We start from the raw sequence: 52,637 nt of genomic DNA, 5'->3' as shown, positions 1-52,637 counted from the left end.
TGATGGTGATATGTGATAAGATAAGAGAGGCAGATGAAATAGGGGATCAAAGAGGAGTTAGGTTTTCGCTCCCTTTGATCTCCAAAGCAGGTTGGGTTTACACCTTAATTCCATCCATTTTTTGTCTAAAAAATGGGGGTAACCCTATTCCGGTAACATTATACATGAACGATAGCGCTACCTTGAGATCGATCCGAAGATCGTCTATAATAACCTCAGATCCAATACCTCGGATTTCACCGAATTCGCTGGGGAGATCATAAGATTCCTGGAGGATGAAATTGGGTAAGGATGAGATCATAAAGAGGATAGGGGCCGTCCTGAGAGATTTCCCCAATGTGAACTTCGGATATCTGTTCGGATCGGTATCGGAAGGGTTCGAAAGGAAAGATAGCGACGTGGACGTGGCGATCTATCTCGACGAGAGCCTGAGCGATGAGAAATCCTTTAAGCTGGAACTGGAGATCGGGGCTGAGCTGGAGTCAAAGCTGAAGCGAAAAGTGGATCTGATTCCACTCAATCGAGCCCATCCTTTGCTGGCCTTCAGGGCGATCCGTGGCGGGATGGTAATGGAGCGCGATCCCGTTGAGCGATCCCTTGTGGTCTCAAGGATCATGAGCCGATATTACGATTTCAGACATTTCTTCAAGTTCTGCAAACGAGAGATAGCCAGGAGAGCAAGAGAAGGAGAGAAGAGATGATAGGAATAACCGCCGTGATAGCCCTCGCCTCGATTTTGTCCCAGACGACGGGGGAGAGGCTTAACGATATGAGGCTATATGAGGTGCGTCATGGGGATATGCCCTTTGCCTTCCCCATTTACCGATCGCTTAAGGAATGGGAGAGAAGGGCATCCGACCTGCGCATCCACATATTCGTAAGCTGCGGCCTTTACCCTCAACTCGATAAAACACCTCTCAATCCCACCATCTTCGGCAGGATAGAGAGAGGGGATTATACCATCGAGAAGGTCTATTTCGAAAGCTTCCCGGGGTTTTACGTGACGGGCAACCTCTATCGCCCTAAGGGCAAAAAGGGGCTGTTCCCCGGCGTGGCGTGTCCTCACGGACATTGGAGGGAGGGCAGGTTCGGTCACGAGGAGAGCGGATCGGTGCCCGGCAGATGCATAACGCTCGCCAGACAGGGATATGTGGTCTTTTCGTATGATATGATCGGATATAACGACAGCTTCCAGATACCGCATCGGGAGTTCGATGATAAACGCAAACATCTATGGGGCATCAGCGTGATGGGGCTCCAGCTTTTAAACAGCATCAGGGTTGTGGATTTCCTCCAATCGCTTGAGGATGTCGATCCGGAGAGGATCGCCTGCACGGGCGCTTCAGGAGGCGGCACACAGACCTTCATGCTGATGGCGGTAGATGATAGGGTTAAGGTCGCCGCGCCGGTATGTATGGTCTCAGCTCATTTCCAAGGGGGATGCGTCTGTGAGAACGCCCCGAACCTCCGAGTCGATACCTTCAACGTCGAGATAGCCGCTCTGATGGCTCCCAGGCCTTTAATCATGGTCTCAGCCACCGGCGACTGGACCGCCAACACGCCCTTCGTGGAATACCCTGCTATACGTAGCATCTACAGGCTATATGGTGAGGAGGATAAGGTGGAATCTGTCCAGGTGGAGGCCGGTCATAACTACGACAGGCAGAGCAGAGAGGCGGTCTACACCTTCTTCGGGAAATGGCTGTTGGGAGAGACGGATAGGGAGAAGCTGCGCGAAAGGCCGTTCCAGGTCGAGGAAAAGGAGGACCTGCTCGTATTTTACGAGCACCCCAAACCCGAAAACGCCCTTGACCCTGAAGGGATCGTCCGATATCTCATCGATAAGGCCCGTGGGAAGCTGGAGGAGCTTAAGCCGCGGGATAAAGAGGGACTGGGGAGGTTCAAGGGGATCATGTGTCCGGCTCTGCGGCATGCTCTCTGCGTCGAGAGACCCGAACCGGAGGATGTTAAGGCTAAGTCGCTGGGAACGACCAAAGGTGACGGATATGCGATCCAAAGATTGCTGCTCTCACGCAAGGGCGAATCGATCCCTGCCGTGCTGTTCATCCCGCTTGAGAGAAAAGGAGATGGAACGCTTTTGATCTCGTCGCATGGGAAATCGGCCTTCATGGATGAGGAGGGGAAACCGGATTCCAGGGTTAGGGATCTCCTCGATGATGGTCACCTCGTGATGTCGATCGATCCTTTCATGACGGGGGAATATCTCTCCCAGCCGGTCAGGCGGGATGAAGGCGTGAAGTTCTTCACCACCTTCAACCGAACGGATACGGCGGAGAGGGTTCAGGATATCCTCACGGCACTGGCATACCTGAGGGGTCAGGACGGAGTTGAAAGGCTGAACTTGATCGGGTTCGACGAGGCGGGACTGTGGGGGATGCTGGCCGCAGGGGTGGACGGAGAGTTGAGTCATGTAGTTGTCGATATGGATAGATTCAACGCCGAAGATGACGAGGAATGGATCGAAAGGCTCTACGTGCCGTGCATCAGGAGGGTCGGGGACCTCAAAATCGCCGGGGCGCTTATAGCTCCCGCGCCGCTCTTCATCCATAACCTTGCCGATCACTCCGTTCCATCGTGGATATCCGACGTGTATCGGGCGATCGGCGCTGAGGGAAGGCAGAGGATATCCAGAGGTAAGATGAGCTGGGAGGAGATCAAATCTTGGATTGAAACGAGCAGATGAACCTCATTCTGCTGGCGATCCTCGTCATAAATGCTGCCGAAAACCATCCCATACCGCTTAATGAGCTCAAAAGCCAGGTTGAGGAGCGATATGTGAATGTGGATGGCTATCGGATCAGATACCTTCATGCCGGGCAGGGCGATCCGATGGTTTTACTCCATGGTCTGGGGGTTTTCGCCGAAAGCTGGCTATATAACATCCCCGTTCTCGCCAAACGTTTCTCCGTCTACGCACCGGATCTGATAGGATTCGGTAGATCGGATAAACCCAGGATAAAGTATGATGTGGAGACATTCGATGCTTTTCTGCTTGGATTCCTCAACACGCTCGGTATCAAACGGGCGGTTCTCATCGGGAACTCCCTAGGTGGCGGGATAGCCCTCTATTTCGCCCTTTCACATCCCGATAGGGTCGAAAAGCTCGTCCTCGTCGATCCCGCCCTCATAGGTAGGGACGTAAGCTGGGGATTGAGGATTCTCTCCATACCTTTGTTGGGGAGAGTGCTGATCGGCAAGGGATCAAAGGAGGAGCTACGCAGGGCATTGAGCAGTTCCTTTTACGACCCGAAATTTCTGACGGACGATTGGGTTGAGGAGGCATACCGTATCTCGAAGCTTCCGGGAATCAAACATCCCTTCCTCTCAGTCATACGAAACGGGGTAAGCCTTTGGGGAATCAAAAGGCGATACGTCCTCATCAATAGACTTCACGAGCTTTCGATGCCCGTGTTGATAGTATGGGGCGAGGAAGATAGGGTCATCTCTGTCAGATATGCCTATGCCGCTTACCACAGGATAAAAAACGCAAAGTTGATCATCTTCGAAGGATGCGGCCACGCCCCACAGATCGAACGTTACACCCAGTTCAACAAAGCCGTGCTTGAATTCCTCCAAGCCGGTGGTTGATTGAGGATACGTCAGAGGGACTAAGGAATAGGGAGGAGCATATGATGGTTCCCAAAACGAGGAGATATGCGGCTATTACCGGCGACGGTCAGATCGTCGTTGAGGAAGGTCCGATGCCTTCCCCAGGGCGGGGCGAGGTGCTAGTGGAGGTGTATGCGTCGCTCATAAGCCCCGGCACGGAAATGGGAGGCGTCAAAGCGCGCCGTGCGCATCCGAAGCCCGATGCGCCCGCGCAACCCTTCGGCTATAGCAACGCCGGTGTTATCGTTGCCCTCGGCGAGGGATGCGATGAATTTGAGGTAGGCATGCGCGTCGCGTGTATGGGAGGAGGATACGCCCTCCATGCAACGTACGCATGCGTTCCGAAGAACCTGTGCGTGCCCATCCCGGAGAACGTGAGCTTTGAGGAGGCGGCGTTCAATCACCTCGCCGCGACGGCGTTGCAGGCGATCAGGCGCACGGAGATACAAATCGGCGAATACATCGCCATCGTAGGACTTGGGATCATCGGACAAGTTGCCTCTCAACTCGCCCGTCTGTCGGGCGCATACGTCCTCGCGCTGGACAAGCTCCCGATGCGGTTGCATCTGGCGGCGGAAAACGGCGCCGACCGCGTCGTGAACGTTGACGAGGAGGACGCCGTAGCCATAGCACGTGGGTTTACGGACGGTCACGGGCTTGATGGAGCGATAATCGCCTTCGGCGGCGATGCCACACAAGCGGTGAAAGGGCTCCTCGAGATAATGAAGGTCGCTCCCGATACACATCGTATGGGGCGTATAACCATCGTCGGCGGTGCCACCTTAAACGTTGGTTTCCCAACCGCGTTCGGCAATATGGATCTGCGCGCATCATCGCGCCCAGGTCCGGGATATCACGACGAAGCATGGGAGCGGGGTGCGGATTATCCGGACGTGTTCGTGCGTTGGACGACGCGCCGTAATTTGCAGCTTGTTATCAGGCTCATCGACGAAGGACGCCTGCGCGTGCGCAATCTGATTACGCACATCCTCCCGCTTGAACGGGCACCCGAGGCCTGCGAGAGGTTGATCCGGTCGCCGAACGAAACGCTCGGCGTGATCCTCAAGCCATCGTACTGAATTAGGTAAGGAGATCGGCGATGCGATATGATCTGATGGCGGTCATGCTTATGCTCGGATGGATGTCCGTTGTCCGAGGCGTACCTGAGGAGATCACGAAGCTAAAGCCGCTCTACCCTGAGACGCCCCTGATCGTAGATGGGAAGGCGGTCTCAGTGATAGTTTCCCCACGGAACACATACATCCAAAAGGAGGCCCGGCGGCTGAGGAATAGGCTGAAAGATGTAACAGGAGCGGTGCCTGAGCTGATCGACGTCGATGAGGTGATCTCAGAGGATTGGGAGATCCGATTCGATTACATCGGCAAACGCAACTTGATCGCCCTCGGCAACATCAACGATAACCGCCTGCTCGCAGCCCTGTGGGGCGAAGGATATGTCGTGGCGGACTCGGTCTACCCTTACAAGGGCGGCTATGTGATCCGCACGGTGCATGACCCGTTCGGCCGGGGGATCAACGTGGTGGTGCTCGCCGGCTCCGACGTAGAAGGGGTTCGGAGGGCCGTCGACGTGTTCTGCGAGAGGTATCTACCCGAAAGATCCCGAACCGTCGTTCTTACCCAGCCCATTGTCGACGTGAAGTTCACCCCCATCGATCTCCCGTTCCTGCCCGCCCCGGCTAAACCAGGTTGGGCTAAACGCCAGCCGCAATATCGCACGGCGGAGTTTTACAGGAGACAGCTCACGGATGAAAACGGTCGGATCAGGCATATCGAGAAGGGGAACGTTCTGAATCTGCTGGGGCCTATCGCCGGAATGGCGCAGACGTGGTTTTGGACGGGAGATCCCGATCTGCCGCCGCTCATGAAGGCTTTCTTCGACCGCAACCGACACCTATTGAAGGTGGGTCTGGAGCGGGTTGAGATGGAACCTGGCACAGCCGAGATGTTGAGGTGGTGGGATATCGTTGAGGAGCTGCCGGTCTGGACGGATGGGGATCGGCTGGAGATCACCAACGCGTTCCTGCGCGACTCACGGCTGGGTCATGAACGCCGGGCAGTACACCGGCTGGTGAAGGGAGGTTACGTCCAGGTCGTAGATGAAAATCACGGAACCTTCGCCGCATGGCGGGATTTTCAGGCGTGGCGCTATTTCGACAAGTATTATCATCTTCCCGAAGCCAAGTATTGGATGGACGTCGCCCGGGCGATCTACGCCGGTCAGTGCTCGACCCATCAGATCCTGGAGGACGCCGCCGGATACATGTGCTACTGTCCCGATACAACCATCTCCTACGCCTTCGCCAGCCGCGACCTGCGATATCTGGAATCGGGAATCGCCAAGGATCATGCCGAATACATCGCCCAGGTCGCCGTGAACAACCTTGGCCTCTCGACCGGGTTCGGCGACTCTCCCTCACTGATGCTGCCCGCGGCTTATCAGGTGATCGAGAAGGCGGCCTGGTACTATCGTGATCCCCGTCTGAGCTGGATCATCCAACATCATATGCCGCGGGCGACGTCGTTAAGGGCGTTTCAGATAGCGCTGCCATACGATCTCACCGTCCAAGCTCGCGAGCCGGTCAAGTGGGCGGGCCTTCGCCTGTTCCCCATCTACAAGATGCCTCCCACAGGCCGGGCTCCACTTAAAGGGTACGTCTTCGCGCCGAGGGAACCGGCTGGGCCGCAGTGGTTCAATAAGATCGTCTTCCGCGAGGCGTGGCGTCCCGACGCACAGTATCTGCTGCTGGATACCGCCGGAAGATGGATCAAACCGACGGATAAAGTTTACCCGCCGGGACCGGCCGGCCATAAACACGACGATGTGAACACGATAATCAATCTCACCGACAAGGGGCGGATGTGGCTCGTGGATCACACTTACGGGCTGCGATCCATCAAGGATCACTCTGGACTCTACATCACCCGTGACGGCGAGGTATCGTACCGCTGCCACGAGGCGCGTGTGCTCGATCACGCTGAGAGCGGAGATCTGGCCTTCGTCCGGTCGCTCTACGAGGATTTCTCCGGCTCCGATTGGGAGAGGTCCATCTTTTGGTTGAAGGGGAAGCATTTCGTGGTGATAGATCGCGTAAGGGCAAAGGAGCCCGGGGTGTTCACGGTTCGCTGTAGCTTTCGAGCTCTGGGCGAGGAGGAGCTCCGTGAGACGAGGATGCGGCTGACGCAAGAGGGTAAATACTGTGATATCGTCTCCGACGGCGAGGCATTGCTTGACGTCGAACGGCTCGCCTACGATAACCCCGATGAATGGCGCCGATGGTATCCGTATGCCGAGCCGGTCGTGAAGATCCTCCAGGAGGACAAGGCGAAACGGCTCCGACGGGGTGAGTCGCTCTGGTTCCACAACATGTTGATCGCCTCCGATTCGAAGGATGAGCTTGATCGGCTGGACCTCCTGGTCGCATCCGACGGATGTGCGATGGTGTTCGATCGATTGAAGGACAAGCCGATCGGCCTCTACGGTATGGGTGACCCGCCGGGCGAGGTGGCGGAAGCGCATCTCTTCGCTGCCACGCTCGACCAGATCCTCCTTTCAGGCGCGACGCTGCTCGGAACATCGGAGAATATGATCCTGCGGGCGGATCAACCTGTAATCCTCTTCCTCTCCACGCGGGGCGATTGCGTTATCGAGAACGATGAGCCGACCATCGTCCAAATAGTGGGGCGAAAGGAGTCAATACGGTTGGAGCCGGGACGGCATGAGCTGAGATGGGAGGGAGCAAACCGTACGGCGGAGTTGTTATCCAAGCTCTTCGACGCCGCAGAACAAAAGGCGGCGGAACGACGATGCGCAGGCGTCAGACCGATAGCCACTACGATCGCTCCCACCTCTCCTACCATCCGTGCGCGAACTGTGAGGGTGCCCGGCACCATAGCGGATATCGCCGTAGCTGACCTGGACGGCGATGGCAGGGACGAATGGATCGTCGCCGGCGATAAGGGCGTAAGCGCCCTCCGTCCTGATGGGTCGTTGCTATGGCGTTTCCCGATGAAAAGATCGGGCTCGGCGCTGGAGGTGGGGGATGTGGACGGAGACGGATGTCCGGAGATAGCGGTTGGATGTGAGGATCACAGGCTCTACCTGCTGGATGCCGTCGGCGGGAAGCGGTGGGACTTCACCTGTAAGCCGAGCGAGAACAAGGCCGGCCCGCCGGTGCCCGATTTCGTGCGCATCGTCGATCTGGACAGCGACGGCGCAAAGGAGATCGTCGCCGGCGCAAACTGGGTGCATTGCCTGGACGCGAACGGGAAGCTCAAATGGGAGGACTATCTCATCTACGCCCGCGGTCACATCAGCGGCGACTTCCGTTGCGGGGCGATAGCGGATTTCGACGGCGACGGCAGACGAGAGCTTCTCGCCCTGTTCTATTACACCTACCACGTCGGAATGATCTTCGGCTCCGATGGGAGGGTCATCTATCCGCCCAACCGAGATCGGCGCAAGAAGGACGGTCTTTACAAGCTGCCCCTGCCGCAATGCGTCGTGGCGACGAACCTGTTAGGCGGACCGGGAACACCTCATTTCGTGGTCGGCGCCGACTCCTCTATGCGAACCTACTGGGCGATGGGTGAATATGCCGGTGAGGTGGCCAACGGCGTTGCAGGCGATTTCCGAGCCCTGGCGTTGTATCACCCTGAAAGCGGAGCGCCGATCATCTTCGGCGGCACGGATACAGGCAGGATCATCGCCGTACAGGCTGAGGGTCTGCGGAAGGGTCCAACGATACGGCTGAGAACGGTCTGGAACCTTCTGCTGGGCCAGAAGATCACGACGCTTTGGGTCGGTAGGTTGGGCTCGAGCGGCAGACCGCTGCTGCTCGTCGGCACTAAACCCGGTGCCGCCTTCGTCTTCGACGCCGAGACGGGCAAACCGATCGGGCATATCCCTCCGAGCGATTCGCCCGTCGTGAAGTTCCTGAGGTTTCAGGACGGTCTGCTAATAGCCTATCAAGCCGGTATCGTTCGGTTCTACGAGGTGAAGCCATGAGCCAGTTCATCTATGTGTCAGCTTTTATGATGATCCTCGCATTTGCGGCCGGGGGTAGACCTCAAATCCCCCCTGTCCCGCCAGGACATCCTCGGGTCTACGTCCGTCCTGAGGATCTACCGGATATCAGGCGTAAGATCGAGATGCCGGAGTTTTCCAAAGCGTGGGAGGCCGTGAAAAGCTCTCACCATCCTCTTTGTCTGGCCTTTCTGTACCTTGTAACAGGTGATGGGAAGGCAGGGCGGGAAGCTATCGAACGATGGTTTGAGTCTCTGGAGGGAGACTGGGACAACCCCGATCGGCTCGGCAGGGTCTTTTTAAACTATATGCACGTTGGGGCCTGTGTTTATGACTGGTGCTATAATCTTTTGACCGATGAGGAGAGGAGAAAGCTCATCGAGTCGTTTGAGAGGATCGCAGCGTCACACTCGCCGGGTTACCCGGCCAGGGCAAACTCTCCGGCGGTCGTGGGTCACGTCACCGAAGGGTGGTTGTTGACCGGTCAGCTTCCCGTCAGGGTTGCGATATATGATGAGTCCAAAACGATGTATGAGGCCGCTGCCAGGCTTTTCTTCGAGAGGTTCGTTCCCGTCCGCAACTTCCTCTATCGATCCCACATGCACCATCAGGGCGACTCCTACATAGTGACCCGCTTCATCCACGATATAGCCGTAAGCTGGCTTTTCCGGAGGATGGGCGCCGGTGATGTCTTCAGCCCTCAACAGCGGTTCGTCCCCTATCAGCTCATCTATCATCTCCGCCCCGACGGGAAGCAGATGCACAGCGGAGATACATTCGATGAGCGCGGCGACAGCTCCGGGAAACGAATGCTTATGCTGTTGACGGGGACCTACTATGACGATCCGTATCTGCTGTGGATGGCCGATTCGGGCGTCTTCAGGAGCTACGGGGATATCGGCGGCGTATTTGAGCTGCTGTTCCGCAAGCCTGGATCGGAGAAGCAACCCATAAGCGAGCTTCCCCTCACCAAATACTTCCCATCGCCGATGGGCGAGATGGTGACGCGTACGGGATGGGATATGGGGATGGAAAGCCGGGACGCGGTGGTGCATATGCGCATCGGCGAGTATTTCTTCGGAAACCATCAGCACAAGGACTTCGGAACCTTTCAGATCTACTACCGAGGGCCGCTTGCGATCTCGACGGGAGTCTACGACCTGTATGGCTCGCCTCACTGGAGGAACTATTACCATCAGACCATCTCGAAAAACGGCCTTCTGATATTCGATCCGTCGGAAACCGAAACCATGGTGGGCACACAGGTGTTGAACTACGCCGTGTTTTTCGCCAAAAAGAACCGGTTGTTGAAGGAGGCCCGGCTTACGATCGAAGGGGAGGAGAATGTGAAGGTGCTCATTTGTGATCTGGAACCCGGTATGTGGAGCCTCAGCCGAAACGGCGGGAGGATCGGACAGATCCGGGTCACCGATGAGGGCAAATGCGTTTATCTCGACGCCATGCCGGGTGATTATTTCCTGAAATGGACAAGAGTCGAGGATCGAGGAAAAGCTCGTTAATGCGTTGAACGTTTAACGTTCCACACTTCCTGAAAACCGGAATAGACTGGAGGTGAAGTTATGAGCCATCTGATCTGTTTGGTCACGGTGTTTATAGCCTCGGCCATGATAAGCGTGGACGATTTAGGTCAAAACGTCAAGTTCAGGATACTGGTCGATAAGGTCATGCAGCCCGAAGAGGGATGGGTGACGAAGGAGTGGATGGTCAAAGAGGCCGCCGAGACTGGGTTTAATGTCTACTGCCCGCGACACGGATACAACAGGATGGAGGAGGTCAGACAAGTCGCTAAATGGTGTGGGAAATACGGGATCTTCCACATGGTGTGGATGCGCGGTTCATTGAGGGCACCTGAAGGGAAGAAGGCTGAGGGAAAAAGGATGGTATGGTCGATAGGAGCCGAACAGCCGCTTTGGAGTCCAAATTCGGATGAGCTATGGGAGTGGATGAGCCGCTATATCGTCGAATACGCCAAGATCAGCCTCGAGATACCCAGCCTCATAGGCGTGTTCCTCGACTACGAGAACTACGCCCCGGGCGGGAGAGAGGGAAATCTCTACTCGCTCTCCTACGACGATATTATCATGGAGAAATTCGCCAAGGCCAAGGGGATCAATCTGCCGAAGCTGCCACTGGATCGGAGGAAAAAATGGCTGCAGGAGAAAGGGTTACACGATGATTTTGAGAGATTCCAGGTCAAGCTCTGGCGTGAGCGATGTAGGGAACTACGCCAAGCCGTGGACAGATATAATCCTAAGTTCCGGTTCTGTGTCTATCCTGCTCCTGGAACACCCTTCATAGTGGAGGCGATCTATCCGGAGTGGGCGACCGAGAAAGCACCGCTGATCCTTGCCGACGCCTGCACCTACGGCAGACCGGGACTCCTACCGGAGGCTGAATCCCTCAGGAGAAACCGCGAGAAACTGCTCCAGAGGATAGAGGTGCCGAAAAGGGTAGGTATCAACTTCATCTATGCCGGAGGGATTGATCCGGTCGTGAGGGGAGCCGATCCGGAGTTCTGCGGCAAAAATGCTGTGATGATCTCTCAGATCACCGGTGGATATTGGGTTTTCTACGAAGGACCAAAATATAAGGTGGATCACCCGGACTACTTCAAATGGTTCTCATGGGCGAACCGGGCGATAGCCGAAGGGAAACTCAACGCGTGGCACGAGCCCCGTCAGACACCAGAACGTCTGATATCACAGGGGATCTTCGCTCAGGCGGTCGAGTCGGTTAAACGGCTGAAGCCGCCTGAGGTGACGGGGAAGGCGGTGAGGCTCCCAAAGGCGGAGCTGCGCGGTGAAAATCTGCTGTTGATCGCCGCCGAGGCAGGTCACCCCGTCGAGATCAAGCTTGAAAACCGTCCCGTAGCGCGCTATCGATCACCTCTTTTCTGGGAGGCGAGGGATATCTCTTTGAAAACGGTGGCCAGCGGGACCATCCCCTACAGAAAGGACGGCTTTGTAAGGTTCACACCGGGGACCGCTGGGATCTACCTGATCGGGATGACTTCCGGCAGTTGCGCTTATTCCATTATAAGCTCAAACGTCCCCGTGGGGCTATACTCAGGCAGGAAATTGTCCTTCATCCATGGTGTCGATCGGCTGTACTTCAAGGTGCCTGAGGAGATCAAGCGGTTTACGATCTTCATCTGGGGGAGCGGCGGTGAGACCGTACGGCTGAACGTCTACGATCCCAGTGGAAACAGGGTTGCCACGGGCCAGACCACGCTCAAAAGGGAGAAAGCCGAGATCAAAGTGGACGCGGGGGATCTGGCGGGAAGGACCTGGTCGCTTCAACTGACAAAGGCTGATGAGGGAATTTTGGAGGATCACTCGATCCGGCTCGATCCGAAGCTGCCGCCCGTGTTGTCGTTAAGCCCTGAGCACGTTTTCGATTCTAATACAGGCTCCGTCAGGTAGAGCGGGGATATAGCAGCGCGCTTATACTACCGCCGAGCGGTTGGGGTGTAACTGGCTACGCTTAGTGTAGCAGAAAATCGCGGGCTGCACGGAATACATCCTCGACTTTTACCTCATTGACGCATCCCTCGGTATGGAAAGGGCATCTCTCAGACATGCACGGGGGACAATCGAGCTTGGCTCTGATCGTCAAACATCCTTTTCCATAGGGACCGAATCTCTCAGGACTGGATGGCCCGAATATACCGATCACCTTGATCCCCAAAGCGGCGGCGATGTGCATTGGACCGCTGTCGTTGCCGATGAAGAGATCGCATCTCTCAAGCACTCCGGCTAAGGTGGGAAGATCCGTTCGTCCGGTCAGATCCACCGGTTTATGCCTCATCATCGAGATGATCTCACGCGATATATCGAGCTCGGATTTCGATCCGACCAGCAATATTCGGGCGCCAAGTTCCTCCCAGAGTTTATCACCCAGCTCGGCGAAGTTGAATGGAGCCCATCTCTTGAGCTTAACGGGCGATCCGGGATGGAAGGCCACGATAGGTCCCGTTTCTCCGGTGAAGAGCTTATCGAACATCTCATCGACGTTATCCTTTATATGTCTGGGGATGGTGAGGGAAAGACTTATATGGGAGGGCGTCGGGATTCCGGCCATCTTCAGCGGCTCCAGATTTCTTTTAACCTCATGATCCCAGATCGAGGTTTTTCCGCGCATCCTCATCCGAAGCCTATGTGAGGATCGATCTATCCGCCATTTAAACCGCTTCGATACCGCGAGGGCGACGGAGAGCCATGTAGGACGGAGATCAACGGCCATATCGAATCCGCCGTGCCACAGACGGGCGAGCAATCCTATCCTTTCCCGAAGCCCGCTTTTCCGATCCCTCGCAAATAACCCCGGTCTGTAGCCTATCGCTTCGTCTATTTCGGGGATGAGCTCCGTTAGAGGTAAACACCATTCACCTACCAACGCCGTGATATTGGAATGGGGGAAAGCAAGCCTGAGGGTTTTAATCGCCGGGATGGCAAGTATTAAATCTCCTATGTGATCGGGTTTGATGATGAGGATCCTCTTAGGCGGCCTTTTAGGATCAAGCTTATTGGGATACAAAGTAAAATTAATGAGGGCTGAGATAAGTATCAGCACCCGTTCCTCGAATTCCTTCATGAGCTGTGGTTTTCGAATCCGACACATCACATAAGAAGGTGGGCGGTATCACTCCACCGCCCACAGGAGATCCAGCTCTGCCAGTTTTCCCCTTGTCGGGAATCCGGTCTTCGGATCCCAGCCGTACATCTGATAGAACAGCTCGAGAAGCTCTTCGAATTTCTCCTTATCTATTTTCTCTCCCTTGAGCGTTCCGCCCTCGAGCCCCTGGAACAGCCTTTCGGGCAGCGTGTCGTCCTCCCTGGTGAATCCCTCTCGGAAGTTGAAGATCCTCGCCATTGTGGCGGCCCTCTCACCGACCTTCATCAGCTCCCACAATGAGGTATCCCATCCCGTCACCGCCCGCGTGTATTCGACGAGTTTGTTTATCGGGAAGGGACCAAGCGGCACGCCGACGAAATCGCACATATCGATGCAGTTGTAGAGGTTCCAGAGGATCTGGCAGTAGTAATAGGCTTTAACCTTACGCGGGGTGAACTCCAGGGATGGCATCGGCTCTATCAATCCCAAGGGCTCAAGAGGATCGCCGGCCTCGGGGCCGAGATTTTCAAGGGCGGGGTCATGCGGTGCTTCCATGTGATCGGCGCCGGTTGGGGAAGTCGAATATGCCAATGCGAGCGATTTCTTGCCGCGCGGCTCGTGCATCGGAACCTCCTGCCCCTTAACGTGCATGGCGAATCTCTCGGCGCCTTTACCTATCTTCTCGGCAGCTCGCTTGACGCCTTCGGCCAGAATATCCCCCAATCCCTCACGTCTGCAGATCATCTCGACCATCTTCACCAATGCCTCGGCGTTTCCAAACCTCAGATCTAAACCCCCCGTGTCCTCCTTGGTCAGGATCCCGTTCTCATAACATTCCATAGCGAACGCTATGGAGACGCCACATGAGATCGTGTCGACGGCGTATTTGCTGCATATCTCATTCGCCTTAGCGATAGCCCTCAGATCGCTCACACCGCACAGCGATCCCATCGAGGCGACGGTCTCGTATTCCGGTCCGCCGTATTTCGGATCGACCTTGAACGGACCTTCATCGACCTTGACAACCCGCTTACACGCTATCGGACAGGCGTAGCAGGTGCCCCGTCTTATCAGGATCGTATCCCTCATTCTCTCCCCGCTGATCTGTTCTGCCCCTTCGAAAGAGCCCTCGCGGAAGTTACGCGTGGGCAGTATGCCTGTATCGCTGAGCGGTTTGACTATCCTGGACGTCCCCAGGTCATGCATATCGCCGGGTTGGGGCTTGTAATACTCCCGAACGAACCATCGTACGATCTCCCTGGCCTTTTCGGGATCATACATCGGCACCTCCTGTGTGCCGCGGACGGCTATAGCGCGCAGGTTTTTGGAACCCATAACCGCTCCCATGCCGGTTCGACCGTTAAAGTGATGGAGCTCGTTAACTATCCCGGCATATCGAACCAGCTTCTCCCCGCCAGGGCCGATCTGCGCTATCCTGACGCGATTATCCCCCAGCTCCTCCTTGAGGATATCCGAAACCTCACCCGTGAGCTTCCCCCACAGGTGTGATGCGTCTCGAATCTCCGCCTTGCCGTCCTTTATCCAGAGATAGACCGGCCTGTCCGATCTGCCTCTGATGATGATGGCATCGAAGCCGGCCCTTTTGAGCTCAGGTGCGAACCATCCCCCTGCCTCCGTCTCTCCCAGACCTCCGGTAAGGGGTGATTTCCCCAGAACGCTCAGCCTTGTAGCCCCCGGCAGAGGGGTGCCCCCCAGAACGCTGCTGGTGAATATGAGCATGTTTTGGGGAGAGAGCGGATCTATCCCGGGCTTAAGCTCCTTCAGAAGGTAGTGAAGACCGAAAGCACTTCCTCCGAGATATCTCCTGTATATGATCGGGTCAGGCGTCTCAACCTCGATCCTGCCCGAGCTGAGATCAATCCTTAGAACTTTTCCCCAATATCCGTATCCCATATTCCTCCTCCCATAAGGTCGTTCGGTATATCAAAGTATATCAGGATTCAGCGGTCAGGTCAATTCCTCATTGATCAACGCGGCGATCTATGGTAGAATGATATCCTGCAAAACGTCAAGATAAGGGGAGCTGAGATGGAAAGGATAAAGACCCTCGTCTTCGCCGGGGGACAGATACACGATTTTAAGGGATGTGGTAAGGCTATAAGGGAGATCCTCTCCGAGAGGGAGGAGTTCGATATCACCTATATGGAGGAGGATCTCGACGTGCTGAAGGCGCTGGATCCGTATGATCTGATCGTCTTCTACTACACCGTGGGGACGATAACCGATGAGCAGAAAAACGGCCTGCTCAACTGGGTGGCGTCCGGCAAGGGGTACGTCGGGATACACTCCGCGGCCGATTCCTTCAGAGGATGTCCCGAATATCGGGCGATGGTCGGTGGACACTTCGTTACGCATCCTCGATACAGACAATATCAGGTGAGCGTCGTCGATCCCGAACATCCTATAACGAAAGGGATGGACGAGTTCATGGTCACCGATGAACAGTATATCCTGGACTATGACCCGCGCGTGAATGTGTTATGCACGGCGCTCTATAGGGGTAAGGCGATGCCGGTTGCCTGGACGAAATCCTGGGGCAAGGGAAGGGTCTTTTATCTGGCATTGGGGCATGACCCAAAGGCGTGTCAACATGAGATGTTCAAGCTGCTTTTGCAGAGGGGAGCTCTCTGGGCGGGCACGCCTTCCGAATAGATGGATCTCATCACTCCTGATCCTCCTCGTCCTCATCTCCCTTGACGGTTGTCTCCGCCGCTATCGCGTGCTCGGACCGGTTGAGACCGTGGAGATTCTGTCCAGGGATTCCCGTGAAAGCATCAAGGTGAAGGCCAGAATAGATACCGGTGCCTATTCCAGCTCCATAGATGAGAGGCTGGCTCTCAAACTGGGGTTTAGAGATGCCATCGAATATTACAAAAGCTTCGGGCTGAGGAGAACCCTGACGAGAAGGGAGGTCAGGGAGTTGAGGGCGAAGGGGATCAAGAGGAAATTGGCGAAACATCCGGATATCATCGAGGCGGTCTTCGTCTACAGCTCAAATGGCACAACGCTCAGGATAAAAGTTCCTCTGACGTTTTACTTGGCCGGCGTTAGGATCAGATCGGCCGTCACGATCGCCGATAGAGGCAATCTGAGATACCCGATGATAATAGGCAGAAGGGATCTAAAGGGGTTTCTGATAGATCCGACCAAAGCCGAGGATTAGAAAAGTTGAAGAAAGTGCTCAGAATAACGGATATACTGACGGGATGGGGTTTCTCCGTGATCCTTTCCGAAGATGAGCCGATGACATACGGCGGCCTACTGGATAAGTATCTGCGTCGGGCGGATGTGGATGATCTCACCCGAAGCGGGAGGATATCCGCTGATGAGATCCGTTGGGCGGACAAGATACAGGATAGGGTTTTCCAGATAGATGAATCAGGTGAGCTTCTCCCCGATCCGGTCGATGGGGTCTATCTGTCAAACGGAACTGAACCCGTCGAGTGGGATCAGGAGATAGCCTTTGATCTGGTTCAGACCGAGCGGGAGAGATTCCTCCTGATCGAGCTGCGGATAGATCGGTCGGACGCCATATTTAACCTGAACGAGCGGGGGTATAACCTCAGAAAGTGGCGCAAAAACGAGGATCTGTTCGATGGTTTCATCGAGAAGACGCTGGTCTCAGCCTACGGGACGGAGGCGTCGAGGATCATGAAACTGGGGTCGGCTGACTCTAGGAGGAAATTCCTAAAGGCCGTCGGAAGGAGGATATGGGAGGCGAACTTCGAGCTCTACTCCCGCTTCATCGGAGATCGAATCAGATATAAGGACGGCTCTGAGACGCTGGAAAACATCATCGCCGGCCACGGGGGAATCTGCTCTGAGAAAGCCTCGGCCATGAAGATGATCTCCGACCGGTTCGGATTCGAGGCCGAATATCTGCTTGCAGGGCCTGACGCAAGGGGGGGATTTCCCGTCGAAAGGCTCAGGGAGATGATCGATGAGAGGGATTTCGCCTACGGGAAGAAATACACCAATTATTGGCAGCATATGGCGCTGCTGTATCGAATCGAGGATGAGCCGGTGATGATGGACGTCACAAATGGCAATGTCCCCTTTCTGTTCCTGGAGGGGGATGATGCCCTTTCGCTTGTGGATTCCAGGAAGTTCATCGAGGTCAGGATGGCGGAGGAGATAGAGAGGTTCTACTATCACAGGGTTCCCCAGGATATCCCCCTCGCCCTTTTGGCCCTGATGCGGGATTGGGTCGAGGCGATAGATCTCATACATGTCTTCGACGATGGCCTGGGATTGCTTATAAGGGATGACTGCTTCGTATGGCCCGTCATGTATAGGGAGGATTGGGAGCTGGAGGACGAGCTTAGATGGTGGGAGGAGATCTGCCGAAGGGAGGGGTTCGAGGATGTGGAGTTGCTAACCGATACGGAGAAGCCGGGTAGGTTATGGTCGGAGTTCAAAAACAGACATCCGATGATCTACGAGTGCCTGATCGATGCCTTTCCGTATCTGAGGCGAAGATACAACGACTTCCATGCTCCAGGAAGGAGGGATTATAACCTCGCTTACATCCTTTTATCGCTAAATATAGCGGGGACCTGATTGGCCTTGCCGTCTTTTAAATGACGATAAATGACAATCGCTCATATTGTCACTGAGTGTAGTAGGACGCAAAAACTCACCCGAAACAGGTTAAGGTTTAGGTTGAGGTTAAGAGGAAGAATCTCAACCTTAACCTCAGCCTTAACCTCTTTTCATCGGATAATCCAGGAGGGGAACTTGGGACAGGTAAGCATAATCCTGATAGCCGGTTTGATCTTTCTCTTCTCCTTCGACGAGGGAACGCTGGCGATGTTGGAGAGTCCGAATCGCTCCTCCCTATGGGTGGGATTGGCCCTAGCGCTTCTTCCGGGCGGGTTGGCGTATCTCTGGGGAAGATGGCTTTCGCGAAGGACGGAAGAGGTGACGGCTAGAAGGTTTTTCCTCATCAGACGGTCGTTCCTGGCCTTCGAGCTGATGTTGCTCGGTGGATTCGGTTTGACGGTATATCTCCTTAAGCTACCGCTCGCTATCGACGATCTGTTAAGGTTTATACCTATCCCGTATACGAGAAAGCTATTCGCCATCCTGCCCCTTCTAGCCGGCATGCTTCTCATCAGAGCGGCGCAGTATGAGGTCGAAAGGAGGGTAAGGACGAGCGAGTGGAGGAGGAGGGAGTATCTGTCTGTGAACGCGAAGTTTCTGATCCTGCCCGTTTTCCCGCTTTTGGCCTACATGATCGTAAACGACCTGATAGACCGCTGTCCTCTTCAAGTTCGGCTTTTTTTCATAGATAACCCTTACCTTTACTGGCTGGTTTTGGTTTTGCTGATAGTCGCCCTCTACATCAAAGCGCCACAGATCCTCCAGGGGATATGGCGGGCCACGCCACTGCGGGATCCACACCTGAGGGAGATGCTCGTCGACCTAGCCCGACAAACAGGGGTGACTTTTAAGGAGATCATGGTGTGGCATACCGGCGGGGCGAGGATAGCTAATGCCGGCGTGGCAGGGCTACTGCCCTGGTCGCGAAAGATCTTCCTGACGGATTGCCTGTTGGAGAACTTCCACCCTGAGGAGATAAGGACGATTGTGGCTCATGAGCTCGGCCATATAAAGCACAGACATATGTGGATATATATGGGCTTTTCGCTCACCTATTTCCTGGCGGCGATCCTCTATTACGCCTATCTGGCCCCGATATGGAAGGACCTGCTGGGCGAAGGGCCCGTGATAGATGCCCTCTCAACCCTCATCTTCTTCTACCTTTACTTCGTCCTCATCTTCAGATATCTATCCCGGCGGCTGGAGCATCAGGCCGATATCTACTCCGTGGAAGTCACCGGAGATCCCATAAGCTTCAAGGTTTCCCTGCTTAAGCTGGCTGAGCTGAATTACATGCCTAAGGTCATGAGGAGGATCTTCGAACTGACGCTCACCCATCCTTCCGTGGAGAAGAGAATAGAGATGGTGGATAGATTTTTAATAGGAGACCCGAAAGCGCTAGAGCTCAGGAAGATGCTGCCGGAGGTGAAGCTTGCCATCTTCATCACATCCATCGCGCTTGGTGTCCTTCTGAATTTCGGGGGACCGGCTTTCGAATCGGAGGCCGATCTGCATTACATGCGCGGGGTTGAGTTCCATAGGGAAAAGATGTGGGATAAGGCGTTGAAGGAGATGGACAAAACCATATCGATCGATCCCACCTATAAGGAGGCCTACCTGCTGAGGGGTATGATATATTATGAGGAGGGATCGCCTGAAAAGGCGCTGGAGGATTTCGAGAGATTACGTGACATGGTCTCGGAGAAAAAGGTCAGACAAAACCTGCAGAGGCTCATAAATGAGGTGAAGGGGGAGATCAAAGCGAAGAGCGGGTGAGGATTATGAGGTCTATCCTTCTGTTTTTCCTCCGTCCGGCCTCGTTTATGTTAGAAGCTATCGGTCTGGATTCTCCGTAGCCGATGGGTATCAGCCTTGGGCCCTCGACCCCCTGTTTAACCAAGAAATCCCTGAACTTCACCGCCCTTGCGATGGAGAGCTTGAGGTTATCCTCGGCTTCTCCTATGCTGTCGGTATGGCCTTCGATCAGAACCGTAAACTGAGGATATCCCTTGAGAACCTCCGCCAGTTTCCTGAGAGATCCCCTGTATTTCGAGTTGATATTGCTTCCACCGGGGGCGAACAGGTCTCCGCTTATCCTGACCAGGATGCCCTTTGAATCCCTTAGAACCTGGAATCTATCGATTTTGGAGAGCTTTGAGATCATCTCCGACTCCTTCTTCTCCAGCTCCGTCCATCTCCTCCTGGCGTTTTCGATGAGAGCGGCAGCCTGAGATCCGAAGACCAGGGCGGATTGATAATCCCGTTCCTCGATCGCCTTTTCAGCCTGAGAGAGGAGATCATCAGCGGCTCGATATAGATCCGGGCTCAGTTTCTTCAAATCCGGATTTTCGTCCATCGACGTTTTGGCTTTGAACACGGCGTCCTTCGCCAAGGCTTCGAGCTCCTCGCCTGAAAGGCTTATCTGTTCCTCCCTCCACCTGATCTGGGCCAATTTTTGTGCGGCGAGCGCCGATTTCTCCGCCTCGAGGGCGATATTTCTCGCCTCATCGTATTTTCTTTCTGAGATCGCCTTTTTCGCCTTATCGAGCTTCAGTCGAGCATCTTTGAGCTTTTGCGGCGCGAATTTCTGGACGTTGAAGGATCGGGCCATTTGAAGCAACAGCTCTGCCCTGCCGATCGAGGCGAAGGCTTCAGAGTATAGCTGCTGTTGTGAGAGTTCGACCTTGCGTTTTTGCGCCTTTGCGAGGGTCATTGCCGAGTTTCTCGCCTCCTTGAACTTCGCCTCCGCCTCAGAGGCGAACTTTACAGCGTCATCGAACCTCTCCGAGGCCAGAGCTTCTTTGGCGGCATCCAATTTGACGGATGCCTGGCCGTAGAGATCCGCGGCATATCTCTCAGCTCCTACATCCTGAGCCACCCCCTGAGCCAGCTCGGCTTTGGCAATGGCAAGCTCCGCCTTACCCTGGGCGATCCTCCTGAGCATCTCCCTCTGAGCGGCCTCTGCTTTAGCTTCCGCCTCGGCGGCCTCCTCCTGGGCGATCCTGGCCCGTTCTTCCGCCTTTCGCATTTTGTATTCGGCTATAGATCGCCTTGCCTGGGCTTCCGCCACCTGTTCAGCCATCTTATCTATGAGCAGCTTCACCCTTTCGGATTTGATCCCGTCCAGCCTCTCTTGAGCTGAGAGATATCTCGATTTCGCCTCCGCGATTTTGGCGTGTAGAGAGGCTTTCCGCGCCAGATCGAGCCTGCGGACGGGATCTGAGGTCTTGAGAGCTTCATCCAGGAACTGTTTCGCTCTGGTGTATTCGGCGTAGGCGTACTCCGATGCGCCGGCATCCTCCGCCTCTTTCAGGGCCGATTGTGCGTCGGAGATCGATCTCTGAATCATCACGGGGTTGATTCTGGCGGCACATCCTGCTATAAGGGCGGGAAGCAAAAGGACCAGGAGGCGGGATCTCATTTTCCACCTCCCCCCCTGGTCAATCTCCTCAGCTCGACCTCGGCCGATTGACGTTTGACCTTAGCGGATTCAACCTCCCTCTGTAGGGTTTGAAGCTCGATCTCCTCCCTTTCGACCTCTTTTTTCAGCTTTCTGTAAGAGGCCAGAATTCTGGCGTATCTCGCCGTCAGAAGCGCCCTCTCCGCCAGGCGTTCAGCTTCCTTCTCATCTCCCCTTCTTGCCGCCCTCTCGGCCTGTGAGAGGAGTATCCTCGCCTCATCAATCTCCCTTGAGGCGAAGGTAGAGGCATCCACCTGCTCAGCAAGGGCTATTTCCATTCGGGCGTCGGACATCACGGCAGGGGATGGACCTCTCATGTAGGAGCAGGAGGTCAGGGATAAAAGCGGAATCATAAGGGTTGGGATGAGATATCTTAAGATCATATCCGAAAGATCTGGGATTGGGGCGACACGTGTGCCGCCCCTTCAATATAAATTTATTTTTTCTCCGGATACGAGGTTGGGTCCTTATCGGAGGTTCCGTATTGCGCCTCCATATAGAAGGGGAATCCGTCTCCGTCCTCATCATATCCCCACTGTGCCACCTTCTCCTCAGCCCTTCTGAGCTTGTTCTCATCGGTGTCATCGAGGGAGATATAGGTTTTATACAGGTCATAGGCCTTAGCGAACTCACGCATCGCCTCGTAGCATATCGCCTCGTTGTATATCGCGTCGTTTCTTCTGAAGGAGTGGGGGTATCTCTTAAAGAGCTCTTCATAGGTCTTGACGGCCATCTCGTAATCGCCCATCTCCTGATACAGCTTCGCCGCGTTAAACAGGGCGTTCGGAGCCCACTGTCCGAACGGGATCTCGTCAGCCAGTTCCTTATAGGCCTTTATGGCGTTGGGATAGTTCTTGAGTTTCTTCCATCCCTCGGCGATTCCGATGTAGTCCTGAGCGGCCTTTTCGGCGTGGATGCTGTATTTATCGGCCTGGCTCACATGTCGTCCCATCTTTTCGAACTTCATCGCCACCTCGTTTCGGATCTTCTTGACGTCCTCTATCAACGCCGCTATCTCGTTCAACGTGTTCTGCGTCTTCTTCAACAATCTGTCGGAAGCCTTGGCGAGATCCGAATCCGGGTAGTTCTTGATGACCTTCATGAAGGCTTTCCATCCTTTTCCGTAGTCATATAGCTTGTAGAAATATATCATCCCGATCTGATACTGCACCTGATCTGCGTTTTTGTATTTCGGGAACTCCTTCAGCAGTTTCTCGTATGTCTCGATGGCTTTTTCATACTGGCCCAGCCTTTCGTAGGCCTGAGCCATATCGTAAAGCGCCTGAGCGGCGGCTCTGTTTCCCCTCTCGCTGCCGGGGTTGTTATCGTATATGTATTTGGCCTTGGCTATATCCTGACGGGCCTTTCTGATGAGGGCCATCCTGCTTCTGGACTGAGCGTCCAGATATCCCCCTTTGACCTCCTTCGTAACCTGCTCATAGTATTTGAGTGCGTTATCCCAATCGTATTCCTTTTCACAGATCTGAGCGAGCCTGAATTTGGCTTTCGTGGCGAACTCGGAGCCGGGATATTTCCGTATTACCTCGGTGTAAAGCTTCTTTGCCTCAGCATAATCCCCGCGATCGAAGGCATTTTCGGCGTTCTGGAATATAGCCCCTTTCATCGAACACCCGTAAAGGATCACCCCGAAAGCGAGGATCAGAATGAGAAGAATTCTTCGGGACATCTCTGGATTCCTCCTTTTGTCTTATTTTCTTAAAAATTTGATGGTTATCTCACCCCATTGGGGTTTTTGCTCAACCCGTCCCTCCAGGGGGGCGAATTTCAACCTGCTCACCCATTCCCTGGCTATCCTTTCAAGCTTCGGGTCACCCGCCGTCTTCTTACGCTGCACCTTATACACGTCACCCTGAGGAGTTACCCAGAAGGTTAGAACCACCTCTCCGACCTCCTTGCTGGGCGCTTCGGGTATAGGCGGCATGTAGACCAGTTCCCTTCCGATCACCTCCCCTCTGATCTCGAACGGCAATCCGGCGGGCTCCCCGACCTTCGGGCTCAGGGAAGAAGGTTGGGAGATACGGGTCGTGAAGCTTCCCCGAGGAGGGCTCATGCTTATCCTGCTCTCTCCGCCCTCGGACCGTCTGGGAATCGGTATCCTCTCCCTATCGGGCGATAGGATCTCTTTAACCTTCAACGTCGTATCTGCTCCTCGCTCGATCCCCTCCATGGCCCGCCGCGATCGTGAGAGATCGAGCGTGAACCGATCGGGATTGAGCTCGGAGGCGGGCGAACGCAACCTCGTTCTGAACCTCTGATCTCCTTCCACCGATCCCAGAACCCTGTTTATCACATCTCTGCCCTTGAATTCCGGTATCTTCTCCGGCGTTTCAGCGGTCACCTTTTGGAGGGATTGGAACTGAGTCATCTCCAACCTCTCCGGCATCTGGGGAAGCTGGATGATATCCACCTCTATCGGCCTCTCGAACTCCTCCCTCTCCGCCGGTTTGGTGTATATGACCATGGCGAAGACAATGGTAAGAAGGATATGCTCGATGAAGGCTATAAACAGACACGTCTTTAGACTCCATTTAAACATCTTCATCCCCCCCTATCTCCTCGAACTCTCCCAAGAATTTGGCTTCAGCCGACACGAGGAACTTAACCAGCGACATCGAATGTCTCTCCATCTCGCGCAGGATAGAATCGGCACGGTTTGAGAAATACTGATGAGCTATGAAGGCCGGAAGGGCCACCACCAACCCCGCGGCCGTGGTCATGAGGGATTGAGATATACCTTTAGCCATATTGACCTCGGCATTGATCGATATGTCCATCATCCCCAGCGCCCCGAAGGAGCGGATCATCCCGATAACCGTGCCCAACAGTCCCGTATATGTGGCGAGCGGCGGAATGACGCCCAGCAGAGAGAGATACCTCTCGATCTTCGGTTTCTCCTGGAGCCCGGCGAAGTGGACGACCTTCTTAAGCCTCTCCTCATCGTAGTGTCGATGTATTATACCGGCTTTGATGATGTTAGTCAAGGGGCCAGGCCTTTTATCGCATAACGCTATCGCTATCTCCGGACTACCCCTTTCAAGCACGTTATATATCCTGGCTATGAACTGGGCCGGGATCAATTTGCTTCGTCTCAAATTGATCGCCCTCTCCAGGATCACGGCATGCGAGATCATCGAGTAAACGCCGATCACCGCCATAAGCCATCCGGCATTTATTATCTGCTCCAGCCCACCCCGGATCATCTCAATTATTCCGTTCATGGCTAAAATCTCACCCTCACCCCGAAATCGACCGTCGTTTGAGGCAATTCATATCCCTCCATGGCCTGCACCCTGCCGGTGTAGAACTTCCCGCGCAGAAAGCCGGAGATACCCATCCCCAGGGGGAAACTCAGAGAGGGATCAAAGACGGCATAGGCATCTAAAGCCCTATCGCCGTCCCTATCCACATATCTTCTACCGATGAAACCACCTCCCAGATTCAACTTCATGCCAGCGGAAGTCTCATAGGAGATCTCCCACTCAAGTCTGTCCTCAGGGCGATAGGGTATATGCTCGGCAGAGCTTACCTTGTGGAACTCGTGAGTATATCTCGCCTGAGCTTCGACCCCCTCCGCTGGTTCAGCCTTCAGGTTCAACCTTAAACCGAATATCCGCGCGTTCAGGTTTATCGGGCTCCAGGCCAGCACATCTCCTTTTATCCTACTGAGCACGTGCATATCATCGCGGAGCAGATAGAATCCCTCGGCGGAAAGCGAGGCGTTTTCAGGTCTGAGCTCGAACCCCCAAGCGATCTCACTCATCCTCTCGGCCCTGAGCTCCGGGTTCAATGCCGTAAAATCCCTGCTGAAGATATCATTTCCGGCCGGCAAAATCACTCTCCCCCATTCCGCCCTCAACCTTAAGAGGGTGATCTCGCCCAGAAGGGTCACGGCGTCCATCGATGGATTTAAGGAGAACCTCGTGCTCCCATCCGGCTCGCCGTACAGATAGGGGTTCAATCCGATGCTGAGGACAAAAGGTCCCACCCTTTCGAAGTTATCGCGGAAATACATGTTGAAAGCACCTATCTGGGATTCCGTTTCTCCCAGGCGCGAGGAGATGTATCTTCCCGAAAATCCGAGTTTGATCGGATTGAGGAACGGATAGGAGGTGTCCACATCCACCTTAAATCCCACGTCGGTGCTTTCATTTTCAATCCCCCATTCTCCGCTCATGGTTGTTCGATCAAGCTCAATTCTGAAGGTTGACGTCGTGGTTCCCGACGTCCTCCGTCTCAAACCGGCGTAGAGGTTCAGGTGTGAAAGGTCCTGCCTCGCCACCCCTTTGTCTCCGACTTTAAGCCATCCTAACTCCTTGACATCATACCTCAGATCGGAGCTGAGCTCTTTTATCCTTCCATGGGCTGACATATCCAGAAGGTTATATCTCCCTCTATCCTTAGTCCTGGTGTTGCCGAGTGAAAACCACCTGATCCTCAGGGCGCCAGCTACGTCCTTCACCTCTTTGAGGGCGATCGCTTCCGAACTAAATCCCCCCGGCGCTCCTGAGAACAGATCGGCTGAGATGAGACGAACGATATGATCGCCTCCTATACGCCTGGTTATTTTCTTGGGCGAGAGGAAACCGGGTAGGTTCCATACCTTCTCTTTGGGATAGACCACCAAGTATTTAGGTATATCGGGCAGTGCGCTATCGGTGAAGGGCGGCCTTTGTGTGAGCGATATCCTGGTCACATCTATTATCCTCGCCTCGATTCTCTCCGGAAGATTCTCCGCCTTCAGTTTCTCACCGGTATTTTGCTCCTGAGAAAACGAAAATGAAGAGGTCAGAGACCATCCTATAATGAGAGCTAACGTGAGGAGAAACCTTCTCACGATCACCATACATCACCTCGGGGATGAGGAGGAGAGGCTCTCCAGTGCCCGTAATCTATCCCGAGCATGCTTGAGCGTCTTACTCCAGGAGCTCCGTTTCTTGGGATGTTTGGAGTATTGCTGCACCGCCCGTCTATACCAGGTTTTGGCATCTTCCCACCTCTGGAGCTTCTCGTAGCAGTTCCCGGCCCGAACGAGGGCGATGAGGGCGTCATCCGGGTCGATCCGATCATAGACCAGGGCCATCTTCAGATATGTCTCGGCCGCCTGAGCGTATCTGCCGAGGTCATAAAGCGATTCGGCTTTATTCAGCAGGGCGGAGATCTTCGTATCATCGCTGTATCGTCCTCTCTTATCGTTCAATATCCTATCGAAGACGGAGATGGCCTCGGCGTTTTTGCCCTGTTTGTGGAGCGCCATACCCATCGCCAGAAGGGCAGCCTCGATATGCGGCGATTTGGGATATCTCTCGACCAAGGTGGAGTATATCTGAACGGCTTTATCCAGCTGTTCCATCTCCTCATAACATCTGCCGATGGCCAACAGGGACCTGGCGGCCTCGTCCGATTTCGGATATCTCGCCACCACCTTCTGGAAAGCGTCTATCGCCCTTTTGAGATCCCTTCTCGGATTGTTGGGATCATAAAGACACCAGCCGATGAAATATCGGGATATCGGTCCGTATTCGCTTTTGGGATTCACCTTGCCGAAGGCCTCTATGGCCTGGTCGTAGGATCGAAGCTTGTAGTAGCTACGTCCGATGTTATACTGCGCTTGATCCGCGGCATCGGAGCGCGGATAGTTCTCAACCACCTTTTGAAACTCGGCTATCGCCTGCTGGTAGTTCCCGGAGTCGTAATATGAAATGGCGACGTTGAGCAGGGCATCGGGCGCCAGTTCCCTCTGAGGATACCTGCGCAGGAGTTCCTGATAGGCCGCTGTGGCCCTCTTCTCGTCATTCAGCTGTTGATATGATGAGGCTATGGCGTAGAGTGCATCATCCGCCCACTCGCTCTTCGGGAACAGTTCCACCAGCTTGTGGTAGTTCTCAATCGCCTTTCTGTATTCCCCCAGGTTATAGTAACACTCGGCGATTTCGTACTGAGCCTCCGGTCTGAGATCCACCATCTTCTCCTCGCCTGCCTCCTGGACCTGCATCTTCTGATTGGGATATTTCGTGACTATGATCTGATACTGCTTTATCGCCTCCCTGTAAAGGCCCTTTTTGAAGAAGCTGTTGGCGACGCCGAAGATCGCCTGTGCCGCCAGAGGTGTCGATGGGAACTTTTTAAGCAGGTTGGTGAAAGCCTCTATTGCGTCATCGTATCTCTCCATCTTGTAGAGCACCCAGCCGATCCTGTAAAGGGCGTTATCCACCCAATCGCCCTTCGGATATTTGAGTGGGATGATCTTGAAGGCATCCAGCGCCTCCCTGTACCTTTTGAGGTTGATCAGACATATCCCGACATAGTATTGCGATTTATCGGCGAGAGGGCTTTGAGGATAGGTCTCCACCACTTTCCTCCACGCCTTGAGGGCGGCCTGAAATTTAGCCCTGCGCTGAGAGGATGAGCTGGAACTCTGCCCCTCGGAGAAATACGTCCATGCGATCCCATACTGACATCTATCGTTCCACTCGCCGTTCGGGAACTCATTGAGTATGCTTTCATATTCCCTACGCGCTTCGGCGTAATCCCCCTGCCAATACAAGCTCTCCGCCAGGAAGAAATGGGCCTTATAGAGGAAACGGCTGTGGGGAAACCGGTTTATAATCTGCCGACAGGCATCGATCGCCCCTCGATACTCCTTCATCTCGAACTTCGCCCTTGCGAGCCAGTAGAGCGCCTCGTCGGCGGGCGCCTTTGCTCCGATTCCGTCCGGGTTCTCCTTCAGAAAGGTTTCCAAGGTCTCGGCGGCGTTACGATAATCCCCGCCGCTGAAATAGGCCAGTCCGAGCTGAAATAGGGCATACGGCCGAAGCGGGGTCTTAGGGTAAACTTTCAGCAGATCCTTGAACGCCGATACGGCGGATTTGTAATCGCGCAGGCTATAATATGAGGAACCTATGCCGAAGAGGGCGTCATCCCCGTATTCCGATCTGCGGCTGACGCGCTTATATTCCAGTATGGCCGAGTTATACTGAGAGTCCATCCTACGACATTCCCCCATGTAGAACCTCGCGGCATCAGCCAGCTCTGAGGTCGGGTCCTCGGCGACCAATTTGAACTGCCTATAAGCCTCCCTATAATCGCCCTGTCTGAAATAGGCGAAGGCGATGCCGTATCTGGCATCATCCACGACCTTACTGGTCGGATAGAGCTCTATAACCTTGTTGTACTCGTGGATCGCCTCGGTGAACTTGCCCTGTGAGAGCAACACCTCGGCTATCCAGAACTGGGCATCGGCGGCGACATCCTCCATCGTAGGGTATCTATGTAGCAATAGATCGAACTGTCTGCGTGCTTCGTCCATTCTCTTCATCTGGAAATAGCACTCGCCTAATCTGAAATTGGCGTTGGCCACCAGCTGTGTCCATTTCGACTTGGAGGAGTATCTGGATATGACCGTCTTATATGCCTCAGCAGCCCTATCCCACTTCTTGAGAGCGAAGAGACATTCGGCCATCCTGTAGGCCGATTCGGCCGCCTCGTCGCTTTCGGGAAACTCCTGGACAACCATCCTGAAGGTATCATAGGCCGTCCTGTAGCTTTTAAGATGATATAGGCTCCAACCTTTCGAATAAAGGGCCGATTTCCTCTCAGCGGCCTTGGGATATTTGGTCAGGAGCCGGTCGTAATATGAGACGGCTCTGGCGTAATTGCCCAAATTGAAGTGAGATTCGCCTATGCAGAAGAGGGATGAGGAGATAACGGCTGGGTCCTTTGCCCTCTTGAGCACCTCTTCAAAACCTTTTATCGCCTCCTCATATCTCCCAAGCTGGAACCAGCTCAATGCCACGCCTCGAACGGCGTCGAGCCTCAGCGGGCTGGAGGGGTAATCCGCCTCAAGTTGTTTGTAATACCTTATGGCGTCGTGGAATCTATGAAGTTTGAAGGCGCAATCGGCAGCCAAAAACAGGGCATCGTCGGCATTAGAGCTTTCGGGGTAATCCTGGACGAATTTCAGCAGGTTCTTCTCGGCCAGATCATAGGCCCCGTTTTTATAGAGCTCATAGGCGAACTTATAGTCCTCCAGTTCGCCCGAAAAGGCCGTGATGGCGACGAAGGGGAGTATCAAGATGCTCGATAAAAAGGGCAAACCTCTCATCCGGCTCATCTTTTACCTCCTGCTAGCCTATTATAGCATTGGATCTATCGGTATTTCAAGCGATTTTATCCTTGAAACGGGGGAAAGGATGGTGTAAAATTAGACTGTTCCCAGGTATAACAAGCCCCCTGGGAAGATAACATAGGTGATGAGGTGTTTCATGCCAGCCAATCTGATTATATTGATCGGGATTATAGCCGGCGTTGTGATTCTCGTTATCCTTGTGATGGCCGCTCAGGTTTTAGGGCTGTGGATAACGGCGAGGTTCGCGGGGGTGAAGGTCAGGCTATTCGGCGATCTGATAGCTATGAGACTTCGCAGGGTGCCGGCATCGGAGATCGTTAACGCCAGGATAACGGCGGCGAAAGCCGGCCTGATGCTCGATCAGGATAAACTCGAGGCGCATTATCTGGCAGGAGGGGACGTCACAAGGGTCGTTAACGCCCTCATATCGGCCGACAAGGCCGGGATACCGCTCACATTCGAGCGCGCCGCCGCCATAGATCTGGCGGGCAGAGATGTGCTGGAGGCGGTGCAGATGAGCGTCAGCCCGAAGGTGATCAAAACCCCACCCATAGCGGCTGTGGCCAAGAACGGAGTCCAGGTAATAGCCACCGCCCGCGTGACGGTCAGGGCGGATATAAACAAGCTGGTTGGAGGTGCAGGCGAGGAGACGGTCATAGCGCGGGTCGGCGAGGGAATAGTCACCACCATCGGTTCGGCCGAGTCACATGAGGAGGTGCTCGAAAATCCGGATAAGATCTCCCAAACCGTCCTGGAGAAAGGTTTGGACGCGGGAACCGCCTTTGAGATCGTCTCCATAGACATAGCCGATGTGGATGTCGGGAAGAACATCGGTGCGAGACTGCGCACGGAGCAGGCGGAGGCGGATATGCGCATAGCACAGGCAAAGGCCGAAAGCCGTCGCGCGATGGCGAGGGCTGAGGAACAGGAGATGAAGGCGCTCACCCAGGAGATGGAGGCCAAGATCATCGAGGCTGAGGCGGAGATACCCCTGGCGATGGCCGAGGCTTTTAGATCGGGCAAACTCTCCGTCATGGACTACTACCGAATGCGAAACATCATGGCCGATACCGAGATGCGGAAGGCTATAGCTGAAAGCAGCGCTCCGGGCGCGGGGGAGAGGAAAACCGAATACTCGGTGGTTTAAAGGAGGGAAAAGGATGGCAGCGATCGCAGTTTTGATACTCATAGGCGTTATCCTCTTTCTGGTAATCTTCCTCTGGGCGGTGCCGGTGCCGCTGTGGATAGCCGCCAAGTTCGCCGGCGTGAAGGTCAAGCCCTTCAGAGATCTGGTGGCGATGCGGATAAGGAGGGTGCCGCCGGGGACGATAGTTAAGGCGATGATAAGCGCCTCTAAGGCCGGCCTCGATCTGACCATCCCCAAGCTGGAGGCCCATTATCTGGCCGGCGGCAGGGTGGGAAACGTCGTCAACGCCCTCATAGCTGCCGATAAGGCCGGGATACCGCTCACATTCGAGCGCGCCGCCGCCATAGATCTGGCGGGCAGGGATGTGTTCGAGGCGGTGCAGATGAGCGTGACGCCCAAGGTCATAACCACCCCGATGATAACCGCCGTCGCAAAGGACGGTATCCAGGTGAAGGCCACCACACGGATCACCGTCAGGGCGAATATAGATAGACTCGTCGGAGGTGCCGGCGAGGAGACCATAATCGCCAGAGTCGGCGAAGGGATAGTCACCGCCATCGGTTCCGCCGAATCCTACAAGGACGTGCTCGAAAATCCGGACATCATATCCAAAACGGTGCTCGAAAAGGGGTTGGACGCAGAGACGGCCTTCGAGATACTCTCCATAGACATAGCTGATGTGGATATCGGCGATAACATCGGCGCCAAGCTCCTGATAGATCGAGCGGAGGCTGATCTGAACGTCGCAAGGGCAAGGGCTGAGGAGAAACTGGCCATGGCTCATGCCAGGGAACAGGAGATGAAGGCACTGGCGCAGAGGATGAGGGCCAAGGTCGCCGAAGCGCAGGCCGAGGTGCCAAGGGCCATCGCCGAGGCGTTCCGCTCCGGCAGGGCCATCTCCACCACGTAGGGAGGTTATACCGAATTATGAAGGAGGAGAAACCAACACAGCAGGAGCCCACTCCCATGCCGCAGGAAACGGATGATGAGTTCAAGCCCGTTCCCGAAGAGGAGAAACCTGAGAGACAGCCCGTATCCGAGCCGACCAGACCGCCGATCCGCATCGCCGGATTTGAGCTCACGCCGGAGACCATACGTCGAGCCATAGTGATAGGCGAGATACTGAAGAGGAAGTTCTAAGCTGTCGACCGCCATGATAGCTTTCATCAAGGGGATTCTCGAACGAAAGGAACCGAACAGAGTCATAATAGACGTCAACGGGATCGGTTATGAGATACTGATCCCGATATCCACCTACGAAGGGCTTCCAAGCGTGGGAGATCCGGTTAAGCTGTATACGCATCAGCTCGTCAGGGAGAACGAGATGTCGTTGTTCGGATTCCTGACGGAGGACGAGCTGGCTGTCTTCAGGCTGGTATTGACCGTTTCGGGAGCGGGCCCGAAAGCCGCTTTAGGGATATTGTCGAAGATAAGCCCGGCTCAGTTTAGATCGGCCATTCTGAAGGAAGATGTAGGGACGCTGAAATCAGCCCCCGGAATCGGCTCCAGAACGGCTCAGAGGCTGATATTGGAACTCAAGGATAAGGTTCAATCCCTTCCTGAGACCGAGGGCGAGATCGAGAGGGAGGCGGACAGAATAGCTCAGGCGATAGCAGCCCTCGTGGAGTTGGGATCAAATCGAAGGGTGGCCGAAAGTGCCGTCTATCAGGCGAGCCAGATTCTGGGCAGAGAGGCCAGAGTTGAGGAGATCATAAGGCTGGCGTTGAGATTTGTCGTCTGATATATAGATCCGGTCTCTCCATGAGATCGATTATCTCCGTCTCTTCCTCAAACGCCACCCGCGGTCGGAACGGTGCTCCCCTGTTGGCGGATATAACCTTACCGATCCTGCCATCGCTCAGCTCGACGAAACTTCCCACCGGATACATGGAAACCAGATCTATAAACCGCTTGACCACTTCCCTATCGAGTCTCCCCTCCTTAACCTCTCCTACGATATGACACATCGCTTCGAAGGGCTCCATATGCTTCTCTCTATAAGGTCTGGGATGGGTAATCGCCTCGAAGAGGTCGGCGACCTGTATGATCTTGCCCAGAGGGGTGATCTCCTCTCCTCCCACGCCCTCCGGATATCCCGATCCGTCGATCCGCTCGTGCTCTTGATAGACGGCTCTTATCATCTCATCCGGTATCGTTCCCTTCAGAGGTTCCAACCTTCTAAGCGTATGACGGGGGTGTTCCTCTATCGATCTTCTGGAGTCCGGATCGGATATCGGTCCGCCGTGGATCAGATCCCATGGCAGATCGAAGATACCGATGTCGTGAATCATACCGATAGCGCAGACCGTCGCGACCTCGCCGCCGCCTAACTCCTTCCAGATCAAGGAGGAAAGTATCGAGAGGTTAAGCATATGTATGTGGACGTATGATTCGACCTCGATGGTGGCGTTGAGGATAAAATCCATGGCCGTTTCAGGCGAGATCAAGACATCTTCGAGAACGGCTTCGGCGGCGGCGGTGATTCTCCTCCAAAGCTCCGGAACGATCTCATCCCTCGAGCAGGCCTCACGAATGAGGTTCAATGCGGAATGGAATCGGGAAGGAGCTTTCGCTTCCTCCGCCTTCTCTGTCGCCGGCTTCTCCTCCACCTCCGTTGCCCCCACGTCCTCCCGTTTCGTTTTTTTCCCCGCCCGCAGCAAGTCGGTCATACGTCTCATATCATCGCCTCCTCAACGATCGTTTCGTCGATGACCTCGGCTTTCTTGATGAAGCCCATCAGCAGCGACATATCGCACAGGTTGTTTATCCTGCGGGGTATCCCCGCGGTGGATCGGAATATCAGGTTCATCGCCTCCTCGGTGAAGATCTCCCTGGAACAACCGGCCACTTTAAGTCTGTGCACGATATAGTCATGTGTTTCCTCCAAACCGAGCGGATCAAGCTGATAGATAACGGAGAGGCGCTGTTTCAACTGGGGCATTCGATCGACTCTCCTGAGGAATTGCGGATGAGCAGCGAAGACCATCGAGACGAGGGTTACATCGTTGAGCTGGAAGTTCATAAGCATCCTGAGGTCTTCAAGTGTATCCTCATCCTTGATAAGATGTGCCTCATCGATCACTATCACAGTCCCGCGTTCGGCCTCATAATTATCCAGGAAGAGTGTGTTCAGCCTTTTAATCAGCTCGTCTTTGTCGGATGAACTGGTTTCCACGCCGAACTCGTAAAGTATCAGCCTTAAAAGCTCCTCCGACTTCATATTAGGATTGACAATTAAAGCGAGATCATAGCTGCCGGGCTCCAGCTCTTGGAGCACAGCCCTTGTCATGAGCGTTTTGCCACAGCCGTATTCCCCCACGATCAGAGAGCCCTTTCTCTCGCTGATGGCGTAGAGCAGCTTGAGGAAAGCCATCTGACGAGAGGGCGTTTTGAAGAAAAAGCGCGGATCAGGCGTGTTTTCAAATGGTTTCTCCCTCAGCCCCCAGTATTCCTCATACATGGATATCCCACCGAATCATCTTAAATTCGCAATTCGCATTTCGAAATATCACATCTCCCCCCTTCTGATCCCGGCATACGGGATCGGCGAGGTGCGCATGCCGGATATCTCCTCCACCTGTTGATACTGCTTGCCGGTAGGGCCCGTCTCAGTTTCGACCTCATCCGGCGGACGTCTGTTGTTTCCCATTATGAAGTTGTCGATCAGCCTGCCGCCGCCGTATACGGCCCAGCCACCGTTGTGAACGATATTGTTGGAGACCAATTTTGGAGAGGAACCGGAGTAACAGACCACACCGTGCATGCGATTGTTGGCTATGACGCTGTTGGAGATAATAGGGGAAGCGCCCGATTCGCATACGATCCCATAGCCGTTCATGGTTATGGAGGACTGGGATATCTCGGGTGAAGCGCCGTTAAGACAGTAGATGCCGGTGCTGCTCTGGCTGACGCTGATGTTGGTCAGCCTCGGTGAAACCCCATCCACCACGATCCCGGCCTCCTCGGCGCCGTTGATCACACAGTCGTTTATCCTCACCGCGTCGGTATTGACGTATATCTGCCTGTGGTTCTGTATGATACAGGATCTGAGCGCCGAGCCCATGCTCTGTTTGGTGAAGAATATCCCATCCCACCCCCCGGAGGACGACAACGAGTTGAAGATAATCGGACGATCGGGATTCCCCTGGGCATAAAATGAGCCCTCAACCACTATCTTCCCAGGACGTCCTCCATCTGATTTAAACCTCACAAGCGTGCCGGGCATGACCGTCACGGAGACCTCCCTCGGTATCACCAGCTCGCCGGATATCCATACCTCACCCGACCATATCTCATCCTTTTGAAGCCTTCCACTTTTGGTTTGAACCTCCTCGCCCTCGGATGGATGTGAGGATTGAGGTTCACCGGATGGGGAATAGGCACATCCGATGAGAATCAGGATCGACATGATCGATATCAACCAGGCGATGGCTTTAATCAACCTCCACCTCCGGCGAATCTCAGGGTCAATTCCACGTTTTGGCGGATCATATCGGGTTTATATTTTGTGAACATCCCGACGACCACGGCGTCTTTGGATTTTATGTTCTCAAACGCATAGCGGAAGGCTTCCACGGGATCGTTTCTGCTGGCCGCCATGATCTTAAAGGCCAGACAGGTCTTATCCACCTCACGTATCACCCTGCAGGCCGCTTCCCTGTCCTCGGGCAGATATACTTCGCCGCGCTCGGTGAGATTATAAAATGATATCATGTAGAAATCAAGCTCGAAACCGTGTTCCTCGGCATATCTGACGACATCCGGGTCATGTGTTCCTAATCCAGCCGTTAACCCCAGGTCATGTATGAACTTGAGATGATCGTTGACCTCATCCAGCTTCCCCGCCTTGAAGAGCCTATCCGTAGCGCCGCCGTGGTGGTAGATCGCTATCGGCTCATATGAGGCTATCTGGCGGATATTGCTCCTGGTGGAAGCCCTTTCAGGGACCGTTTGAGCGATCCATTGAATTGAGCCGCCTTCCAGTCTATATTCGTTGAGCATACGCATTATGTGATTGTCGCCACGGGCCAGCAAGGTGTTTATCCCCAGCCTCTCACATTCCCTGAGCGTCTCTTTGATCTTACCCACGGTATAATAGTTGATCATATCCCGGCTCATTTCACCCGAGACATGAGAATGGCCGCTGAAGGGGTTGCCGCCGATGATGAGCCTGGTGATCTCATGTTCGCCGAGTTTCACTTTGGGCAACATCTCAGTTTAACCTCCCCGTTCTCCCTTTGTATGCATATGTGTTTTCTCCAGTTTACCTCGTCCTTCTCGGGGAAATCGGATCGAAAGTGAGCTCCTCTGCTTTCGGTTCTCTTCAGAGCAGCATGAAGGATGAGCTTCGAGTTTTGCAACATATTACAAAGCTCAAACGCCTCCCTCTTCATATCGCGAGGGGTATAGTTCAGGCCGGCGAGGTATTCCAATGTCTTTCGCATGGTGGAGCCGTCCCTGATGATCCCCGCCGCCCCCCACATCAGGTCTCTTATCTCCTCTACGGCCTTTTCGACCTCGATCTCCCCCTCCGGTTTCGTCTTATGCCAGGAGACCTTAATGCGGTCGAGTTCAATACCGTTTTCGGCGACGAATCTGGTTGCCGTTGAGCCCGCTCGTTTTCCGAAGACCAGTCCCTCAAGGAGCGAGTTGCTCGCCAATCGGTTCGCCCCATGAACACCGGTGCAGGCCACCTCTCCACAGGCGAACAGGCCTTTCAGCGACGTGGTGGATCTAAGATCCGTCTTAACGCCGCCCATCATGAAATGGGCCGCTGCCTGGACGGGTATCAGATCGGTCGTTATGTTCAATCCCATCTCCGAACAGGCCCTGTATATGGTCGGGAACCTCCTTTTGACGAATTCCGGATCGAGGTGGGTCACATCGAGATAGACGCACTCGTTTTTCGTGCGGTGCATCTCAATCCAGACCGCTCTGCTAACGATATCCCTGGGGGCCAGTTCCGCCCTGGGATCGTATCTGGGCATAAACCTTTCGCCCTTTGAGTTTACGAGGATAGCTCCTTCGCCGCGAACGGCCTCAGATATGAGAAATCTCGGCGCCCCGTGGAGACACATCACCGTCGGGTGAAACTGGACAAACTCCATATCGGTCAAAACACAGCCCGCCCTATATGCCATCGCGTATCCGTCGCCGGTGGCGACATCCGGGTTGGACGTGTATTTATATATCTGCCCCAATCCCCCTGAGGCGAGGATAACCGCCTGGGCGAATATACATCCTATCTGTCCGTCGGGAAACAAAGCCACACAGCCGCAGCATCTATCGTCAATCGTTATCAGATCGATGGCGAAGGTATGTTTTATCAACTCGATGTTGGGTGTGTTTGCGGCGCGCTGGACCAGTACGTTCTGCGTCTCCTCGCCGGTTGCATCTCCCCTTGCGTGGATGATCCTCCTTCTTCGGTGGGCGGCCTCAAGGCCAAAAGAAAGCTTGCCGTTTTCGGAGTCGAAGTGAGCCCCCCACCCTATCAACTCCCTGACCCTATCTATTCCCTCACGCACCATTTCCTTGACGGCCGCCTCATTACAGAGACCATCTCCGGCCATCAAGGTGTCCTCGACGTGCGAGTTGATCGTATCCTCCTCGCTCAGGGCGACCGCTATTCCGCCCTGGGCATGGGCTGTGCTGCTGTCTTTGATATCGCCCTTCGTTACGACCGTCACCTTACAGCTTCCCGCCGCCTCTATGGCCGCCCTCAGTCCGGCGTCGCCGCTGCCGATCACCAGGATATCGGTTTGGAGGCGAGGGCCGGATTCGGAGTCGAAGTTGACCATATACCTCGGGTCCATCCTCCTACCTCTCAACGGGGGAGGAGCCGGCGTTTTTAGCCATAGGATTCACGCATTTGCCGATCGCCTCGGCGACGATCGTCCCGTCGCCAAGGCTCATCCGGGCTTTCGCCTCCACAAATCTGCTCCTGATCCTCGTGGCCTCTGCCTCCACGTAGAGCTTTTCACCTACAGGCGCGGGTTTTCTGAACCTCACCTGAAGATAAGCTGTCAGTGAAGCGCCCCAGATGACGGTCCCGATTCGGCTTATCGCCTCATCCAGTATCGTGGCTATTATCCCTCCATGGACTATATTCGACCACCCCTGGAACCATGGGTTGGGAAGGCATTCGGTTTTCACCCTACGCCCTCCCTCCGATATCTCAAACTCCAGCTTTAAACCGATAGGGTTCGACTTGCCACAGGCGAAGCATTTGCTATCGTCCCAAAGCTCCATCCCCGATCTCCTTGCAAGCTTAAATCCAGACGGTATTTTACCACACAGAGCATCGAAATACAACGTTCGTCTCTAGCTCCGCACGCACAGGACATGTTCCTATCACCGAATCATTAGGGCGAAAGAATAACTTCCAATTAAGGGTAAAGGGTGGTATAATACTTAAGGTGCAGCCGCAAGGGAGGAGGCCGAAATGGCATACTTCATCTCTGCATACCTGCTCATATGGGGTTTCCTTATGGGATACCTCTTCTACATCTTCAGAAGGGTCGTCAGACTTGAAAAAAAGGTCAAGGCCCTGAATGAAATCATGAAAGACAAAGGAGAGGTGAGATGAGGAACATCATATCCTGCCGTCCCTCCAGCTATGGCAGATACAGGGATAAGGCGTATGAGCACCTGTCTCAGATCGGCGTGACACACGTCGAGATACCGATGCCAAAGGCCGAAGACGTGGAGAGGGTGCTCGATGAGCTTTCCAGATATGGGCTGTCGGTCGGGAGCATACAGGCTCCCTGTGATATAAAGAACGAGGCCGTGGTGGATCAATTCAAGGTGGCCGTCGAGGTAGCCAGTCGTCTCGGTGCAAGCCGGATATTCACCAGCGTCCATACCGGCGGGCTCGATAAATCCATCGTCTACGAGAGGCTCCGCCGAATCGGCGACGTGGCGGCCCAGAAGGATGTGATCGTCATCATGGAAACCCATCCGGACCTCGTCACCAATGGCGATGTGGCGCTCGAAACGATGAAAGGTGTGAATCACCCCAACGTCAGGATCAACTTCGACACCGCCAACATCTACTATTATAATGAGGGCGTGGATGGGATCGAGGAGATGAAGAAGGTTCTGGACTATATCGAGGGCGTGCATCTGAAGGACACCAACGGACAACCCAAAACCTGGTATTTCCCCACCCTGGGTGAGGGGATAGTGGACTTCAGGAAGGTGAGAGAACTGCTGAACGCCAGGGGGTTCTTCGGGCCTTTCACGATCGAGATCGAGGGGATTAAGGGCGAAAACCTCACCCTGGAACAGATGCTCGAGAGGATGGAGAAATCGGTTCAACATCTCAGGGAGTGCGGTTACTGAAGGGATGGAGCTTGAGGAGATCAAAAGAAAGCTCAGGGGCAGACGAATAGCAGTGTTAATGGGGGGCACATCGGGCGAGAGGGCGGTCTCATTGAGATCGGGCCGAAACGTCCTGCGTGCCCTCCGATCCCACGGGCTTGATGCTGTGGAGATCGATCCCGCTGACCCCGACTTCGTTCGATCGCTGATCGACGGGAAGATCGATCTGGCCTTCATCGCCCTGCACGGCAGAGGCGGCGAGGACGGGGCTATCCAGGGCCTTCTGGAATCGTTAAGCATACCATATACCGGCTCAGGCGTGCTCGCCAGCGCCCTCGCGATGAATAAGGTCGCCTCGAAGAGGATCTTCCTCTCCGTCGGCATACCGACGCCTCAGTTCATGGTGATAGACCCGGGCGTAGATCTAAACGAACAGTGCCGCCTTGCGATCAAAAGGATCGGCCTTCCCATCGTGGTCAAACCCACCTCCGAGGGCTCAAGCCTCGGCGTCTCGATCGTCAAGGAGGAGGCGTTCCTGCTCGAAACGGTCAGAAAAACCCTCATCCAATTCGGCGATATCTTCCTTGAGAGGTTTATCCCCGGCAGGGAGGTTACGGTCGGAATCCTGGGCACGGGCGAGGGAGCCTATCCCCTTCCGGTTCTGGAGCTGGTTCCCAGGAGGGAGTTCTACGATTATGAGGCGAAGTATACGCCCGGCATGACCCGATTCATCCTGCCGGCGCCCTTCCCGAGGGAGATATACGACCGAATTCAAGAGGTCGCCCTCATGGCCCATAGAGCCCTTGGCTGTAAGGGGGTATCCAGGGTGGATATACGCGTTGATCCCGAAGGCACTCCCTTCGTCACCGACGTCAACACGGTACCCGGTCTGACGGACCTCAGCGATCTGCCCGCCCAGGCGAAATGCGCCGGGATCCCATATGACGAGTTGATCCTCAGAATACTTGAAAGCGCCTTAGCGGAAGGTTAGATATGGCCGATGAGGGATATCCAGCCATTTACAGGTTCCTCAAACCGCTCCTCATCGCCCTCGCCTTGGTGATGGTCATCTATGGGATAGGCCATCTCGGAGATGTGATGAAAAGGGTAAGCGGGAGGCGGGAGGTTCAATCTGTCAATACAACGAGACCGATCGGCCGAATCTACTACGCCGAATCGCCCGATGAGATCGTGATACAGCTATGGCGGAAAAGCGGGAACGGAAATTTGGAGAGGAGATTTATGGAGGAAGTTCCCGTCTTTACCCTCTTCGGCGACGGACGGGTGATCTACAAGCAAATCGGAGGATACTCGTGGAGGGAAACAAGGCTGAATCGAGGAGAGGTTGAAAGGCTGCTGGATGAGGCCAGAAGGGCCGGGGTTTTCCGAATTGACGTCTACTCGCTTCAGGAAAAGTTGAGGGAGGGCAGGCTAACGCTCAGAGGATTGCCCTCCCTTACGCTAAGGGTTAACACGATACAACAGAAACTCGAGATCACGATCTACGGCTTGCCCGATGATCCCAGTTCTCTCCCGCATTATCTGAGGAATAACCCCACCATCGCATTTGTCAGGTTCATAAACACGTTGATGCGATTTGACGAACAGGTGCCCTCCTCGCTGCCGTATCAACCCGATAAGATGGAGCTGTTGGTGGAGAGGATGGGGAAGATACCCGAGGGTATTTCTCCCGAGCCGCTGCCATTCGAGCTTCCCCTTGAAGATGGGATAAAGTATGATGGGGGAGTGGTGTTGGAGATTTCAGGCGTGAGGCTGAGCTTTTTCAAAAAAATCCTAGGATCTCCGGGGAACTTCGGTTATTTCTCCTCAGGTGGATCGGTTATAAAGGCCGGTTTCAGGCCGGCGTTTCCCCTCAAGGGGCGCGTTCGATCCTCACCTTAACCTCATCGCCCACCTTCACGCTCAACAGCCGCGCCGCGCTATCGCCGGGGACGGCCACCTCAAGATATCCCGCGCTGCCGATAAGCGCCATCGGCTTACCGGGGCTCCCTTCAGCGTAGGCCCGCCGTATTCCGCTGATCTCGCATCCCACAAGGTGAATCGTCAGATCCTGAGGATGAAGTGTCAACGGCCGGGCCTCATCAGGCAGACGGATCATCAGCAGTTCCTCGCCTTTCTCCTTGAATCTTTCCATCGGCAGATCGATCGTGAGATTCCCAAATCGATCCACGTATAGGATCTGGGCGAAGATCACGTCGTTCTCCCTGTGAGGTCGGGGGACGGGAAAAACGATCAGGTCTTCGACATCTATAGGTTGTCCCAGCTCCCTCAGAGGCACCCCCCTTGCTAGGTGAGCTCCGACGGGGGCGAAGATGTCCCGGCCGTGAAACGTGGCGCTGACCTTCGGAAGCCAATATCTGGGGTTATTCAGGTCTACGACCTCCTCTACATTTTCGCTTTCGACGATGAAGCTGAGCAGGCCGTTATCGGGAGCTACGAAGAGGGCGTTTGAGGTTCGCAGGGCGATGGCCCTTCTCTCCGTTCCCACCCCCGGATCGACGACCGCCACATGCACGGAATCTTTGGGGAAATACGGATGGGAGACGTGGAGTAGAAAGGCCGCCGACAGGATGTCCTGAGGTGGGATATCGTGAGTGAGATCGATCACCACCGCCTTCGGGCAGATCCTTTGTATGACCCCCTTCATGATCCCGACGTAGCCGTCGATCAGGCCGAAATCGGTGGTTAACGTGATAACCCCCATCCCACACCTCGTGATCTTGACGTCGTTTTCCCTGTCATGTATGCTATTTTAGCAGGTTCTGAAGGCAGATTCAATTACGGGTGAAACCCGACGTCGAAAGGAGGAGGTTATGGGTGGTTTTGTCTTTCAAGATGGTGAGAAGGTGGTCTTTATCGGTGATAGCATCACCGACTGCGGCAGGCGAGGCGAACATGCCCCCTACGGCAACGGATACGTTAAGTTCGCCATAGATCTCATCACCGCTCGATACCCCGAGAGGAAGATCACATACTTCAATGAGGGAATCGGTGGGAACACCATATTGGACCTGCGAAATCGATGGGAGACTGACGTTATAGCCCATAATCCGGATTGGGTTTCCGTCAAAGTGGGCATAAACGATCTCCACAGGACCCTCCGCCGGGATGAAACCGCCGTTCCCCCCGATAGATATGAGAGGTTATACCGGGAGTGCCTCAGCATAACGAGGGAGAAGACGAAGGCGAAGCTCATATTGATAGACCCGTTTTATCTCAGCACCGATACGGACTCCGGATCGTTCGAGAGCCAGGTGTTGAAGCTGATACCTGAGTATCTGGAGGTCGTTGGGAAACTCGCCGCCGAATTCGAGGCCGTTCACGTCAGGACGCATGAGATATTCCAGAGACAGCTCAGATATCGTCCGCGGGATTATTTTTGTCCCGAGCCGGTTCACCCCTATCCGAGCGGACATATGGTCATAGCCCTCTCCCTCCTTGAGGCGTTGGGGTTTTAGGTCGAGGTGAGAGGCTCCCCGCCGTCGGCGGGGAGTTTCAATCTATCTCGTTCTTTTCAGCCGCGCCCACATCGTCGTAAGCTTGTCCGTCGGTTCGACGGCGAGGGAGGGAAGTTTATCGCCCTCTCCGAAGACGATGTCATCGTAATATCCGATGAGGCCGGACCCGTGATCAAACCCCAGCATGAGCCAGCCCAATCCGTGATGGTTAGCGGGATTACGCCATGAGAAGTCCTTGGCGATCACCTCATCGTCCAGATATACCGTATATATCTGCTTGTCCACGTCGATGACCTCGAATATATGCTGCCACTGCCCCTTTTTGATATCTCCGACAGGCTTCACGGTGTTCCCGTCGTGCACGCCGACCTTGTTCGAGTCACCGGATTGGGCTCCGATCCTGATGACGGGACCAGCCCTCCATTCCCTTACCTCCTCCCCCATATAGATGTGAAGGGTGTTATCCGACACGCCGGGGTTCTCGAACCTGAACCAGATGGAGAGAAAATGGATGCCCTTTTTGATGATCGGGTCGAAGGTTCTGATGACCTCCTGGTTAGCGCTGACCTCCATGGATTTCCCCTTAGTTCCATGTTTCACAGCCGATGTCACCTTTGTGGACGGCTGATTGGCCGGCGGCCCGGTCTCCCATCCATCCTGCCCGGCCAGATCGCCCTCCTTAAGGTCATCGAAGTTCTGGGCGTAATGGATGAGCTGACCTGATGCGGTGGTGAGACACAGGAGTATCAAAACTACCGATAACACCATCAACCTCCTCATCGCCCTCCTCCTTAAACCTTGATGTTTCTCACAGGGGAAATTATATCATCAGGATGAGCGACCGTGTCAAGCCCGAAGATGGCAGCGCGCGATCTTTTAACGATTCGGCATAATCGAGCGCGGAAGGGGTATATCCCGGCGCGTGTCCTTGATACGGAGGCGGAGTTAATAGATCGTCCGATATATCTCGTAGGTGGCGATAGTCTTCTTGACATGTCTTCGGGTCTCCGGATAGGGGATATCCTCGACGAACTCATCTATCTCCTCATCGCCGAATCGCTTGATCCAGCCGTTCACCCTGCCTGGGCCGCCGTTATACGCTGCCGCCACAAGTTCAAGTTGTCCTTTAAAGGTCTTCATCAATTGGGAGATGTAATAACATCCGAGTCTGATGTTCAGCTCGGGGTTGAAGAGGTTTGAGGAGGAGAACCGCCTGATTCCAAGCCTCCTCGCCATGCTTTTTCCGGTGGAAGGCATGATCTGCATCAGACCGATCGCTCCGGCCGGGGAGACCGCCTTCGGATCGAACCTGCTCTCCTCATATGCCATCGCCGCCACAAAACCGGAGTCCAGACCGAATTCGGCGGCCCATCTCTCTATCGCCCGGCGATATGGCATCGGATAGGCGAGTTTAAGCGCATCCGGCGAATCGCCCAGAACTCCTCTGAGGTATATTCCATATTTGATCGATTGAGGGTAGGATTTCATTCTGCCGTAGCAGACCGAGAGGTTGTAGTAGATCCGGGCTCGCAGGTTCCTATTCCCGGGTAATATCGCCGTGAGCTCCCGCGCTCCATCGTCATAGGCGCCGAGGGAGATGAGCTTGTCCGCCCGCGGGAAGGGTTTCAGATCCCAATCCCTCAATTTCGCTTTTCTTTTGGGATCAACCCTCACCTTCATCCCCATCGACCTCAGCCTCTTCCTGGCCTTAACCCCGTAATACCAGTTATCATCGGCGGCCAACCTCCTGTAGTGGTAGAGGGCGCTGGCTCTGTTGCCGATCCTCTCATAGATTCTCGCCATCCAGTATCTGGCCGCCGAGGCGAACCTGCTTTTGGAATGCGACCGGAGAAGTTCCCTGAAGGGTTCAAGGGCCTTCGAGTACCTATGTCTTTTATACTCACACCATCCCGCCAGCCATAGCGCGTCGTCGGCAAGTCTGCCCGTGCCGTATTTAGTCGCCAATCTCCGAAACGTATACGCCGCGGCGGAGTATCTGCCCTCCTCCATCTGTATCGATCCGGCCTCATATAAGGCGTCATCGGCCCATCTGCTCCACGGATATCGCCTCGCAAAATCGAGGAACCTCCTCTCGGCCTCCCTCCTATAGCCGCGTCGCCTGTAACACTGAGCGATCCTGAACCTAGCGGAGGTGACATATCCGGGATATGGATAGGATTTGAGCAGCTTGTTGAAGATCGAGATGGCCGACTTATATCTCCTCTCATCCATATGGCTCATTCCAGTGTAATAGAGCGCCTTCGTCGATATGGAATCGCCCCTTCTCAATCTGATCCTTATAAACCTCCTTCTGGCATCCCTGTATTTGCCGGATCTATAGAGGGCTATCCCCTGCAACAGGAGATCCTTCCGTGTGAAATGGAACTTCCCCTTTCGCGCGAGGCCATCGAGTCTGGAGATGGCCGATTCCGCGTAAAAGGCGGAGGGATATCTCTCAATCACCTTCCGGTAATATGAGATCGCCTCCCTATACTTACCCACCCCTTCATATCCCCTGCCGATCCTCAACAGGGCCATGGCGGGGTTTAACCCCTCTTTAAGCAGAGCGGAATAGACCTCGATGACCTTGTCAAATCGGCCGGCATTCAGATATCCTTCGCCGAGCCCCAGAAGCGCCTCCTTCCTTCTCACGCCCCTAGGATATCTCCTCAGATAGAGACGGAAGGCTGCGATCGACTCGTCCCATCTTTCCAAGGCCGCCGATATCTCCCCTATGTGGTATAGGGCGTGTTCCGATAGGGGTTCTTTGGAGGTTTCGACGGTCTTTCTGTAAAGCTGTATCGCCCTTTCGAGCTTCCCGGAGAGCCTGTATTCGGTGGCTTTTTTGAAGCTCCGGTCCGCCTCATCGGCCACACAGATCGAAACAAGTGTAAGGATCACAAGGCTTATGAGTATGAAGTTCCCGCCCCGTCGGATCATCGTTTAAAGGCGCCCGCCTTCTCTATTTGATCTCTCATGCGCTTGAGAATGATGGATCGCGAGAACAGATTGCTCTCCTTAGCGACGTCCGATGCGTCTCTGATGTTCCACAGGTATATCGCCCCCGCCAACAGCCCCATATGGACAGCAAGGGCCGTGTGTCCCTCTCTAGCGTAGCGAATGCTACTTACGGTTGACAGGCCGAAAACGGCGGCGAATTTGAGCCCTCTTGAGAGGTTTCCGCCGTATATCTGGCCTACCCCCGGCAACAGCGCCGAGATCAAGGCGGCCTTGAGCGGAGATCGTTTCTTAAGCGATGCGCCGCGCTGTGCCAGATCGTACATGCTTCCCGCCAAGGAAGCCTGATCGGAGTGGGGATACAACTTCATTATGGAACGAAACCATCTGATCGCCTCAGACCAGTCCTCCTCCTCGACGCTCATCAGCCCCAGGAGAAACCTCGCCCTGATCGCCACCTCGTCATCCGCGCTTGAGATCAGGAACTCGAACCTCCTCTTCGCCTCCTTCCTCTCTCTTGCCAGCAGATAACACTCCGCTATGTTGAGCTTGGCCCGTTCCCTCAAAGGCGATCTCGGATATCTCGCCAGATATGCCTCATAGGCCGCTATGGCGTTATGGTACAACTCCAGGTTCTGATAGCACGCCCCTATACGGTAACGGGCCTCATCAACCCGATCGCCCTTCGGGTAAAGGAAGATGAGCCGCTTATACTCCGCCAGCGCGGCCCTGTATTCCCCCTCCTTGAAGAGGGAGTTGGCAAATCGGAACAGCTTCTCCTCCTCCACCGAATCCCAGCCTCCTATAGCCGTCTGGACGGGGGATATCAGGAGGATGATGATCATGATCGTCCTCATCGCGCCTTTGCCTCCTTCCATCCGGTTCGCCTGATGAGGATAGCAACTCTGTCCTCGCGAGCGAGCGTCTCAATCAGATCTTTGGCCTCACGATACTTTTGAGGGTTCACGATGCTCTCATCGAGCTCAAATCTCATCCGGTATACCAGGCTGCCCTCGACCCTCTGGATAGCCCTTTCAAATCGGCCCAGATCGTTTTCAAGCGAGATCGGATCGGGCAGATCCTTCGGCTCGAACCCTCGCGGCAGGGCGATCTTCACCTCCCTCTCATAGATGGAGGGATAACCCAGATCGAGGCTGTACCTCCTTTTCTCTTTAGCCACCATCGCCGCCATATCCGAAAACCTATATCCCGGCATGGTCAGGGTGAAGGAGCCGTCCGAGCGAATGGGGTATTGAGGGGCCGAAAAGGATATGTTCACCTCGAACGGATCCTGCATCTCATGTGGATCACTCGTCTTAACCTTCTCCACCTTCGCCCCCGGATATCTGGTCGCCAGATCCATCTGTAGGAACTCCCTCAGCCTGTGTTCCGGTATGTATCTATAAGCCAGCCTCTGGATCATGGCCTGTTGGCCGCTTGAGGAGATGATCTCCCTACCCTTAATGGCTCCATCGGGCATCAGCTTCAGCAGACATTTGAAGCTCAAGAGGTTTCGCTCGGCGGGGAAGATGGGGGTCGCGGCGAACTCCCACCTTCCGTCCCTCTTGATCACAAAGGCCTTTCGTCCCTGATCGGCGAAGGGCAGATCGCCGTATGGACAGGTCTCGGCCGTAGGATCGAGCCAGAGATAACCGCTCTCCCGGGGGAGGACGGCGATAAGATGGCCGAACTGACCGGGAGAGGGAAGGGATTCGTCCGCATCGGCGCCGGGACGGGGGTTGAGCATGGCGGGGTATCCCTTAACCCCTATGACATCCAGCATCGCCAGGATCAGGACGACCTTATCCTTACAATCCCCATATCCGTTTTCGAGCACGTCCCCTGCCGAATGAGGCTGATATACCCCTTCGCCGAGCTCAAGCCCGACGTAACGTATCTTCGAGGCGACGAAATCGTATATCGCCCTGATCTTCTCCTCCTCGTCCTCCATCCCGGCGGTCAGCTCCTCGACCTTCTGGACGATCTGGGGCCCGGGTTTCCTCTTTTCGGATATGAGGCCGTTAAACCACCCCGCCACCTCGTCCCAGCTTTTTATCGATGAGAAGCTGAATCGTGGGACGATCTCCTCAGTCGGCGGCATCCCGGGCTCATCCCTCAGGCCTTGGCTTCGGCCGTACCGCCAGGTGTAAACGGTGAAACCTTTATCCCTCCTGACATCGGGTTTCAGCTCGCAGTTATAGGATTTCCAGAAGATATGCTGTCCATCGGGCACCTTCAGGTCGTATTCCGATCTGAGTATCGGGTCATATCCCTGGAAGCTCATCCCTCCCCAGAACCATACCTTCCCCTTGACCAGATTTCCCCTTATGTCCTCTATGGTCGCCTCATACTCTATCACCGCCCCCGGAGCTACGCCCGGCATGGTGATCACCTTCCACATCATGTCCGAGAAGAGGTTGAACTCGGTCAGCCCTGGGGGGGTTACGTCCGTGAAGGCATCATCTGCGGGTTTGAGGATCGTCCCGTCGGGCAGGTATGTCTTTGCGACGTTGACGCCTATGTTCTGGTATCTTCTGTTGAACGGGATCGCCACCTGTCCATATCTCCGGGCGCCGCGCCAGGTGAGGATCTTGATGATCTGATGGACGGTAAATCGGGAGAGACCGTTTTTCCCCACCTCTTGACTGAACTTATTGAGCAGCACGACGGCATCCGCCTCCGGGTAATCGGCCGACGATGGTGCACCCTTCAGGATGGAACTGACATCGGCGGGCGAGATCTCCACCGGCTGAACGTTTATCCTGCCGGCTATAACCTTTTGCTGGATCTCGCTCAGCCTTGCCAGCGCAAAGGCGTTTTGGGGATCGTATTTCAGCGTCTCCAGGAACTCCATCTGAGCCTCATAAAGCCTTCCCAACGCCTCATACAGGGTTCCAAGCTGATTATGCGCCCAGGTATCTTTCGGGGAGATCCGGATCGATTTTTTGTACGCCTCGATCGCCTTATCATATTTGCCCATGTCCTGGTAGACCAGCCCGAGGTAGTTATAGAGGTTTTGGCTGTCGGGATTCCTGCATTCGGGGTCTAAGTTGGCCGCCGTTTTAAGCACGGCCTCCGCCTCAAGCAGCCTCCTCTGTTGTCTATAGGCAAGACCGAGGTGGATGAGGGCATAGAGGTTTTTCGGATTCACCTCAAGGGCGCTTTCGTATTCCTCGGCCGCCCGTCGGTATCTGCCCAGCTTTTCGTAGAGAAAGCCGAGGTAATTTCTGTTTGGGACGTTCGAGGGGTCAAGGGTGAGAGATCTCTGGAATTCATCTATCGCCTTCTCGATCTCATCTCGGGCGACGTAGATCCCGGCGAGCTTGGCGTGAAGCTCGGCGGAGTTCGGGTTGAGGACAAGCGCTCGCATATACAGCTCCTCAGCCCGTTTGAGATCGCCGGAGCTGGCCGCTTTTTGCGCCTGAGACGAGTATCGGCCGATGAGATCAAGCGTTTCCTTATCGATGATGGGTTTCGGGGCTTCCCGCCAGAAGAGGGGATTACATCCGCTCGTCAGAAGGACAAAAACGAGCAATATCCTGTGAACGTTGAACGTTAAACGTTGGAACGTTGAACGCATCTTCACCTCGCTCTCACGTCGAGCCATCTTCCGAAGATATCGCTATCCTCCTTCACCTTAGCGCTCCAGACGAAAAGCAGCCATCCCTTCCCGTCATACGCCGCTGAGAGGAGCGGTTTCTCGCCCGGGGATTTGGTAACGGGGATTCCGTCAGGTTGAAATCCGATCTTGCCATCACTCAAGCTCAGACACTGGGCGAATATGAAATCCCCCGGCTGGAACTCGTAATCCTCCCTGAAATCCCTCCAGAATATCGCCGTTTTATCATCTCCTGCGGGGACTATATGCACGTCCTTCTGCACTCCCCTAGCCTGACATATCGGCTTGCCGTTTTGCTCCCAGAGTATCCTCCCATCGCCGTCGAGGTGCTGGGCGTAGACGTCAGCATATACGTCCCTCTCGTCCCACCAGGCGACGACCATTCCGCCTGAGCCGTCGTTTACGGCGATAGGTGACTGTTGATTCCCGTCAGCGTCACATACCGCCACCCCTCCCCCGTCCCACAACATCCTCCCGTCAGGACCGAGGTGTTGGGCGTAGATATCGCCGTTTCTGAAAGTGCCGTTATCCCGTCGGTAATCCACCCATACGACGAAGGCTCCGCCGGAACCGTCCGAGATCACCCTGGGCGATCCTCTGCCACCGGCCGCCCTGCAGACCGGCACCCCTTCGGGGTCCCACATCCTCTCACCCCTCTTCGATATCCTCTGCGCTCTGATATCCCATCTATCCCCCGCGATATCCCACCACACGACCACCGCTCCGCCCTCTTCGTCCGCTGCCGAGAAGGGATCGTATTGACCTCCAGCGGTAGTGCAGACCGGCACGCCGTTTTCGCTCCAGACCGGATCGCCCTCGTGTGAGATCCTCTGGGCGTAGATGTCCTGATTGCCGTTACGCCAGTCCTCCCATGCGACGATCGCCCCGCCGCTCCCGTCCGGGATCAGGATGAGGTTATCCTGTGTCCCCTTCTCGACGCACACCGGTTTACCCTTTTCACCCCACAACAGCTTTCCATCGCCGGAGATCCTCTGGGCATAGATATCCTTGTCCCTACCTCTCAGCTCAACCCAGACAACTATAGCTCCACCTGATCCATCTGCGACGGCCTGTGGCGCGAACAGTTTCCCACCCGATCTGCAAAGGGGAACGTCCTCCCTCCAGAGTTTTCTCCCCTCTCGATCGATCTTCTGTGCGAAGAGGGTCGGCTTCCCCTCCCTGCCGTCGAGCCAGATGAGGATCATCCCGTCCTCGCCCAGCACCGCTGAGGGGAAAAGCTGATCCCCCGGCGCGTCGCAGATAGGGAACTCCCGGGGCGATGTCATGATGAGCCAAAGGAGGGTTACGATCAACATCGCTCTACATACCCCTGTATCAGTATATCCGGTCCGATCCTTTTCACCTCGACCTCCTTAAGTGTGATGGCCTCAGAAAGCCTTCGGACGCCCATTCCCCCGATCGGCGTCGGCGCATCCGCGCCGCCGATTATCTTCGGGGCGATGAAGAACATCACCTTATCCACGAACCCCTTCATGAGCATCGAGCCCGCCACCTCTGATCCGCCCTCCACCAGCAGGCTCTGGATAGACCTTCCGCCGAGATACTCCATAAGCGATTTCAGATCGACCCTGCCCTCTTCATCCTCATTGAGGATCACCACCTCGGCGCCTGCCTCACGCAACGCCTTTATCTTTCCTCCATCGGCCTTCGTGGTTGTGGCGATGATCGTGGGGGCGGAGCTACGGGGGTTTATCACCCTGGCGGTTGGGGGCGTTCGAGCGTATGAGTCCAAGATGACGCGGATCGGATCCTTTCCCTCTCCCTCCGGCAGCCTTGTCGTCAGCTGGGGATCGTCCTTCAGGACGGTCCCGATCCCGACCATCACGGCATCGACCTGATCCCGGAGCCCATGCACCATCCTTCTCGATTGGGGAGAGGTTATCCATCGGGATTCACCCGTGGCGGTTGCGATCTTCCCGTCAAGGCTCATGGCGATCTTGAGTATGACGAAGGGTAAACCCGTGGTGATGTGCTTGAAGAAGAACTCGTTGAGTTTCCGAGCCTCCTCCTCCATCAGGCCGATCTCCACCTCGATCCCGTTTCGTCGCAGCTCATCCACCCCTTTTCCGGAGACAAGGGGGTTGGGATCGAGCGTGGCGACGATCACCTTTTTTATGCCCGATCGGATGATGGCCCTCGTGCACGGCGGGGTCCTGCCCCAGTGACAGCAGGGCTCTAAGGTGACGTAGAGCGTTGCTCCTTTCGCCAGCTCGCCTGCCTGTTCCAGTGCCACCACCTCGGCATGCGGCAGACCCGCCCTCTCGTGATATCCCTCCCCGACGATACAGCCGTCCTTGACGATGACAGCGCCGACCATCGGATTGGGGCTGGTTCGGCCTCTGGCCCTCGCGGCCAGCTCCAGCGCCTTTTTCATGAAAATCCGGTCCTTATCGTCCAATCCCTTTCAACACCTCCGCCACGAAAAGGGGTTCGGGAAGCGCCCCTTCAAAGCTATGTTCCTCGTTCACGACGATCTTCGGCACGCCGAAGACCCGATATCTGTTGGCAAGGTGCGGAAACTCTATCGCCCCGACCATATCGGCCCTTATAAGATCTGAAGCCATGGCGAGTTTATGGGCCAGGATCACCGCCCGCGGGCAGTAGGGACAGGTCTGCGTTATGAAAACCTGGATGTGAACCGGCTTGTCGATCCCCGATATCTGCTCCAGGGTTTTGGGCGAAAGGCCGGGATCGCCCCTCGAAACGAGCAATATATCCTCGATCAGCGAGGCGAACTCGTATCCGGTGGGCACGCCGAAGAACCTGATGCCGTAATCCCTCTCACCTTCAACGACCACGGCTGGGATCTTATCTATTCCGTAGCTTTCAACCTTATCCTGATCTTTCTGGAAGTCATATACCTCCAGATCGATTTTATCCGAAAGATCCGCCACCTCCCTCAACAGATTGCCCGTTATCTCACAGAACTCACACTCGAACTCTTGAGTGAAATAGAGGATCTTGACCTTACCGGTGAGTTTTTCAAATTCCCTCAGCAATGTCTCACGATCCCTATCCTTGAGAATTGCCATCTCACATCCTCCTCGTTATAGTCGCTGTGAGTATCTCGGCCATCGGCATATCCGGCGACCTGGGATTAGGCATAACCTTTTCAACTGCCTTCCCTATCCTGAATCACCTCTATTAAACGCTCAAATTTCCTTTGAGTGTAGCGGTATCACCGATAGGAGACAGGAGGCAGGAAACAGGAGACAAGGATATAGATTTTTCCCTGCCTCCTGCTTCCTGTTACCTGTCTCCTCCCAACTCTGAGAAATAGGCTCTTCTGACCTCCTCGGATCTCCGCTACACTTAACGATAATATGAGCGCTATTAATTATAACACAAATCAATCTGAAAAACCGGGGTGCATAAGCGCGAGCTGGTCATCAATTGACATCATCCCTCAACCGTGATATATTTTATACCCTATAGTTTTGCACTTTTCGTCCGAACCGGGTTTGTCTTCGGTAGAAACGCTCGCTTCATGCTGTTTTACGGACACCGGACCTGATTATCATCCGATCTCACAGAGGCGCATGAAACAAGCGTTTAC

General features: G+C 54.9%; 43 protein-coding genes. 20 read left to right on the top strand and 23 right to left on the bottom strand.

The genetic code is table 11. The features are described from left to right. The first annotated feature begins 281 nt into the window (after nt 1–281). The 7 genes from J7M22_12405 to J7M22_12375 all read left to right on the top strand — a co-directional run bounded on the left by J7M22_12405 (nt 282) and on the right by J7M22_12375 (nt 12,117). Nucleotides 282–701 carry a nucleotidyltransferase domain-containing protein gene (locus J7M22_12405; protein ID MCD6507408.1) on the top strand — a complete coding sequence of 140 codons (420 nt, stop codon included), beginning with the start codon at nt 282–284 and terminating at the stop codon, nt 699–701. Then, nucleotides 698–2,704: an acetylxylan esterase gene (locus J7M22_12400; GenBank protein ID MCD6507407.1), complete on the top strand. Its 2,007-nt coding sequence runs from the start codon at nt 698–700 to the stop codon at nt 2,702–2,704. The genes J7M22_12405 and J7M22_12400 overlap by 4 nt, the downstream gene beginning before the upstream one ends. Then, nucleotides 2,701–3,609 carry an alpha/beta fold hydrolase gene (locus J7M22_12395; GenBank protein MCD6507406.1) on the top strand — a complete coding sequence of 303 codons (909 nt, stop codon included), beginning with the start codon at nt 2,701–2,703 and terminating at the stop codon, nt 3,607–3,609. The genes J7M22_12400 and J7M22_12395 overlap by 4 nt, the downstream gene beginning before the upstream one ends. A gap of 305 nt (nt 3,610–3,914) precedes the next feature. Continuing rightward, nucleotides 3,915–4,709: a zinc-binding alcohol dehydrogenase gene (locus tag J7M22_12390; protein MCD6507405.1), complete on the top strand. Its 795-nt coding sequence runs from the start codon at nt 3,915–3,917 to the stop codon at nt 4,707–4,709. Between the two features lie 20 nt (nt 4,710–4,729). After that, nucleotides 4,730–8,656 carry a VCBS repeat-containing protein gene (locus J7M22_12385; protein MCD6507404.1) on the top strand — a complete coding sequence of 1,309 codons (3,927 nt, stop codon included), beginning with the start codon at nt 4,730–4,732 and terminating at the stop codon, nt 8,654–8,656. Further along, the gene (locus J7M22_12380) at nt 8,653–10,194 is read left to right on the top strand and encodes a heparinase II/III family protein (GenBank protein ID MCD6507403.1); all 1,542 of its coding nucleotides are present in this window, start codon (nt 8,653–8,655) and stop codon (nt 10,192–10,194) included. Before J7M22_12385 ends, J7M22_12380 begins: the two co-directional genes overlap by 4 nt. Before the next feature lie 60 nt (nt 10,195–10,254). Further along, the gene (locus J7M22_12375; GenBank protein MCD6507402.1) at nt 10,255–12,117 is read left to right on the top strand and encodes a hypothetical protein; all 1,863 of its coding nucleotides are present in this window, start codon (nt 10,255–10,257) and stop codon (nt 12,115–12,117) included. 61 nt (nt 12,118–12,178) lie between these two features. On the opposite strand, the gene waaF is transcribed toward J7M22_12375, so the two are convergent. Next, entirely contained in the window at nt 12,179–13,267 is a 1,089-nt protein-coding gene (gene waaF, locus J7M22_12370) for a lipopolysaccharide heptosyltransferase II (protein ID MCD6507401.1), read from the bottom strand. 69 nt (nt 13,268–13,336) lie between these two features. Continuing rightward, nucleotides 13,337–15,223: an aldehyde ferredoxin oxidoreductase family protein gene (locus J7M22_12365; GenBank protein ID MCD6507400.1), complete on the bottom strand. Its 1,887-nt coding sequence runs from the start codon at nt 15,221–15,223 to the stop codon at nt 13,337–13,339. 135 nt (nt 15,224–15,358) lie between these two features. Here J7M22_12365 and J7M22_12360 point away from each other — a divergent pair, with 135 nt between their 5' ends. The 4 genes from J7M22_12360 to J7M22_12345 all read left to right on the top strand — a co-directional run bounded on the left by J7M22_12360 (nt 15,359) and on the right by J7M22_12345 (nt 19,708). After that, on the top strand, nt 15,359–15,982 hold the full coding sequence (locus J7M22_12360) for a ThuA domain-containing protein (GenBank protein MCD6507399.1): 624 nt from the start codon (nt 15,359–15,361) through the stop codon (nt 15,980–15,982). Nucleotides 15,983–16,070: 88 nt separating this feature from the next. Continuing rightward, entirely contained in the window at nt 16,071–16,493 is a 423-nt protein-coding gene (locus J7M22_12355) for an ATP-dependent zinc protease (GenBank protein MCD6507398.1), read from the top strand. Between the two features lie 5 nt (nt 16,494–16,498). Beyond that, nucleotides 16,499–17,890: a hypothetical protein gene (locus J7M22_12350; protein ID MCD6507397.1), complete on the top strand. Its 1,392-nt coding sequence runs from the start codon at nt 16,499–16,501 to the stop codon at nt 17,888–17,890. A gap of 177 nt (nt 17,891–18,067) precedes the next feature. After that, a complete protein-coding gene (locus tag J7M22_12345; protein ID MCD6507396.1) occupies nt 18,068–19,708 on the top strand; it encodes a M48 family metalloprotease in 1,641 nt (546 codons plus the stop codon). On the opposite strand, the gene J7M22_12340 is transcribed toward J7M22_12345, so the two are convergent. The 7 genes from J7M22_12340 to J7M22_12310 are packed head-to-tail and all read right to left on the bottom strand — an operon-like array spanning nt 19,689 to nt 29,523. Further along, the gene (locus tag J7M22_12340; protein MCD6507395.1) at nt 19,689–21,353 is read right to left on the bottom strand and encodes an OmpA family protein; all 1,665 of its coding nucleotides are present in this window, start codon (nt 21,351–21,353) and stop codon (nt 19,689–19,691) included. The genes J7M22_12345 and J7M22_12340 overlap by 20 nt on opposite strands. Continuing rightward, nucleotides 21,350–21,775 carry a DUF4398 domain-containing protein gene (locus J7M22_12335; GenBank protein MCD6507394.1) on the bottom strand — a complete coding sequence of 142 codons (426 nt, stop codon included), beginning with the start codon at nt 21,773–21,775 and terminating at the stop codon, nt 21,350–21,352. Before J7M22_12335 ends, J7M22_12340 begins: the two co-directional genes overlap by 4 nt. A 53-nt stretch (nt 21,776–21,828) precedes the next feature. Next, the gene (locus tag J7M22_12330; protein MCD6507393.1) at nt 21,829–23,079 is read right to left on the bottom strand and encodes a tetratricopeptide repeat protein; all 1,251 of its coding nucleotides are present in this window, start codon (nt 23,077–23,079) and stop codon (nt 21,829–21,831) included. 21 nt (nt 23,080–23,100) lie between these two features. After that, entirely contained in the window at nt 23,101–23,955 is an 855-nt protein-coding gene (locus J7M22_12325; protein MCD6507392.1) for an energy transducer TonB, read from the bottom strand. Then, on the bottom strand, nt 23,942–24,631 hold the full coding sequence (locus tag J7M22_12320; GenBank protein MCD6507391.1) for a MotA/TolQ/ExbB proton channel family protein: 690 nt from the start codon (nt 24,629–24,631) through the stop codon (nt 23,942–23,944). Before J7M22_12320 ends, J7M22_12325 begins: the two co-directional genes overlap by 14 nt. Before the next feature lie 2 nt (nt 24,632–24,633). After that, complete coding sequence (locus tag J7M22_12315) at nt 24,634–26,256, bottom strand: TonB-dependent receptor (protein ID MCD6507390.1); 1,623 nt, start codon at nt 26,254–26,256, stop codon at nt 24,634–24,636. Nucleotides 26,257–26,259: 3 nt separating this feature from the next. After that, entirely contained in the window at nt 26,260–29,523 is a 3,264-nt protein-coding gene (locus tag J7M22_12310) for a tetratricopeptide repeat protein (protein ID MCD6507389.1), read from the bottom strand. A 151-nt stretch (nt 29,524–29,674) separates the two neighbouring features. Between J7M22_12310 and floA (J7M22_12305) the strand changes: the two genes are divergently transcribed. Genes floA (J7M22_12305) through ruvA form a run of 4 tightly spaced genes read left to right on the top strand, consistent with a single transcriptional unit; the run spans nt 29,675 to nt 32,426 of the window. After that, the gene (gene floA, locus J7M22_12305; GenBank protein ID MCD6507388.1) at nt 29,675–30,685 is read left to right on the top strand and encodes a flotillin-like protein FloA; all 1,011 of its coding nucleotides are present in this window, start codon (nt 29,675–29,677) and stop codon (nt 30,683–30,685) included. A 13-nt stretch (nt 30,686–30,698) separates the two neighbouring features. Next, nucleotides 30,699–31,595 (top strand): flotillin-like protein FloA, encoded by an 897-nt coding sequence (gene floA / locus J7M22_12300; protein MCD6507387.1) that lies wholly within the window; start codon nt 30,699–30,701, stop codon nt 31,593–31,595. 17 nt (nt 31,596–31,612) lie between these two features. Next, nucleotides 31,613–31,825, top strand: coding sequence for a hypothetical protein (locus J7M22_12295; protein MCD6507386.1), 213 nt, complete (start codon nt 31,613–31,615; stop codon nt 31,823–31,825). A gap of 13 nt (nt 31,826–31,838) precedes the next feature. Further along, nucleotides 31,839–32,426 (top strand): Holliday junction branch migration protein RuvA, encoded by a 588-nt coding sequence (gene ruvA / locus J7M22_12290; protein MCD6507385.1) that lies wholly within the window; start codon nt 31,839–31,841, stop codon nt 32,424–32,426. Here the strand turns inward: ruvA and J7M22_12285 are convergent. The 6 genes from J7M22_12285 to J7M22_12260 are packed head-to-tail and all read right to left on the bottom strand — an operon-like array spanning nt 32,395 to nt 37,933. Continuing rightward, complete coding sequence (locus J7M22_12285) at nt 32,395–33,363, bottom strand: HD domain-containing protein (protein MCD6507384.1); 969 nt, start codon at nt 33,361–33,363, stop codon at nt 32,395–32,397. The two genes, ruvA and J7M22_12285, sit on opposite strands and share 32 nt — an antisense overlap. After that, nucleotides 33,360–34,145 carry an AAA family ATPase gene (locus J7M22_12280; protein ID MCD6507383.1) on the bottom strand — a complete coding sequence of 262 codons (786 nt, stop codon included), beginning with the start codon at nt 34,143–34,145 and terminating at the stop codon, nt 33,360–33,362. Before J7M22_12280 ends, J7M22_12285 begins: the two co-directional genes overlap by 4 nt. 48 nt (nt 34,146–34,193) lie before the next feature. Beyond that, nucleotides 34,194–35,126: a right-handed parallel beta-helix repeat-containing protein gene (locus J7M22_12275; protein ID MCD6507382.1), complete on the bottom strand. Its 933-nt coding sequence runs from the start codon at nt 35,124–35,126 to the stop codon at nt 34,194–34,196. After that, complete coding sequence (locus tag J7M22_12270; protein ID MCD6507381.1) at nt 35,123–35,896, bottom strand: hypothetical protein; 774 nt, start codon at nt 35,894–35,896, stop codon at nt 35,123–35,125. Before J7M22_12270 ends, J7M22_12275 begins: the two co-directional genes overlap by 4 nt. Further along, nucleotides 35,881–37,497, bottom strand: a complete 1,617-nt coding sequence (gene nadB / locus J7M22_12265) for an L-aspartate oxidase (protein ID MCD6507380.1) — start codon at nt 37,495–37,497, stop codon at nt 35,881–35,883. The genes J7M22_12270 and nadB overlap by 16 nt, the downstream gene beginning before the upstream one ends. 4 nt (nt 37,498–37,501) lie before the next feature. Then, a complete protein-coding gene (locus tag J7M22_12260; GenBank protein ID MCD6507379.1) occupies nt 37,502–37,933 on the bottom strand; it encodes a PaaI family thioesterase in 432 nt (143 codons plus the stop codon). A gap of 193 nt (nt 37,934–38,126) precedes the next feature. On the opposite strand from J7M22_12260, the gene J7M22_12255 reads away from it, so the two are divergent. The 4 genes from J7M22_12255 to J7M22_12240 are packed head-to-tail and all read left to right on the top strand — an operon-like array spanning nt 38,127 to nt 40,906. Then, nucleotides 38,127–38,270, top strand: a complete 144-nt coding sequence (locus J7M22_12255; protein MCD6507378.1) for a CcmD family protein — start codon at nt 38,127–38,129, stop codon at nt 38,268–38,270. Beyond that, nucleotides 38,267–39,025, top strand: coding sequence for a sugar phosphate isomerase/epimerase (locus J7M22_12250; GenBank protein ID MCD6507377.1), 759 nt, complete (start codon nt 38,267–38,269; stop codon nt 39,023–39,025). Before J7M22_12255 ends, J7M22_12250 begins: the two co-directional genes overlap by 4 nt. A gap of 4 nt (nt 39,026–39,029) precedes the next feature. Beyond that, entirely contained in the window at nt 39,030–39,995 is a 966-nt protein-coding gene (locus J7M22_12245) for a D-alanine--D-alanine ligase (GenBank protein ID MCD6507376.1), read from the top strand. 2 nt (nt 39,996–39,997) lie between these two features. Continuing rightward, on the top strand, nt 39,998–40,906 hold the full coding sequence (locus J7M22_12240) for a hypothetical protein (GenBank protein ID MCD6507375.1): 909 nt from the start codon (nt 39,998–40,000) through the stop codon (nt 40,904–40,906). Here J7M22_12240 and J7M22_12235 read toward each other — a convergent pair. Beyond that, nucleotides 40,878–41,729 carry an SAM-dependent chlorinase/fluorinase gene (locus J7M22_12235; protein MCD6507374.1) on the bottom strand — a complete coding sequence of 284 codons (852 nt, stop codon included), beginning with the start codon at nt 41,727–41,729 and terminating at the stop codon, nt 40,878–40,880. The two genes, J7M22_12240 and J7M22_12235, sit on opposite strands and share 29 nt — an antisense overlap. Nucleotides 41,730–41,838: 109 nt before the next feature. Between J7M22_12235 and J7M22_12230 the strand changes: the two genes are divergently transcribed. Next, nucleotides 41,839–42,483, top strand: a complete 645-nt coding sequence (locus J7M22_12230) for an SGNH/GDSL hydrolase family protein (protein MCD6507373.1) — start codon at nt 41,839–41,841, stop codon at nt 42,481–42,483. 42 nt (nt 42,484–42,525) lie between these two features. Here J7M22_12230 and J7M22_12225 read toward each other — a convergent pair whose 3' ends face one another. From J7M22_12225 to J7M22_12195, 7 genes are all read right to left on the bottom strand, one after another. Next, the gene (locus tag J7M22_12225) at nt 42,526–43,263 is read right to left on the bottom strand and encodes a hypothetical protein (GenBank protein MCD6507372.1); all 738 of its coding nucleotides are present in this window, start codon (nt 43,261–43,263) and stop codon (nt 42,526–42,528) included. A gap of 165 nt (nt 43,264–43,428) precedes the next feature. Next, nucleotides 43,429–45,423 carry a transglycosylase SLT domain-containing protein gene (locus J7M22_12220; GenBank protein MCD6507371.1) on the bottom strand — a complete coding sequence of 665 codons (1,995 nt, stop codon included), beginning with the start codon at nt 45,421–45,423 and terminating at the stop codon, nt 43,429–43,431. Next, the gene (locus J7M22_12215) at nt 45,420–46,298 is read right to left on the bottom strand and encodes a tetratricopeptide repeat protein (GenBank protein ID MCD6507370.1); all 879 of its coding nucleotides are present in this window, start codon (nt 46,296–46,298) and stop codon (nt 45,420–45,422) included. The genes J7M22_12220 and J7M22_12215 overlap by 4 nt, the downstream gene beginning before the upstream one ends. Then, a complete protein-coding gene (locus J7M22_12210; GenBank protein MCD6507369.1) occupies nt 46,295–49,021 on the bottom strand; it encodes a DUF3857 domain-containing protein in 2,727 nt (908 codons plus the stop codon). The genes J7M22_12215 and J7M22_12210 overlap by 4 nt, the downstream gene beginning before the upstream one ends. 2 nt (nt 49,022–49,023) lie before the next feature. Next, a complete protein-coding gene (locus J7M22_12205; protein MCD6507368.1) occupies nt 49,024–50,376 on the bottom strand; it encodes a hypothetical protein in 1,353 nt (450 codons plus the stop codon). Next, the gene (ribD, locus tag J7M22_12200; protein MCD6507367.1) at nt 50,370–51,455 is read right to left on the bottom strand and encodes a bifunctional diaminohydroxyphosphoribosylaminopyrimidine deaminase/5-amino-6-(5-phosphoribosylamino)uracil reductase RibD; all 1,086 of its coding nucleotides are present in this window, start codon (nt 51,453–51,455) and stop codon (nt 50,370–50,372) included. Before ribD ends, J7M22_12205 begins: the two co-directional genes overlap by 7 nt. Before the next feature lie 13 nt (nt 51,456–51,468). Beyond that, on the bottom strand, nt 51,469–52,113 hold the full coding sequence (locus J7M22_12195) for a thioredoxin family protein (protein ID MCD6507366.1): 645 nt from the start codon (nt 52,111–52,113) through the stop codon (nt 51,469–51,471). Nucleotides 52,114–52,637 lie beyond the last annotated feature (524 nt).

It is taken from the genome of Candidatus Poribacteria bacterium (assembly GCA_021162805.1).
GTDB lineage: Bacteria > Poribacteria > WGA-4E > B28-G17 > B28-G17 > JAGGXZ01.
Note: the sequence above shows the minus strand (reverse complement) of the source record. Positions and strands in the feature narration are given on the sequence as shown.

Bases quoted from the DNA above. Each gene is read 5' to 3' on its own strand.
- J7M22_12385 (MCD6507404.1), top strand. From the start codon at position 4,730: ATGCGATATGATCTGATGGCGGTCATGCTTATGCTCGGATGGATGTCC.
- J7M22_12230 (MCD6507373.1), top strand. From the start codon at position 41,839: ATGGGTGGTTTTGTCTTTCAAGATGGTGAGAAGGTGGTCTTTATCGGT.
- J7M22_12285 (MCD6507384.1), bottom strand. From the start codon at position 33,363: ATGAGACGTATGACCGACTTGCTGCGGGCGGGGAAAAAAACGAAACGG.
- J7M22_12400 (MCD6507407.1), top strand. From the start codon at position 698: ATGATAGGAATAACCGCCGTGATAGCCCTCGCCTCGATTTTGTCCCAG.
- J7M22_12360 (MCD6507399.1), top strand. From the start codon at position 15,359: ATGGAAAGGATAAAGACCCTCGTCTTCGCCGGGGGACAGATACACGAT.
- J7M22_12325 (MCD6507392.1), bottom strand. From the start codon at position 23,955: ATGAAGATGTTTAAATGGAGTCTAAAGACGTGTCTGTTTATAGCCTTC.
- J7M22_12330 (MCD6507393.1), bottom strand. From the start codon at position 23,079: ATGTCCCGAAGAATTCTTCTCATTCTGATCCTCGCTTTCGGGGTGATC.
- J7M22_12220 (MCD6507371.1), bottom strand. From the start codon at position 45,423: ATGATCCGACGGGGCGGGAACTTCATACTCATAAGCCTTGTGATCCTT.
- nadB (MCD6507380.1), bottom strand. From the start codon at position 37,497: ATGGACCCGAGGTATATGGTCAACTTCGACTCCGAATCCGGCCCTCGC.
- J7M22_12295 (MCD6507386.1), top strand. From the start codon at position 31,613: ATGAAGGAGGAGAAACCAACACAGCAGGAGCCCACTCCCATGCCGCAG.
- J7M22_12250 (MCD6507377.1), top strand. From the start codon at position 38,267: ATGAGGAACATCATATCCTGCCGTCCCTCCAGCTATGGCAGATACAGG.
- floA (MCD6507387.1), top strand. From the start codon at position 30,699: ATGGCAGCGATCGCAGTTTTGATACTCATAGGCGTTATCCTCTTTCTG.
- ruvA (MCD6507385.1), top strand. From the start codon at position 31,839: ATGATAGCTTTCATCAAGGGGATTCTCGAACGAAAGGAACCGAACAGA.
- J7M22_12380 (MCD6507403.1), top strand. From the start codon at position 8,653: ATGAGCCAGTTCATCTATGTGTCAGCTTTTATGATGATCCTCGCATTT.
- J7M22_12280 (MCD6507383.1), bottom strand. From the start codon at position 34,145: ATGTATGAGGAATACTGGGGGCTGAGGGAGAAACCATTTGAAAACACG.
- J7M22_12315 (MCD6507390.1), bottom strand. From the start codon at position 26,256: ATGGTGATCGTGAGAAGGTTTCTCCTCACGTTAGCTCTCATTATAGGA.
- J7M22_12335 (MCD6507394.1), bottom strand. From the start codon at position 21,775: ATGATCTTAAGATATCTCATCCCAACCCTTATGATTCCGCTTTTATCC.
- J7M22_12320 (MCD6507391.1), bottom strand. From the start codon at position 24,631: ATGAACGGAATAATTGAGATGATCCGGGGTGGGCTGGAGCAGATAATA.
- J7M22_12395 (MCD6507406.1), top strand. From the start codon at position 2,701: ATGAACCTCATTCTGCTGGCGATCCTCGTCATAAATGCTGCCGAAAAC.
- J7M22_12365 (MCD6507400.1), bottom strand. From the start codon at position 15,223: ATGGGATACGGATATTGGGGAAAAGTTCTAAGGATTGATCTCAGCTCG.
- J7M22_12245 (MCD6507376.1), top strand. From the start codon at position 39,030: ATGGAGCTTGAGGAGATCAAAAGAAAGCTCAGGGGCAGACGAATAGCA.
- J7M22_12240 (MCD6507375.1), top strand. From the start codon at position 39,998: ATGGCCGATGAGGGATATCCAGCCATTTACAGGTTCCTCAAACCGCTC.
- J7M22_12210 (MCD6507369.1), bottom strand. From the start codon at position 49,021: ATGCGTTCAACGTTCCAACGTTTAACGTTCAACGTTCACAGGATATTG.
- ribD (MCD6507367.1), bottom strand. From the start codon at position 51,455: ATGAAAAAGGCGCTGGAGCTGGCCGCGAGGGCCAGAGGCCGAACCAGC.
- J7M22_12390 (MCD6507405.1), top strand. From the start codon at position 3,915: ATGCGCGTCGCGTGTATGGGAGGAGGATACGCCCTCCATGCAACGTAC.
- J7M22_12340 (MCD6507395.1), bottom strand. From the start codon at position 21,353: ATGAGATCCCGCCTCCTGGTCCTTTTGCTTCCCGCCCTTATAGCAGGA.
- J7M22_12235 (MCD6507374.1), bottom strand. From the start codon at position 41,729: ATGGGGGTTATCACGTTAACCACCGATTTCGGCCTGATCGACGGCTAC.
- J7M22_12205 (MCD6507368.1), bottom strand. From the start codon at position 50,376: ATGTTGATCGTAACCCTCCTTTGGCTCATCATGACATCGCCCCGGGAG.
- J7M22_12270 (MCD6507381.1), bottom strand. From the start codon at position 35,896: ATGTTGCCCAAAGTGAAACTCGGCGAACATGAGATCACCAGGCTCATC.
- J7M22_12260 (MCD6507379.1), bottom strand. From the start codon at position 37,933: ATGGAGCTTTGGGACGATAGCAAATGCTTCGCCTGTGGCAAGTCGAAC.
- J7M22_12215 (MCD6507370.1), bottom strand. From the start codon at position 46,298: ATGAGGACGATCATGATCATCATCCTCCTGATATCCCCCGTCCAGACG.
- J7M22_12195 (MCD6507366.1), bottom strand. From the start codon at position 52,113: ATGGCAATTCTCAAGGATAGGGATCGTGAGACATTGCTGAGGGAATTT.
- J7M22_12225 (MCD6507372.1), bottom strand. From the start codon at position 43,263: ATGAGGAGGTTGATGGTGTTATCGGTAGTTTTGATACTCCTGTGTCTC.
- J7M22_12375 (MCD6507402.1), top strand. From the start codon at position 10,255: ATGAGCCATCTGATCTGTTTGGTCACGGTGTTTATAGCCTCGGCCATG.
- J7M22_12310 (MCD6507389.1), bottom strand. From the start codon at position 29,523: ATGAGCCGGATGAGAGGTTTGCCCTTTTTATCGAGCATCTTGATACTC.
- J7M22_12255 (MCD6507378.1), top strand. From the start codon at position 38,127: ATGGCATACTTCATCTCTGCATACCTGCTCATATGGGGTTTCCTTATG.
- floA (MCD6507388.1), top strand. From the start codon at position 29,675: ATGCCAGCCAATCTGATTATATTGATCGGGATTATAGCCGGCGTTGTG.